The sequence below is a fragment of the Paenibacillus glufosinatiresistens genome, assembly GCF_031470375.1.
GTDB classification, from domain to species: Bacteria; Bacillota; Bacilli; order Paenibacillales; family Paenibacillaceae; genus Paenibacillus_AQ; species Paenibacillus_AQ glufosinatiresistens.
On record NZ_JAVFHT010000027.1, the window covers coordinates 1 to 44,305 of the forward strand.

The window sequence follows — 44,305 nt, forward strand, 5'->3', positions numbered from 1 at the left end:
TTGAACGGCCGCTTTGTTTACTTTTTAGTGGAGGTGGTCCCTCTCAGCTTAGAAATATCTACTTTTGGGACAGCCTCTTGATGTGTCCGCTTATTCTAGGGTTCTTAAACGCTGTCCCGGTCTCTGTTATCTGGAGAGGGTTACATCGTCCAGATAGAGGATGGCAGATTCGCCGGCGGCGGTTGTTTCAACCTTGACCCCAAGCTCCAGAACCGTATCCAGATTGGACACGCCCGGCAGATTGAGAGTCAGCGTCGCAAAGCCGTTCGCGTCAACCGTTGCCGCGTCTCCGGCTGTATAAACCCAGTTGCCGGTTTTGATATAAAGACTCGCCTTGGCGGTTCCGGAAGAGAGCTTGACCTTGGCGGTCAGCGTCTTGGAACCGTTCCAGTTCATCTTCACCTCGCTGCCGGCGAGGAAATAACTCTTATCGCTGGCGGCAGCGGGTGTGAATTCAACGGCCAGAGCCTTACTTCCGCCGCTGGAGACATCGCCCGTTACAGCAGGCGCCTTGGCTTGAAGATGGTTCTCACCAACCTTCCAGCTTCCGGCATCCTTCTCGAAATCGAACAGCGTGCCCGGCGCCATGCCGTCCTGTACGACGCCGACCGGAATATCGCCGGCCTCACCGGCAACGACCCGAATATCGTCTATATACAGCGTGCTCTTGAACGGATTGGTCTTGCTGTAGGAGCTTCCGGCCGGAGCGTTGACATAGATAGCGAACTCCGAAACCTTCTTCGCGTTGATCGTATCCAGCTTCTTGCCGGCATTGCCGGTATCCCAGGAGGCAGTCACAAAATCCTTGAACGGAATTTCTACCCAGCCCGGCGTCGTACCCTGAAGCGACGGATAGGCTTCAAAGGTGGCTCCGTTCGCTTTGACCTGCACGACCAGCTTGTTGCCGCTGCCGTCCGGGGTCAGCCAGAGCTTCAGGCGTCCCGTAGAGGACCAGTCCACCGAACCCAAGCTTTTGACAATGCCGGTATAGCCTTCGCCTGCCAGTGTGTAACCCAGCTTCAGCCCGTTGCTGCCTTCAATCTTGTGGCTGGAATCCAGAGTAATGCTGTTGGTGTCTCCTTTGGCGCTGTATGCGGATTGAAGGAGATCATTGCTGTTCTTATAGCCTTCAAAATCATCTACGCGCGCAGGATCTCCGCTCGTCTTCGCATACACATTTGACAGCTTCAGATTGTCCACATAGAGCGGACCGGTATAATCGAGACCGCTGCCGACCAGCGCGACCATGAGGCCCGTCGCCGACTTGCTCAGATCCAGATCGTTCAAGTCAACCGATGCCTGGTAGAGCGCATAAGTATCGGATCCGACGGTAACCTTCGGCAGATCTTTCAGCTTCGGCTGGTCTGCCGAATAGAATTTATTGTCGCTTGGTGGCAGAACCGCGATTGCGCGGATGCTGGCTTCCGGGTCCTTATGGCCCGCTGCAAGCGGGATGAGAGCCTCAAAGCTGACGCGGCCCACCTTGTTCAGCGGAACGCTCTCCAGATCCGTCAGGCCGATCTTGATCTCCTGCCAGGTATCATCGTTATTCTCGGTATAGACTAGGCTCGTGACGTTGATTCCAAGCTTACCGTCCTGGTTCACGGTAGCATGCTCGAATTCGGCGCTCATCGGCCCGGAACCCTGCCAGGTGCCATCGCTCTTGACACCGCTGATATCCGTATCGAATGTATACGTCTTCATCGTAATTTCCGGAATGCCGAAGTAGAGCTTGATCGTCTGGCTCTGGACGCTGCCGTCCGCCGCATAGACTTTCACAGTCAGGTCGGTTTCGCTTCCGTTCAGCTCCGCTCCCGGCTGCCAAGAAGCCGAGTAGAAGCCTCGCGCATCCAATGTCATCGGATGCTCCGTCTCGGAGCCTTTCAACAGGAAGACAACCTTCGTCGGCTGCTCGTTTAGCACCCGGGCACGAATTACCGTGGTTGGCGACTCAATGGTCTGACGGTCGATCGGCGAAGCGATGTGCATGAACGGCTGCTCTTCCTCAGTAGTCACTTGCCGCTGGTAGACGCCGCTCAAATCCCGTGTGAAGTACGTATAATCATCCTTATAGAAAGCTGTAAAGTCCGGAAGCAGTTCCTGATTTTCGCCCGGATACAGGGCCGAATCACGGTAAGGCACATAAATCGAATTGTATCCGAAATTGGCCCAGGTCAGCATGAATGCCATTCGCTTGGCGTCCGGATCCGCCTGCAGCTTCTCGATCAGCGTGGTGTAGAATTCCTTGTCCGCATTGCCCGTGCGCTTCATACCCGAATAACCGAACTCGGTGAAAGCCGCCACCTTGCCCTTGCTGTCCGCAATCTTGGAGATCAGCTTGGCGTCATCCACGATGGAATCGTACCATCCGGCACTGGAGCCGTTGTAGTAGCTGTCAAATCCGAGAATATCGACATAGTCGTCGCCCGGATACGTCTTCAGGAATGTCTCGTCCAGTCCGTTGAACGGGCTGCCCGGCGAGAAGGCGTACAGGAAGTTGTGAACGCCCTTCGTGTCGCGCAGATACTCAACGGTGTAGCGGTAGATTTCCTTATACTGCTCCTTGGTCGTGAATGCCGCTCCCCACCAGAACCAGTTGCCGTTCTGCTCATGGAACGGACGGAAGATGACCGGAATGGCGTTGCCGCTGTCATCCTTCAGATGGTTGGCAAAATCGGCAATCTGATCCAGGAAGGCATTGTATTGGTCATGCTTGTCGCCGCCCGGCAGAATATGGCTCACGACATTGCCGTTAGTATCATAGAAATCGCCGCCGGTCACGAAGTTCGGCATGTGGGAGCTGAGCGTCAGCACGCCGCCGGAGGCATAAGCCGCCTTCATGGATTGAATCAGATTGTCGCGGTTCTGCTGCGGCGTATATTCGCGGGAGCCCGGCTTCTCGAAGCCTTCCAGGCTGAGCGTGTCCCAGCCGAACAAGGCGGGATTATCGCCAACGGCCGCATACGTATCCGAGGTCATGCCGTTCACAGGCTTGGACAGCGCTTCATCCGTAGCGTGCTGATGTCCGAACAGAATATGTTTGCCCCGGATATCCTGAAGATAAGCGAACAGGGAGCGCGTCTGCGACGTAGCATCCTTGTCGGCCAGATCGACCGTAACGCTTGCGCCCGGAGTCGGCGTCGATCCCGATCCGCCCGCAGACGGAGCGACCGTCGGTGCAGGCGAGGCCGATGGAGAAGGCGATGCCGCTTGTCCGCCGGTTACCGCTGCGGTCCCGGTGCTCACCGTCTTGCCGTTGACCGTTACCGAAGCGGCCTGTACGACCAGGCTGCCGATGTCGCCGCTGCCGGAGATGACCGATTGGCCGGCTGCGGCTGCTACCGTAAGGGTCGTGATCTTCGCTCCGGCTGCCAGCGTGACGGCAACCGGTTGGTTCAATACAACGCTGCCGATGGAGGCGCCGGCTTCAAGCTCCAGCTTGGAGGCGCTGTCCGCCGTCAGCGTCTCGATCCGCGTGGAGCCGGTCGCCAGAACGCGTACGCTTCCTTCCTTGCGGTCTACCTGAACCTTGTTCAGCGTCGAATGGTCGAGCGTAACGGTGTGCTCGCCGCCGCCTGACACGAAGACAGTCCCTTTGACCGTAACGCCTTCCAGCTTGGTATTGCCGTCGCCGATTCCTGCAGCGAGATACAGATTGCCGTTAATCGTCATATTCTTGAGCGTTACATCCGGCTTCGAGACAACGGCATTGCCGGCCAGTGTCCCGTCCGAATATTCGCCGCTCTTGGCATAATAGCTTCCGGCCAGGCGGTCGAGCAGCGCCAGCGTCTCTGCGCGCGTGATCTTGCCGAGCGGCCGGAACGTGCCGTCTTCATATCCGGTAGTAACGTTCTTCAGCGAACCGACCGCCGCCTGGGCATAGGCGCTGATCTGGGAAGCGTCCTTATAGGATACCGAAGCTGCGCCGGCCGGATTCTCCATTTCGAAGATGCGGGCCAGCAGCGTCGCCGCATCCTGCCGGGTGATCGCTTCTGCCGGCTTCGCCTGATTGCCCGGGAAGCCCTCGTAATAACCGGCTGCCTTGGCGGCGGCCAGTTCTTTCTCATACCATACACCTGCGGGCACATCGGAGAAATTGCCGCTGCCTGAAGCGCTGTACCCGAACAGTTTGTTCAGGACGGAGACAAATTCCGCACGCGTAATGCTGCGGTCCGGCTTGAAGGAGCCGTCCTCATAGCCGCCGATCACTCCGCGGTCTTTCCATTTGGCGATGCTGGACGCGGCCCAATGGCCGGTCAGATCCGAAGCCGCCACAGCGGCGCGCGCCGATGCCTGGCTGCTGTTGCCGCCAGTTGCCTGCAGAGCGAAAGCGGGCGCCGACGCCGTAGTCAGCATGAGCGCCGTAAGCGAAGCAGCTACAGCCTTTCTTAAATTGTTCATAATACCCTCCCATTTAGTGATGACTTACCAGATGAACGGTGCGAAGCCCCGCTCTGTTATGTAAGCGGTTTAATTGGCATTCTACCAAGCTCTGGCCCATCATGAAATGGAGGCATTTGTTCTATTCTATAACTCTGTTATGTTGTGGTATCACAAAATCAGACAAGACTTCCAGATCGTCTTGCCCACCGGCACTCAGCGAATCAGCCGCCGCAGCGCCTCTGCATCCATGCGGACAGTCGGCCGGAACGCCTCCGATTGCACATACCGCGCAAGGCTTGCGAGGAACTGTCTGCCCTCCGGCGATTCCTCCGCCTTCTCCGGGTTCAACGGGCAGATCAGCAGGCGCCCCTCGCCTACCCGGCATTCCAGCAGCAGGCCCAGATGATGGTTGCGCTCAAAATTGTCGATGGTCCGGACAATCGGATTCCATTCGGTCTCCAACTCGTCGAGAATCAGGGAGGCGGAATTCTCGACAACCGTCCACCAGGGATAGGTGGAATACGCCTCTGTCGGGAAATCGCGGAAGACGGGATGCCCGTTCTCGATGAGCAGACCCAGGGTTCCGACGGGCTCCGGCTTGCCCATGCTCTCGGAGATTGAGCGGAACATCGGATAGCACCAGAAATCCGTGCTGTACATTCCTTGTACGGCGTTCTCCAGCTCCCCCGGACTCGGCAGCAGAAGCACGCTCTCCCCCTGTTCCAGCAGTGCCAGCGCCGCGTTCGACAGCTCCCGGAACCAGATTAGGCTGTCCAGCACGCCCCTCTCCTGCTCGGGGTAGATCCAGAGATCATAGGTTTTGGCAATGTCCGTCTCCGGAATACGCAGCGACAATGCCGCACGGGTCATCGCCTTCACCCCGGGGAGCGGGAACTCGAGATCGCAGAGATCCGTGTAATTTCCGGTTGCGGCGGCTTCGGCGGTCCCTTCGGCGAGCTTGTCTCCGCCCGCAGTCAGCTCCCATTCCAGCCGGACAACTGTATCCCGCCGGCTGCGGCTCCGGTAATCGCACAGCTCCACATGGGCACGGAAATTCTCGCCCGCAGTCCAGTTATAGACCGGGAACCGGGCCAGGAGAACCGCTTCTCCGCAGAAGCTCCGCCATTCTTCCGGCGTTACCATTCCCTTGGATTCCATAAAAGCGTCAAGTACGCCGACCAGCGCCGTTCCCTGCCCGCTGAAGTCCTGAAGGTCCAGAAGCTGAAATCCGGCCAGACGCCGGGAGCGGAAGGCCGCTTCCAGCTCTTCCTTGTAGCAGGCGGCTGCAAGCTGCCCCGAGCTTGCCGAGTAGGCTTCGGCCAGATGGCCGAGCCCCCGGTTCTCCAGCCGTTCACGGAAGATTTTGAAATTCTCCGCCTTCAATACGCCGGTATATTTCCCGATCTCTGCGAAGTCCGGATACGTCGCATACTGTCCGATTTCATGCGAGACCACCGGAACGCGCGGAATCCATTCCCCGGAGACTTCGCCTGTCCGAACTGTCCGGGCTTCCGTCCCGTATTGAATCTGAACGGTTCCGGTCCCGGCCATCTGTCCATCCTCTCCGTTGCCCTGTTCCTGTCCCCTCCGGAAGTCCGGCGGCACAATCGCATCGTCGTAATCCTTCATCGTTCCCGGCACATCGGTCTGGACATGCCCGAGAGGGGCATCGCACATGGCGTAGGAGCCCCGGATCAAGCGGTCCCGGGTGAACCTCACCCCGGAGAAGAAGTCATCGTGCTCCAGCACTTCGGGCACCCACTGGTGATTGTTGGACCCCTGGGTGTAGAGATGTCGGTCGTCGAATGCCTGATACGCTTCCAGAATGGCATCAATCCGCGGACGGCTTCCCCACAGCTCGTTGCCGAGCGACATCATGACGAAGGACGGATGATTCCCGAACGCTTCCAGAATGGCATAGCCCTCGCGGATGAGATAATCCTGTTCCGTCTGGTTATGATTCTCCTCGCCTTCCTCCGTGACTGTCCCCCAGAAAGGCAGCTCCGGCTGCATGTAGATGCCAAGCCTGTCTGCGGCCGTGAACGCCGCCTCCGGCGGACAGCAGGTGTGGAAGCGGTAGTGATTGATTCCGTAAGATTTGGCGATTCGGAGAATGCGCACCCATTCCTCCGCATCGGTCGGCGCATAGCCCGTCAGCGGGAAGATCAGGCCGTCATGCTTGCCGCGCAGGAAGGTCTTCTCTCCGTTGATCGTGAATTTATCGCCTTCTGCCTTGAATTCCCGAAGGCCCAGCAGAAGCTCGTGCCGGTCCGCGACTTTGCCTTCCGCATCCGTGAGCGTCAGCGTCAGATTATACAGACCGGGCTCGCTATCGCTCCACCGCAGGGCGTCGGCCCCCAGCTCATAGATAACCGAGACCGCGCCCGGCTCCGCGGCGTAGTTCTGCGCCGGAACGCGGCGCGTCGAATCTTCGCCGGCGCCCGAAGCCGATACGGTAAGCGTGGCGCTCGAAGAACCGCGAAGCTTCGCCGTAATCCGGACAGACCGTCCCGGAACATCGGGGTCCAGGCGGACGTGGCTTAAGTGGGAAGTCCCGCAGAATTGCAGCTCAATCCGTCCCGTAATTCCGTTCCAGTTCGTCTGGGTGTCGGGCGAGGTCAAATGTCCGCCCCGGGTAGGATAATCCGTATTCGCCACCCGTATGGTCAGCCTGTGCCGTCCGGCCTCCAGGCGGCCCGTCAGTTCATACAGGTGCGGAGCATTCAGACTGTCCCGGCTGCCTACTTCCTCTTCGTCCAGCCAGACGGTCGTTATCCGCGTCCGCTCCAGGAAGAGAAAGCTGGTCATGCCGGACAGTTCTTCCGGAATGTCGATCTCCCGGGAGAACCAGGCCCAGCCTTCGAACAGGTACGGATCGGTCAGAGAGTCGATCCGCCGCTCTTCGCTGCGCGGCCCTTTGCGGGCATGGGACGTGGTTCCAGGCAGGTTCATGGAGTCGGTATACGGGAGGATGAGCCCCTGTTTCTCCGCATCCAGCTGCAGCTTCCATTCTCCTTCGAGGTTCATAACAGTCAGCATATCTAACTCCTCCATCTGTGATTATCGTTCCGGCAACGTTCCGAATGAACAAGAAACGGCACACCGTCCCTCTATTGAAGGCGGTAGCCGTTTCTGTTCTGGCCCGGAGCGGATCGCTGTACCGAAGTCCGGACAGCGTCCGCCGGCCGTTCATCTTGGCGGCAAGCGGGGGCGAACAACCGGCACAGCCGGCGGATGCCCTCCGGCTTCCCCGAAGCCGTATTACTCGGCGGTCAGCTTGAACCAGCCGCTCTGGTAGTCGTATTGCGGGTAGGACAGGCCCAGACCGACGCGCATCAGCCGGTCGCCGCCGTGAAGGGCGCTCTCTCCGCTGCGGCCCGGGGTCACCCGGTATTCCAGCGACAGGTCCAGCCCCTGCAGCTTCAGGCTGCTGAGCGGCGGATGCGGCACGGCCATGACGCGGAAATGATAGACCAGCGCTTCGCGCTTGTCCGGCGTGACGAACATCCAGGCCGTCTCATTGCCCTCGAACGGGCTCTTCAGCCGGTACAGGTCGCCCTGCTGCACAAGGCTGCGGACTTCCTTGTAGGCTTCAACCTGGCGCTTGACGACTTCCTTCTCTTCGTCGGTGAACTGGGTCAGATCCAGCTCGTAGCCGAAGTTGCCGGACATCGCCACATCGCCCCGGAAGTCAAGCGGCGTGATCCGCCCCACCTGGTGATTCGGCACAGCCGAGACATGCGCGCCGATGGAGCTGACCGGGTAGACCAGGCTGGTGCCGTACTGGATCTTGAGCCGCTCGACGCCGTCGGTGTCGTCGCTGGTCCAGGTCTGGGGCATGTAGTACAGCATACCCGGGTCGAAGCGGGCCCCGCCGCTCGAGCAGCTCTCGAACAGAATATGCGGGAAGTCCGCCGTAATCCGTTCCAGAAGCTCATACAGACCCAGTACATAGCGGTGCGCCGTCTCGCCCTGGCGTTCCGCCGGAAGCTCAGCCGACCCGATCTCGGTCAAATTGCGGTTCATATCCCATTTGACATACGCAATCGGCACGTTATTGAAGATCGCTGCCATCGAGTCATAGATATAGTCCCGCACTTCCTTGCGGGTATAATCGAGTACAAGCTGCCAGCGGGCCTCGCTCCGGCGCCGCCCCGGCACGTGCAGGCACCAGTCCGGGTGCTTGCGGTACAGCTCGCTGTCCGGCGAAATCATTTCCGGCTCGAACCAGAGACCGAACTTCAGTCCGAGCGCGTTCACGCGCTCTGCCACATCGGCCAGACCGTTCGGCAGCTTCCGCCGGTCTTCGAACCAGTCGCCCAGCGACGAATTGTCGGAATCCCGCTTGCCGAACCAGCCGTCATCCAGCACGAACAGCTCGATTCCGAGCTTCGAGCCCTCTTCGGCGATTGACACCAGCTTATCGGCGTCGAAGTTGAAGTAAGTCGCTTCCCAGTTGTTGACCAGAATCGGACGTTCCTTGTCCCGGTATTCGCCGCGGCACAGACGTGTCCGGTACAGCCGGTGATAGATGCGCGACATGCCGCCCAGTCCTTCCCCGGAGTAGACCATTACGGCCTCCGGCGTCTGGAACTCTTCCCCGGTCTTCAGCAGCCAGGAGAAGTCGAACGAGTTCAGCCCGATCGCCATCCGCACGGAGCCGAACGCATCCCGTTCCGCCTCCGCTTCGAAGCCGCCGCTGTACACGAGGCTGAAGCCGTAGACGTCGCCCGCCGATTCCGTCGCCCCTTCCCGCACCAGAGCGGCGAACGGGTTGAGCTGATGGCTGCTGACGCCCCGCTTGCTGTCGATCCGCGTGCCCCCTTGACGGAGCGGCCGCCGGTTGATGACCGCTTCTCTCGACCAGGAGCCGGACAGATAGATCATCTCCAGATCGTCTCCGTCGGCAAAATCAATGCTGGCGCTGAGCGCCCGCAGAAGGCGCAAGTCCGCGCCGCCTTCGTTCTTGAGGCGCGCCGAACGAACCACCGCGTTCCGGTCGGCAAAGACCGTATAGACCAGCGTTACCCGGAGGCCGCAGTAGGCATCCGCCAGATCCAGCTCCAGCGTATCGGCCTCTTCTTCGCGCTCTGTGTACACCGCGGGCAGCCCCGCGAGCGCCGGCTTGCCGCGCAGGATGCGATAGCCCTGGTAGCGCAGCTCGGTTACCCGCGTGCCGTCTGTCAGTTCGGCCTGATAAGCCGGAATGCGGAAATCGCCGCTTCCATACTGCGGATATTCCTGTGGAAGCCGGTCAAGTCCGGCGCCTTCCGGCGTTTTGACGGACAGGCCGTCCAGCGATTCCCGCTCTTCCAATCTGCCGCCCCAGTACAGATGGACAGGCAGGCCGTCCCGGATTTGCAGAATATAACTCATGCCTTCCGATTGCAGGTGGAACAGTCCTTCCTGTTCACGCACATAAATACTCATTGTTGGTACTCCCCTTTAAATTGAGAATTAAGAGCAAGGCCGATGACAGAGATCTAGCGGACCGCTTCCGCGATAAAATCCGCCATGGAATGAGCCGCAACGTCCGCTGCGCGGGCCGGAGCCAACGCCTCGCTCTCCTCCAATCCGCAGCGGCGCAGGAATCCGACGGTTCGGGGCTCTCCCGGCAGCAGGTCAAAGAAGTTGTCCGTGAAGAACCCTTCGCTGCTGCTGGTCAGGCGGACGCTGCGGGCCGGAAGATTGGTCGAGACCGTGTAGACGGCTCCGTCCGGGGTAAGCGTCTCTTTCACTTCGATCTTGGGACGCTCGTCCCGCCGATCCCGGGCCGAGGCTCCGAAGAAGATCTTCTCATCCAGCAGTTCTTCGCCTTCGCTCAGCGAGAGGTGGACGATAATATCCTCTCTCTTCCGTCCGGCCTGCCATTCGCCCGCCGGCAGACTGCACAGCCATGCCGACACATCCGCATCCAACGCTGCCGGCAGGGTCCGCTCCTGCAGCAAGCCGCCGCGGGCATCATGCAGCGCAATCCGCAGCTCTCCTTCCACCGGAGTGCGGCGGTCGGATACGGCGTACACGTCCAGGGCTCCGCTCTCCTGCTCCACCACAGACAGAATAATCTCCCGGAAACTGCGGCGCACGGCGTACTGCAGCGCTTTCCAGCGGCCGTAATAGTCGATTCCCGCCCAGGAGGCTACAGGCCAGCAGTCGTTCAGCTGCCAGTACAGGGTACCCATGCAGTAAGGCTTGTGACGGCGATGGCTCTCGATGGCGACCCGGATGCCTTCGGCCTGAAGAACCTGGCTCAAGTAGAGGAATCCCCTGAAATCCTTCGGTTCGGGCAAATAGCGTTCCATATAGGATTTGATTTTGATATTGCCGGTGCCGTTCTTCTGGTGGGCCGTCATAACCGGAGACTCCAGCTCCAGATCCTCTTCCTCCGCGTAGCGCAGCACGGTATCAATTTCAGGGAATGACTGGAAGCCGTACTCGCTCATGAACCGCCCCACTTTGACATTGTAATTCTCGAACGGCTCGTCCGCATGCCAGACGCCCCAATAATGAACGTCTCCTTCGGATGCGATAGCAATGGCATGCTGGCGGTCGTCGCCGGTCAGCCCGCGCAGCGGGGAAGAAGGCCAGTAGGCGACATCCTGGTGAAGCGCCTTCAAAGTCTGGGGCAGGATCATGTGGAAGATCGCTTCATAAGCCGCCCAGATCTCTTCCCGCTGCTCCTGGTTGTAGTCCTTCTTCCAGCCCCAGCCCATATCCTCACCGTAATGCGCCCAGGCGGAGTCGATCTCGTTATTGCCGCACCAGAGGGCTAGGCAGGGATGGTTGCGGAGTCTTTTAATATTGCATACCGCTTCCTGACGCACGCTCTCCAGAAATTCGGGATTGCCCGGATACATGCTGCATGCGAACATGAAGTCCTGCCATACCAGGAGTCCGTATTCGTCGCACAGCCGGTAGAAGGCATCGTCTTCATAATACCCTCCGCCCCATACCCGGATCATATTCATGCCGGAGTAGGCGGCCGAAGCGATTTCGTACCGGTAACGCTCCTCCGTCACTTCCGACGGGAAGCTGTCATTGGGGATATGGTTCGCTCCCTTGGCGAAGACCGGAACGCCGTTCAGCATGAAATAGAAGGAAGCACCCTGCTCATCCGGTTCCCGGATCAGCCGGATTTCGCGCAGGCCCGTCCGCGCCTGCGCGGTTGCTTCCGTTCCGTCGTCGCCTACAAAAGCGATTGCAAAATCCGTCATCGCAGGCTCCCCTAATCCGCGGGACCACCAGAGACGGGGCTTGGGCAGCTCGATGTCCAGCTTAAGCGTCCGATGACCCGGCTCAAGCCGGACCCGCTGTTCCCGGACAACACCGTCTGCCGCCACGCGAAGAGTTCCGGCGCGGCCGGCAGCGGAACGCAGCTCCACAACGGCCGTCAAGTCTGCGCGTTCGGCCGTAACCGATTTTTGCTTCATATATATGTCGTTTATTTCCACGCCGTTTCCAAGATTGAGATAAGCTTCCCGCCAGATTCCGGCCGTTACGAATCGGGGTCCCCAATCCCATCCATAATGATATGGAGCTTTTCGGGCAAAAATACTGATACGGTCTTCTCCAAGGCCGCCGAGCTCGCTCTGGTCATTGGTAGCCGGCAGAGGATAGCCCAGCCCGCGCAGCTTCGGAAGGTCCATCCCGACCGGCGAGCGGAACAGGACTCGAAGCGTATTCGTGCCGGTCTGCAGCGCATCACGGACATCAACCGTCCATTCGCGGAACATATTGTCCGCCTGAAGAAGGGAAATCCCGTTCAACCAGCATTCCGCATACGTATCGAGACCCTTGAAGACAAGTTCGGCCCAATCGCAGCCGTCGGCGCCATCGGGCAATTCGAATTCGGAGACGTACTCCCAATTCTTCTGTTCAATCCATTGCAGATCCTGTTCATTCGTTCCTCTGAAAGGGTCGGGAATTTTGCCGTTGCGCAGCAGATCGGTATGCACGCAGCCCGGAACCTTAGCCGCCATCCATTCGTCTTCGTCCGCCTGTTTCATCCGCCACTGGTTCAGCGGAACTTGCCTAATCTGGCTCATGTTGGTATCCTCCATGGATGTGCTGTTTTTTGGCCGAAGCCACTTAACCAAAATAGCACCGGGTCTAATGGATTTCATTGTACTCTGTTGTCATTCGTAGCTTTTTGTTATATTCCTGTTATCAAGTTCATAGGAGTATCATCGCAAAAAAGACAAACGAAGACAATAAAAAATAATACAATCCATTTAAAAAAGCGCTTACGAGTTATATAATTTCAATGTAAACGCTAACAACCACTTGAAAAGGGGCGAAAGAATTGAAAAAGAAATCAGTTTTGTTAGGTTCCGTTATTCTTATGGGTTTGTCCACTGCGCTGGCAGGCTGCGGAGGAAACAACAACAATAATAATAATGCCGCTTCCAGCAGCAAGCCGGCTTCGGCCGCTCCTGCTGCGAGCGCCGCAGCAGGAACTTCCGCTGCACCTGCCGGAGAAGACACCAACATTAGCGGCAAGGTGACCTTCCTCACCAACCGCACCGACATGATCGGCAAGGAATACGACGAGTATGTGAAACGCTTCAATGAGAAGTACCCGAACATCAAAATTGAATTTGAAGCTTCCCAGACCGACTACAACCAGCAGATGAAAGTCAGAATGGCCAGCGGCGAGCTGCCTGACCTGATGTTCATCCCGACGATTCCGAACTCCGATCTGCCGAAATACTTCGCTCCGCTGGACGATCTCGGCCTGAACGACCAAATTACATTCAAGGACTTCAAGTCTTATGAAGGCAAGCTGTACGGCATCACTTCCGGCAACTCCACATCCGGCATCGTGTACAACAAGAAAGCTTATGCCGCAGCCGGCATTACCGAGCTTCCGAAGACTTGGGACGAGTTCCTGGCTGCCTGCGAGAAGCTGAAAGCCAAAGGCATCATTCCGCTGGCTTCCAACTTCAAGGACAAATGGCCAATCAACAACTGGGTCTACGACGCGCCTCGCATTATCGAGAACAAGGCTGATTTCCCGAACGACAAGCTGAACACCGATACGCCGTTCACGATGGACAACGGCTACGGCAAATCCTTCAGCCTGCTGCGTGAACTGAACGAGAAGGGCTACCTGGAGAAGGACATCAACTCCACGAACTGGGAGCAGTCCAAGAAAGACGTAGCGAGCGGCAAGTTCGCCGCCTACTTCCTCGGCAACTGGGTTATCAACCAGGTTATCGGCGCCGGCGCCGCAGCCGAAGATATCGGCTTCTACCCGCTGCCGACCGATAACTCGGGCGAGCTCCGCGCTGCTCTGAGCCCTGACTTCTTCTATGCCGTCAACAAGGACAGCAAGAACATGGACGCAACCAAGGCATTCCTGAAATGGATGCTGACCGAATCCGGTTATGAAGATTTCGCAGGTTTCATTTCCCCGATCAAGGGCAAGGAATCGGCTCTGCCGCAGCTGAAGGAATTCCAGTCTACCGGCGTTGTGCTTCAGGAAGGAACTCCGGACAACGCACAGGTTATCGACATTCAGAACAAGGCTCAGATCGACCTGCCGGCCATCGCTCAGGAATTCGTGCTCGCCAAGAACCCGGAAAGCGTGTTCGACAAGTGGAACAAGGCTTGGGCCAAGGCCAGAAAAGAAGTTCTCGGCCAATAATTCCAACCTTCAGGAGCAGCTGAGCAACTGAAACCATACTGTCAGACAATGTAGCGGCGCAAAATGGATTATACGCAGGTGCGGGTAATCCATTTTGCCGTCGCCCACATCTCCCCCCATACAGAAAGAAGGTCGATGGAGTGTTCGGAACGCTGAATTACAAGAAACAGAAGATCATCATTATCGTCGCTTTTCTCCTGATTCCGCTGGCCCTGCTGGCCACCTTTACGTACTACCCGGCTATCAAGCTCATTTATTACAGCTTCACGAATTGGGACGGCTACAGCCCCGAGAAGCCATGGGTCGGACTGGACAATTACCGCGAGGTATTCTCCAATTCCGATATTTTTAAAGTCTTTGAACATAACTTTGCCTATTTTGTAATGGGCCTTGTACAGAATATTGTTGCGATCTATTTCGCAGTTGTGCTGAACAGCAAGCTGAAAGGACGCTATTTCTTCCGCATCCTGCTGTTCCTGCCTTATATTATGAACGGCGTCGCCGTTGCCTTTATGTTCGGTTTTGTCTTCGATACTACCAACGGTTCGCTGAACCTGCTGCTGCACAGTCTCGGCATCCACAGCGATGTCAGCTGGCTGGGCAAGGAAGGCCTTGTTAACTACTCGCTGGCTTCCACCGGACTCTGGCGCTTCATGGGCTACAACATGGTTATCTACATCGCTTCCCTGCAGGCCATTCCGAGCGATATCTACGAAGCCGCGAAGATCGACGGCGCGAACTCGGCCCAGACGCTGTGGCGGATTACGCTGCCGAACATGAAGCCGGTTATCGGGCTGAATCTGTTCCTGACAGTTACCGGCGCGCTGGAAGTATTCGACCTTCCGTTCGTTCTCACCAAAGGCGGACCGGCCGGCGCGAGCCAGACGTACGTCATGCGGGTTATTGATACCGCCTTTGCCTACAACAATTACGGCCTTGCATCGGCGATGAGCATTATTCTCCTGCTCTTTGTCATTGTGGTCGTGGGACTTCAGCAACTCGTGCTCGGCAGAGGAGGCAAGAACTGATATGAAAAAAACGCTGCTTCAACCTGTATCGCTGTTTAAATATTTGACTCTGCTGATCGGCGTGTTCGTCGTTCTCTTCCCGCCGTATATTGTTATCATCAATGCGTTCAAATCAACCGATGAATTCAATACGAGCAACTCGATGGCCCTGCCGAAAAATTTCTTCAACTTCGACAACTTCCGCATCGTCTTTGAACGCGGAGATTTGGTCAGCGGCTTCGGAAACGTCCTTCTGATTATTGTCGTCTCATTGACCTTGAACATCTTGTTGGGTACGATGGTAGCATATGTTCTGGGACGTTTCGATTTCAAATTGAAACCTTTTGTGTTCGGCGCATACTTGATGGCAACCGTTATACCGAGCATCACCACGCAGGTGGCCACCTTCGGCATTATCAAGAGTCTTGGCCTGTATAACACCATTGGCGCCCCTATTGTTCTGTATATCGGAGCCGACGTTATCCAGATTATTCTCTACCTGCAATTCATCCGCAATATTCCGTACGACCTGGATGAAGCCGCGATGGTCGAAGGCGCTTCGCTGTTCAAAATTTATCGTTCCGTCATCTTCCCGCTGCTGACGCCGGCAACAGCTACGCTCATCATCCTGAAGACGATCAGCATTTACAACGATATGTATATTCCGTATCTGTATATGCCGAAGCAGAGCCTCGGCGTTGTAACCACGGTGCTTATGCGCTTCCAGGGCGTCAATTCCGCCGACTGGAATCTGATCTGTGCCGCCATCCTGCTGATTCTGCTTCCGACGATTGTGCTGTATCTGTTCCTTCAGCGCTACATCTTTGAAGGGGTGGCAAGCGGCGCGGTCAAGTAAAGCCTAGAAAGGACTCCACACTCTGATGATATCCCGCACGGGCCAATTCTTCCGAAGAGGTTGGCTGTATCTCGCCGATCTCTCCATGGAGAAGAAGTTGATTCTTATATTCGTGTTCCTGCTGTCCCTGCCCATCTCCGTAGTCAGCTTTCTTTCGGCGCAGTCCACTTACAACTCGGATTTGCGCAGCGCCACCAATAATGCCGAGTTGATGACCGTCAACGCAGCAGATACGGTTGACCGCTATATCGCCGATGTGAAGCGCTCCACTCTGCTGCCGCTCTATAACGCGGACGTTCAGTATTACCTGGAGCAGCCGGTTACGGACTGGGACAAGAGTGTCAGCATGAGCATGTTTCTGGGATATCTCAGCCATACCAAGAAGGAGATTACCGCTGTCTACCTGGTCGATAAATTCGGCAATGTCTTCTACGACAAAATGGTCGGACTCAACGTGGTCTCTACTTCGGATCAGCTCGGACGCTGGCGCAGCCTGCTCTCCCATGCCGGAACCGCTCCGGTATTGGAGGGCAGGCATTCTGTGTCTGTCAATGTAGGACAGAGCAAAGAAGTCTTCAGCATCATGCGAACCATCAAATCAACCAGCAGACTGAACGATATCGGAATCGTTATATTTGACATTGATGTCGGCATGCTGCGGGATATTCTCGATCCGGTCAATTCGGTAACCCGGGGCACCTCCATGATTACCGACGACCAGGGCCGCATCGTCTACTCGGCCGGAAGCTCCGATCCCAACAAGCATTTGAATCTGATGCGTACCCGTCGCGAAGGAGACAGCGGCAGCTTCCAGTATGAAGAGAATGGCAAGCGCTATCTTCTTGCCTATCACGTCTCGCCGCAGACCGGCTGGGTGACCTCTGTCGACATTCCGCTGACGGCGATTCTGTCGGGCATCAAGGATACGCGGGACCGGCAGCTCCTGCTGACTCTGGGTATTCTCCTGTTCGCTCTGATTGTCGCCACTCTCTTCTCCCATGCTCTGACCAAGCCGCTCAAATCTATGGTCCGGCTGATGAAGAAGGTTCAGCACGGCAACCTTAACGTCTGGATCGAGCCCAAGTACAACGATGAAATCGGGATGCTCGGAAGCCATTTCAACCGGATGATTATTCGCATCAAGGCTCTTCTGTCAGAGGTGACCGAGACTGAGAAACGCAAGCAGAAAGCCGACATGCGCGCGTTGCAGAACCAGATTAATCCTCATTTCATCTACAATACGCTGGAGTCGATCCGCATGCTGGCCGAGAGCAACGACGATCCCCGGGTCGCGAAGCTGACCTACATGCTTGGCCTTCAGATGCGGTACAGCATTACCCGAAGCGACAAGGCGGTTACGGTGCGCCAGGAGCTGGAGCATGTCCGCAATTACTTTAACCTGCTGCAAATCCGTTTTCCGGATAAATTCCGGCTCGATCTTCAGGTTCCGAATTCGCTGATGGAACTGCCTGTGTTAAAACTCGTCTTTCAGCCCATAGTCGAGAACGCTGTCTTCCACGGGCTCGAGCGCAAGGCAGGGCTGGGCACCATCGCCATAACTGCCGAACGTTCCGGCCACTTCGTATTGTTCACGGTACGCGACGACGGTGTCGGCATGGACCAAGCGACGCTCGAAGCGCTAAACAGCAGTCTGAACCGGGTTATCGGCGACTTCGGAGAGGAGGAAGCCAGCCGCTTCGGAATCGGGCTGCATAATGTTAATGAGCGGCTCCGCATGCACTACGGTCCGGAAGCCGGACTTCAGGTTGAAAGCGAGGAAGGCCTCGGAACGTCGGTCACCCTCCGCTTCCCGGTACACGCTGAACAAGAAGATTCGATAGAAGAACCCTAGCACCCGAATAAGCGCTTCACAGTCCAGTTAAGGAGGTTTCCCAGTTGCTGAGTATATTGATCGTTGACGATGAAGTCCTGATTCGAGAGGGCTTGTCCAGAATGATCTCCAAACAGAGCGAATTCTTCCATGTGGCCGGGAGCTGTCAGAACGGGCGGGAAGCGCTTGAGCTTCTGTCCGGAGGCGGAATCGACCTGGTAATCACCGATATCCGAATGCCCGAGGTAGACGGCTTGGAGCTGATTCGCAAGGTCAAGGAGCATTACCCGAACACCCGCTGCATTCTGATGAGCGGCTTCACCGAGTTCAGTTATGCGCGGGACGCCATCCGTTACTCTGCGGTTGATTATCTGCTCAAGCCGATTGACAAGGAGCAGTTGTTCGGACTGCTCCACCGCCTGGATACCGAGAACCGGGAACGGGCCGACCAGGAGAACCGTCTGCGGCTCCGGCTGCTGGATTCGTATCTGCACGCCGGATCGGCCAGCCACTCTTCGGCGCCGATGCTCTCTCTCCCCCAGCCCTTCTATGCGGTCTGCGTTCATCGGGCTGGCAACTCGGAGACCATGTTGGAAGGCAGCGAGCACTTTCGGATGGTCAACGGCCTGGATACAGACTGCCTCACGCTGCAGCCGCTGCTGCAGATGTGGATCGGCTATTTCCCGGAAGAACCCACTCCCGAGGCCATCCGGCAGTTCTTCAAGCCCCTGCTCTCCGCAGGCGGCGGAGCGCCGGTCCACGTCGGAGCCAGCGCTTCCCGCTCCCAGCTCAGCGAACTGAAAGCGGCCTATGTCGAAGCCAGCCGGGCCTGCTATGCCGGCATATACAGCGACGCTTCCCTGTTCTTCGCCTACAGCGAAGATCTGGCGCCGACGCCGGAGTCCGTCTCCGAGCCGACCGCCGCCGATTGGAAGGAGCTTGGCGAGAGTCTGCAAATTCTGTCAACCGACCGGGTTACGGAATGGCTGAGGCAGCAATTTGCCGCCTTGCGGCTGCGCCGGGCCGAGCCGCAAGAAATTGTCCGCTTCTGCCGCAATGTCGAGGAAGAGGCGGCCAAGGAATTCCAGGATTTGTTCCCGTTGTCGCGGGAAGAACGGGAGACGCTGGAGAAATCTCTCCTCTCCTGTATGACGTTCGCCAAGATGGAGGAGCTGTTTCTCAGCTCCCTGCTCCCTGCGCTGGACCAGATCCGCGGCGTCCGCAAGGAGCTCGGCGGCAAAGCGGTCGAGCATGTGAAACGCTGGATTGCCGCCAACTACAACCAGCATGCGGACCTGAATTCGCTGGCCGGAATGGTGTTCCTGACTCCCAGTTACCTCAGCAAGCTGTTCAAGCAGGAGACCGGACTTACCCTGACCGAGTATATTACCGAAATTCGCATCAAGAAAGCCAAGCTTCTGCTTCGTCAGGAGCCGAATATGAAGGTGCATTCCATCGGCGCGGAAGTCGGCTATCCCGACCCCGCATACTTCAACAAGCTCTTCAAACGGGTAGTTGGCGTAACGCCGAATGAGTATAAGAAGATTCTGCCTTAGCCGGAGCGCCATCCGGAAGCGGAATACGGTTCTCATAGCCCGGGCCCTGATCTCTTCCGATCAGGGCCCGGGCTTATGTCTTGTCGGCTCGGCAGGAAAACCTTGAATGCCCTTTAAAGAAGTGATAGGATGGGCATAAAGATTTAGTAAAATTATTAACTAAATATTATCCGACTTGATCGTTTCTGCCCCCTGTACCCATCCTTCTGTTAAAGGCGTGATTCTTAATGGCTACCATCAAAGATATTGCCCGCGGGGCCGGCGTATCGCCCGCTGCCGTATCCCGCGTGCTGAACGGCGATCTGTCGCTCGCTGTGGGCGAGGAGACCCGGGCCCGCATCTTTGCCGAAGCGGAGCGGCTCGGCTATAAGCCCGGGCGGCTCAAGCAGATGAAGCGGAATACGGAACGGGCCGGCAGGACCGTCTCCCTTCTGCTATGGTGCTCGCTCGAAGAAGAGCGGGACGATCCCTATTACGCTTCCATCCGCCGGGGGGTGGAGCTGCGATGCGAGGAACTGGGGCTCACCCTGGGCCAGACGCTGCGCGGCCGCCAGCCTGCCGCGGCTGCCCGTAAATGTGACGGCTGGATCGTGGTCGGCGGTTCTATGGAACTCCGGGAACTTCTGGACATTCATCCCGATCCCGGAACCATCGTTCTCGTGGACCGGTATGACGATCTGCCCGAATACGATTCCGTCCGCCTTCACTTCCGCCAAGCCGTCCAACAGGCGCTGCATCATCTCCTGGAGCTCGGCCATGAGCGGATTGCCTTTATCGGAGGCGGAGGCTTCAGCGAAGGCCGGAGTCTCCACTTCGAACGCATTCTCCGGGAGAAGGGGCTCTTCGATCCCTCTCTCGTGCGTACAGGCGGCTGGAGCAGCGCCGACGGCTACCGGATGATGACCGACCTGCTGGAGGAGGGTCCGGTCCGGCCGACCGCCTGCTTCGCCGCCAGCGATCCGCTCGCCATCGGCGCCCTGCGGGCGCTGCATGACCGGAACATTTCCGTGCCGGACGACCTCTCCGTTGTCGGCTTCGACGACATTGACCTGGCGGCTTATGTCCAGCCGCCTCTGACCACAATTCGAGCCTATCCCGAACAGATGGGCAAGGCAGCCGCCCAGCTTCTGATCGAACGGCTCGAAGGGCGCGAAGCGCCCGCCCATACGATCGTCGGAACGAAGCTGATCGTCCGCAGCAGTTCGGGGCCGCCTAAATAACGGCGGCTCCCTCATTTTTACACATAAGAGGAGTGTATGCATTGATGAAGATTCATGTTGACGAAGCGTGCGGCCTGTTCCATCTGCAATCCAGGGGCGCCAGCTATCTGCTTCGGATTATTGAGGGCTATCCGGCCCACTTATATTGGGGTCCCCTGCTGCGCCACGATGCCGGACTTGCGGATGTGCTGGAGCTTCGCGCCCGCTCCTCGTTCTCGCCGACTCCCGACCCCTCCGCCCCGCAGCTGTCGCTGGATGCGCTGCCCCAGGAATATCCGCAGTACGGCACGAGCGACTTCCGCCAGCCGGCTTACCAGGTTCAGCTGGCCGACGGCTCCCGGATCACGGAACTCCGCTATGCCGGCTACCGCATCCTTCCGGGCAAGCCGGCGCTGACCGGCCTTCCTGCGGTATACGCGGAGACGGACGAAGAAGCTCTGACGCTGGAGCTGCTTCTCGCCGACGAATATTCCGGCTTGAAGGCAGCGCTTCTCTACACCGTGTTCGCGGATCATTCCGCCATCACCCGGTCCGTGCGTTTTGAGCATGCCGGGAAGGAGCCGCTGCGGATCGAGGAGGCCGCCAGCGTATCCGTCGATCTCGCGGATTCGCAGTACGAGGCGCTGTATTTGTCGGGGGCCTGGGCGCGGGAACGCCATGTCCAGCGCCGCCCGCTGGCGCCGGGCGCCCTGCGCCTGGAGAGCCGCCGCGGCTCCAGCAGCCATCAGTTCAACCCGTTCCTCGCCCTCCTTCGTCCTGGTACCGACGAGGACCGCGGCGACGCTTACGGCTTCAGCCTGGTCTACAGCGGCAGCTTTGCCGCCCAAGCCGAGGTCGAGCAGTTCGGACAGACCCGAGTTACCTTGGGAATCAACCCGTTCGACTTCTCCTGGCTGCTGGAGCCGGGCGAGTCCTTCCAGACGCCTGAGGCGGTGCTGGTCTATTCCGGCGAAGGCCTGGGCGGCATGTCCCGCACCTATCACCGCCTGTACCGGACCCGGCTGTGCCGGGGCGTCTACCGGGACAAGGAACGGCCGATTCTGGTCAACAACTGGGAAGCGACGTATTTCGACTTCGATGCCGACAAGATCGAAGCCATCGCCCGGGAGGCCGGTCCGCTCGGCATCGAATTGTTCGTGCTGGACGACGGCTGGTTCGGCAAGCGCGACAGCGACAACAGCTCGCTCGGCGATTGGTTCGAAGACAGCCGCAAGCTGCCGGGCGGCTTGGCCGACCTTGCGGCCCGGGTCGGGAATCAGGGACTGAAGTTCGGGCTGTGGGTCGAGCCGGAGATGATTTCTCCCGACAGCGAGCTGTACCGCAAGCACCCCGACTGGTGTCTGCATGCGGCCGGACGTCGGCGGACGGAAGGCCGCCAGCAGCTTATTCTGGATCTGTCGCGTCCCGAGGTGTGCGATTACCTCTACGAGACGCTGAGCGCCGTCTTCGGCAGTGCGCCGATTCAGTACGTCAAATGGGACATGAACCGCAATATGACCGAAATTGCTTCTGCGGCGGCGGCTCCCGAGCGCCAAAAGGAGACGGCCCACCGCTACATGCTCGGCCTGTACGATCTGCTGGAGCGCCTGACGGCCCGCTTCCCGGACATTCTGTTCGAGAGCTGCTCGGGCGGAGGCGGACGCTTCGATCCCGGCATGCTCTATTACATGCCGCAGACCTGGACCAGCGACGACACCGACGCCGTCGAGCGGCTGGCCATCCAGTACGGCACCAGCATCGTCTATCCGGCCAGCAGCATGGGCGCGCATGTCTCAGCGGTGCCGAACCACCAGGTGGACCGGCACACCTCGCTGGCCATCCGCGGCGACGTCGCCATGAGCGGCAATTTCGGCTATGAGCTGGACCTGACCCGCTTCACAGAGGCGGAGAAGCGGCTTGCCGCCAAGCAGATCGCCCAGTATAAGGAGATTCGCTCGCTCGTGCAGCAGGGCGATATGTACCGGCTTCAGAGTCCGTTTGAGGGCCGGGGCGACACCGCCTGGATGTTCGTCAGCGCCGACAAGAGCGAAGCCTTCGTCGCTTACTTCCGCGTCTTGGCCGAGCCGAACGGGGCGATCCGGCGCCTCGCCCTGCGCGGTCTCGATCCGAATCGCGATTACGTGATTGAGACCGGCGCGGCGGATGAGGAAGCCCTTGGCCGCGAAGGGACGACCGCCACCGGCGAATCCCCGGCTGTCGGCGGCGACCGGCTGATGCAGATCGGACTGGTTGTCTCCGATCTGCGGGGCGACTACGCCAGCTGCACCTACCGCCTGCGGGCGGTAACGCGCTGATCCGTCCACCCGGATCATGCGCGGCAGCAAGCGCGGCCTGAAGCAGGCCGCCGCACACCGCAAGAAAGCAAGCTCCCCTCCCGCGTGCAGAATCAGATTCTGGCCGGGGAGAGGAGCTTGTCTTTGTTCAGAGGATGGAATAATAGGATTCGGATTCTTCGATAAGCGCTGCAAGAGCGCAGAGCTCCGGGCGGTCCCGATCGCCCTTGGAGCCGGACGCCCCGCTCCGGACGGAGCCGCTGCTTACAGCCGTCAGCAGATCCGCGCTCCGGGCCAGTACCCAGCCGGACAGGGCGGATTGAAGCGCCTGCCGCTGGCAGGGCGACCATTCCCGTTCTCCTGTCATCAGCAGGGCGAAGGCTTCCTCCGGGGTGGAGAGACGGAGTTCCTTCAGGAAGCTTCCCCACTTGATCAGATCCAGCGCCTGTCCGTTCAAAGGAACGGCGCATTCTCCGCAGCCCGTATAACCGTGCGCAGACAGCCTCAGCACGACGTACCCGTGCCCCGGGCTAGGCGCCAGGCGGCTAAATGAAGGTCTGGAACGAAAGGCAAAAAGTTCAATCCCGGCTATGGCGCCCCGATCCATGATGACAAATTCCTCCTCGCTGTCCGTTTAGACCGAATCATACAAGGACGCGGGCAGGCTTGTAAAAAGCGGCTGCCGCCTCTATTCCGCAGCTATGCACCGTCTGGGAGAGAATGTCCCTCCTAACCGCGCATTCTCCGGTTATCTTCCCGTTTATCGGCCGAAATCTCGCCTTTGCTCTGATTTTAACGGGATATTAACCGGGCAGGCGAGATTCATACGGGATCTTAATCCTCTTAAAAAAGCCGGGCAGCCCGGGGATCATCCCCCGGCTGCCCGGCTTGTCCTGCTTCTATCCGCTGCGCTTACAGCCGGCCGATTCCGGCGTCGTCCGCGACTTCCTCATGGGTGTCCTTCACATACTGCACGATATCCTGAACCGTCGTGTAGGCTACGCCGACATACGTATCGGCCGCGCCGTAATAGATGGCGATCCGGCCGGTATCGGCGTCCTGCAGAGTGGCGCAAGGGAAGACGACATTCGGAACGAAGCCTCTCTCCTCGTACCATTCTTCCGGAGTGAGCACGAAGTTGCGGGACCGGTACTTCACCTTGGACGGCTCCTCCAGATCGAGAATAACGGCGCCCATGCTGTAGACGAAGCCGTTGCAGGTGCCGGTTACGCCGTGATAGAACATGAGCCAGCCTTCGGAGGTCTCAATTGGAGCAGGACCGCCGCCGATCTTGACGTTCTGCCACCAGCCTTCGCCGCCTTTGCTCATCACATGGCGGTGCTTGCCCCAGTATACGAAGTCCGGGCTTTCGCTCAGAAACACATCTCCGAACGGAGTATGGCCGCTGTCGCTTGGACGGGACAGCATCACGAAGTTGCCGTTGATCTTGCGCGGGAACAGCACGCCGTTGCGGTTGAACGGCAGGAACGGGTTCTCCAGCGCTGTGAATGTCTTGAAATCCTGGGTCTTGGCAACGCCGATGGCGGCGCCGTAGAAATCGGTGCACCAGATGATGTAGTACGTATCTTCGACTTTGACCAGTCGCGGGTCATAAGCATAGCGGGGCTGGTACGGGTTGCCGGCTTCGTCCTGGAACTGGATCGGGCTCTCTTCAATCTTCCAGTCCAGTCCGTCTTGGCTGTGTCCCAGGCGCAGATGCGGACGCGTAGTGTCGGTCTCGGTGCGGAATACGCCGATATAACGGCCTTCATAAGGAGCAACCGCGCTGTTAAAGATTCGGGCGATGTCCTTGGCGGGATTGCGTTTGATTACGGGATTGCTGCTGTGTCTCCAGAGCGGCTTCACATGTCCTTCCGGCTTCTCTTCCCAAGGAATGTTCGGCAGCGCTCCTCCAATAATGCGAACCTCTGTCATTGTGGGTTCCCTCCATAGGCTAAAGTTAGGGTCAATTATCGAAAAAGTTATTATAAACTTGCTAACATAAATCGAGTTGCAAACGCATTCAATCAACCCATATCTTTATTATAGACGCTTTTTACCGAAAATACGAGGGGTTTCATCACTTTTTCTTCGTGTTTTTTATATTATTGTTATTGTTTTGTTAGTAAAAAGCATTTCTTTCATATATACCGCGTTTTTCATTGATCCTTCTATTGATTATTTTTCTTTTTATTCTTGAAATCAAGCTGGAAAAGAGTTATAAATAAAGTGTCTTGTTATTCATAACTAACAAAAAGAAAATAACATTATAACAAAGAACGGCCTATACTCTAAGGAAACGAGGAATCCATCATGACTTGGCCTTCTGCTTACATCGCAGGTGTTACCTGGGGAGCCATGGGAAGACGCGGCACCTGGGGCAATGAATCTGCGCTGGAGTCCATGCGCCTTATGAAGGAAGAAACCGGCGCCACCTGGATTGCAATCGCTTTCGGCGCTTTGCAGGACACGGCTCATACGACGGAGATCCGGTTCCGGGAAGCTCCTACGGTTACCGACGAAGAGATTGAATGGGCGATTTCGTCCGCCAGATCGCTTGGACTCCAAGTCTGCCTGAAACCGATTGTCAACTGTGCAGACGGAACCTGGAGAGCGCATATCAATTTCTTCGACAAAGACGTCCCGTGTGAACCCAAATGGAGCGAATGGTTCGCCTCTTATACCGCCTTCATGCTCCATTACGCAGAACTGGCTGAACGGACGGGCTGCGATCTGCTCTGCATCGGCTGCGAGACGGTCCAAGCGGACCGCCGCGCAGAGGAATGGCGGGCGCTGATTGCCGAAATCCGCAAGGTCTACTCCGGAACGATTACCTACAACTGCGACAAGTACCAGGAGGACAATGTGACCTGGTGGGATGCCGTTGATGTTATTTCTTCGAGCGGCTATTATCCGGAGCACGACTGGGAAGAGCAGCTGGACCGCATCCAGGCCGTGGTGGAACGCGAAGGCAAGCCTTTCTTCTTCATGGAAGCGGGATGCCCGAGCCGCAGCGGCAGCGCCGCCATTCCGAATGACTGGACGCTGAACGGACAGCCTAACGAAGCGGAGCAGGCCCGCTATTACCGGGCGATGTTCGAAGCATGCCGTCCAAAGAAATGGATTCACGGTTTCATGCTCTGGGATTGGCCGGCACGGCTGTACGACCGCCAGCACGCTGCGGACAACCGGGATTACTGCATGTACGGCAAGGAAGCCGCCGGCGTCGTCAAGGATTTTTACACCGCACAAACTTCAATCTGAATAAGGAAGTGAATCTCCGATTATGGCAACCCTAACCGAAGACTGGCTGACCCAGCTTCACCATGAACTCAAGGATAATATTCTCGATTTCTGGATTCGGCATACCCTCGATGACGCCCGCGGCGGTTTTGTCGGCGAAATCGACAGCCGGATGAATGTCAATCCCTCGGCCGAGAAGAGCCTGGTGCTGAATGCCCGCATTCTCTGGACCTTCTCCAGCGCCTACCGCCTCTACGGCGATCCTGCCTATTTGAAGATGGCGGACCGGGCGCTGGACTACCTCCGGCAGCATTTTATCGACTCGGAATACGGTGGACTCTACTGGATGGTCGATGCAGACGGGAATCCGTCCCAGACCAAGAAGCAGGTCTACGGCCAAGCCTTCGCGGTATACGCGCTGTCGGAATACAACCGCGCCACCGGCTCTGCCGATGCGCTGGAGCTTGCAACCGAGCTGTTCCGGCTGATGGAGAAGCACGGGTACGATCCGGTCTACGGCGGCTACATTGAAGCGCTGTCCCGTGAATGGGAGAGCACCGACAATCTGACGCTGAGCGACAAGGACCTTAACGAGAAAAAGTCCATGAACACGCATCTGCACGTGCTTGAAGCCTATACCGCCCTCTACCGCGTCTGGAAGCCCGAAGAGCTCCGCTCCCGGCTGGCCGAGCTGATTACGACCATGCTCGATCAGATTGTGACTCCGGACGGCCGTCACTTCCTCCTGTTCTTCGACGAAGCCTGGAACGTCAAGTCCGACCACGTCTCCTACGGACATGACATCGAGGGAAGCTGGCTGCTGGCCGAGGCAGCCGAAGTGCTCGGAGACGAAGAACTGCTTAACCGGGTGCGGTCGGTCGCCATCTCGATGGCCGAAGCCACGCTGGCCGAAGGCATCGACGAAGACGGCGGCATCTGGAACGAAGCCGGTCCCGGCGGGCTGCTTGGCCGCGACAAGGACTGGTGGCCGCAGGCCGAAGCGGTCGTAGGCTTCTACAACGCCTACCAGCTGACCGGCGAACCCCGCTTTGAAGAAGCCGCACGCGCTGCCTGGAGCTTCATTGACCGCTATGTTGTCGACCATGAACAAGGCGAATGGCACTGGGGCGTCGATGAAGCCCGCCTTCCGCTGTGGAATGAACCCAAGGTGAGCGCCTGGAAATGCCCTTATCACAACAGCCGCGCCTGCCTGGAAATGATCGAGCGTCTGGAATCCCAAACCCATTCAAAGGAGCAATAAACCATGACCCCTGTATTTGAAGAACGCAGACAGCAGCTGACCGAGCGCTATGAAGCGCTGATCACCCGCAAGAACGAGAAAGTCCCTTACGGCAACGGCATCTACGACCGCTACCGCTACCCGCTGCTGACAGCGGAGCATGCTCCGCTTGTATGGCGCTATGATTTTGACCCCGAGCGCAATCCTTATTTCGAGGAGCGTCTTGGCGTGAACGGCGTGTTCAATCCCGGCGCCATCGAGCTCGACGGCAAGTTCTATCTCGTAGCCCGCGTCGAAGGCGTGGACCGCAAATCCTTCTTCGCTGTCGCCGAGAGCGACAACGGAATCGACGGATTCCGCTTCTGGGACCGTCCGGTCGTACTGCCCGAGACCGAAGAGCCGGATACCAATGTCTATGATATGCGTCTGGTCCGACACGAGGACGGCTGGATCTACGGCCTCTTCTGCACCGAGCGCAAAGACCCTGACGCCGCTCCCGGCGATCTGTCCAGCGCAGTGGCCCAGTGCGGTATCGCCCGGACGCGCGATCTGAAGACCTGGGAACGTCTCGCTGACCTGAAGTCCCCTTCCGCCCAGCAGCGCAATGTGGTTCTTCACCCTGAATTCGTGGACGGCAAATACGCCTTCTACACCCGTCCGCAGGACGGATTCATCGACGCCGGTTCCGGCGGCGGTATCGGCTGGGGACTGTCGGAGAGCATCGAGAATGCGGTGATCGAGAAAGAAATCATCATCGACGAACGTCATTACCATACCATCAAAGAAGTCAAGAACGGCCAGGGCCCGGCCCCGATCAAGACGCCAAAGGGATGGCTGCATATCGCTCACGGCGTGCGCGGAACGGCAGCGGGACTGCGTTACGTGCTGTACGCCTTCCTCTCCGATCTGGAAGAGCCTTACCGCGTCACGCACCGTCCGGGCGGACACTTCATCGCCCCTGAAGGCGAAGAACGCGTCGGCGACGTGTCCAACGTTGTCTTCTGCAACGGCATGGTCGCAACTGAGGACGGCAAGATCTACATCTACTACGCTTCCTCCGATACCCGCGTCCATGTCGCGACAACGACCGTCGACCAAATGCTCGACTACTGCCTGAACACGCCGGAGGACGCGCTGCGCTCCTACGCCTCCGTCCAGCAGCGTCTGGAACTGATCGAACGCAATCTGCAGGGCTAACTGCCCGGAACGCCCCACGAATCGCATCATCGCACACAGAAGAAGAGGCCGTCCAAGTGACGGCCTCTTCTTCTAGTTGTCCGCATAACCATTTAACTCCCGCTCGGCTTAGTCCTGATCCTCTGTTCCGGGAGCCCCGGCTGAATCGCGGTGCACCACATCGGCCGAGATCAGCAGCTTCATCAGCGGAGCCGCCGGCCCCTGAATGCGGTTCAGCAGCTTGTCCACCGCTGCCCGCCCCATCGCTTCCTTCGGAACGTGCACCGTAGTCAGCGGCGGAACAGCGCGGAAAGCGTCGTCAATGTTGTCAAAGCCGGTTACCGCAGTCTTCTCCGGAATCGACCATCCCAGCTCTCTCAGGACGCCGCCGACGCCCAGGGCGATCATATCGTTGGCGCAGACAAGCGCGGTCGGCATCGTACCCGACTCGATCCGTTCCTTCGCCCATTGCTGGAAGGATTCCCCGAAGATCCCCTCTTCTCCGCTCTCCATCAGGAGCATCGGATCATTCTGATCCTGAGGTTGAATGCCGTTCTCCTCCAGCGCGCTGCGAAATCCGATCCAGCGGTCGCGGAAGCTTCGCGAATACCGGATGTTGCCGATAAAATGAAGCGACCGGTGCCCGATCCCGATCAGATGGTTCGTCAGGCGCCCCATGGCGTCTACGTTGCCGACGAACACCGTATCGCTCGGAATTAGCGGGTCTTCATGATCGATCAGCACCATCGGCACCCCGATGCGCCGCACCTCAAGCAGCATCGAGGTTGAAATCTGCCCGACGCCGATCAGACCCAGAATGCCGTTCGGATTCAGGACATGGGCGAAATGTTCCGGGCGCTGCTCGGAAATAATGACCATTCCCACGCCTTCCGCGTCCAGCGCCAGCGCGATGCCGTCGATAATTCTTCCCCAATAGACGGAGTCCTGGGTCTGCGAACGAATATTGGGCATCAGCACCAGCACCGACTGCCGGCTGCGATCCTCCGGTGAGACGGAAGCGGCACGGACGACAGGCTGCAGGTAGCTGTTCTTCTGGGTAAAATAACCGAGCTGGGACGCCGCCTGAATGACCCGTTCCCGGGTCGCCTCGTTGACACCGCCTTTGCCGGACAGGGCTTTGGATACAACAAACTTGGATACGCCCAGATGATCGGCGATTTTTTGCATGGTAACCTTCTTGGCCATCGACGGAATCTCCACCTTATCCCCTAACAATTATGAATATACCCCCTTATTATATCACTAACTTTTTACTAACAATAGAGGCGGCCGCGTTCTCCTGCTATAATCTTCCTTCTTCTCAAAAGCAAAGCCGCCTCTTCCTGGGAAGAGACGGCTGAATTGGTCATCCGCCCGGCTCCTTGAGCCGGGACATTCGTTTAGACTTTGAACAGGGAGAGCTTGTCCTTCAGCTGCCCGGACACGCTCTCGAGCTTCGTGGACAGCGCCACGAGCTGATCGCTGATGCTCTGCTGCTCGTTGCTGAGCGAGGCGACTTCTTCCGATGTCGCGGAAGACTGCTCCGCTACCGCGCTGACGTTGCTCATGGATTCCGACAGTACCGTCTGCGACTGGCTGAGGGAACCGATGGACTCGGTTACGAGGCCGAGGCTTTCGATAAAGTTCTCCATCTGGTTCTGCACCGATACGAACAGCTCGCTCGTGTTCTTGACAGAGGACATCTGGCTCTCGAACTGCGGCTTCACATTGTCCAGAACGGCCAGCGTTGCGTTCATCTCGTTCATGATGTTGTCGGTAATTTCGGCAACAAGCGCAATCGACTTCTTCGACTGGTCGGCCAGACCGCGGATTTCGTCGGCCACCACCATGAAGCCGCGGCCGGCTTCGCCTGCCCGTGCCGCCTCGATCGTTGCATTCAGGGAGAGAATATTCGTCTGCTGCGTAATGTTCTTCATGACATCCAGCACCTTCATGACCGAGGAAGCGGTGCTCTTCAGATGATCCATCTTCACGGCAAGCGCCTGAATCTCTTCGCCGGTCCGGCCGGTCTTGCCGAACAGCTCCTCGAGCTGGGTCACACCCTTGACGCTGGATTCGCCGACTTCGCGGGCAGCCCCATCCATTTCATGATTGGCCGCAATGACGGCATTCATCTGGCGGGTAATCAAATCGGTCAATTCATTGCCCCGCTCGGCTTCCAGTGCCAGGCTGCCTGCGCCTCCGGCGATTTCTTCCGTAGCAACCGCGATTTCCTTCGCCGAGCTTGCGGTCTTGCGGGAAGCGCCAGCCAATTCGCCGGCCGTCTCCAGCACGTCTTTGGCCGTTTCATTCGTCTGGGAGACGAGCTCTGTAATCCGTCCCATCATCTCGTTGAAAGAAGCGGACAACTGGCCGATCTCATCCCGGGAGACATACTCCGTACGGACCCGAAGGTCGCCCTTCGCTCCTTCAATCATTAGATCCTTCAGCCGGGCAAGCGGTCTGGCAATCATGCGGACCATCCAGAAGCCGAGCAGAGCAGCCAGCAGAGCGGCGGCTCCGGCGGCGATAAAGGTCGTCTGCAGGATCGGCTTGGCCGGTTCAACCAGCTGCTTCAGCGGCACGGTACCGGCCAGCTTCCAGTCTGCCTTCTGCAGCGGGTTAAATACCGCCAGCACGCTGTTGCCCTTCGGATCCTTCTCTTCCCTGCTCGCATTGTCGGCCTTGCTTCCGGCAATGAACGTGAACTTGGAGACCTGCGCATCTTCTTCCGGAACATTGGAAGCCACGACAGTTCCGTCGCCGGACACGAGCTGAATCCGCGATCCGTCGCCGAGGGAGACGCTCTTGAACGAATCTTCAAAGAGCGTGTTGTTCAGTTCGAACAGAACGGTATAATTGGCAGCATCGGCTGTATTCTTCAGCGAGCGCATCATGGCAATGCTGGTGTTTCCCTTCTCGGCCGCGCTGGCCGGGAACCAGTAATACGGGTTCTTGAAATCCTCGCGGAATACAGGCTTGTAATCCTTCACCTTGGTCTGGAGATTCTTGAACCATTCGGCATCCCGCGGATCTTCCTTAAGAAGCTTGCTGGCGCCGCCGCTCATAACGGGGAATTTCGTATCTTCCGGAATAATGGATATTCCGACAATCATTTTATCCGAGGTCGTCTGAGTCACCAATTTCTTCTCGATGGCGTCAATGGCGACGAACTGGTCATACGCCGTTGCAGAATTGCGGAGCGCCGTCAGTTTCTCCTGAACCTGAGGATCGAAAAAGATCTGGAGCGCAAGTTTCTCGTACAGGTTCAACATAATATCCAGCTTCTCGGATGTCTGTACAATCGTCTGGCGGTTGGCTTCCGAAACATTGGCCTTGATCGTATTCTTGGCTTTGTCATAGGAAATGACGCCCAGCAGCAGCACAACGACGACGATCGAACACAAAAAGATGAGAAACAGCTTGACCCCCACCGACTTCACCGGGTTGGCCCGTCTGGCTTGCCGGATCGATCCATCCAGCACTCTTCTGACTGCGCCGCCCTTCCCGGGCATCCGGTTGTCTGCATTCTCTCCGGTTGTCTTCGGGTCGATCGCCCGGACCGGGTTCACCTCATTATCCCTTAGCGGGTGAGCCGACTTCCCTTTACGCTGTTTACGCGATTCCCTTTTGTTGTCTCGTTGAACCCCCACAACAGTCACCTGCCCTATAATATATAATATAGCCATTGAAAGCGTTATAATTATATATCGGCACATCGGGCCACTTTTTTTAGTAAAACGTTAAAAAACTATGCCCAAAGTCCTGTTTTTCTTTACGCCTTTTGACACAAAACCGTAAAGAAAATCGGAAGGAAATAGAGAAAAAACCCGCTCCTTCCGGAGGAAGGGCGGGTGGACTGCAGGACAAGCTTCTTATCTTTTTTTGCGCATCATATCGAAGTAGGCGACCGGGCGGTCCACCTTCATGCGAATCTTCTGCAGCGGATGGCGGGCCGCATCCAGCGGATTCCCCTCTTCATCCGTTAATTCGCCCACTGTCTGCCGGAAGGGCTCCAGGTCAGGGCCGAAGAACTCGATCTCCTGGCCGGGCTTGAAGTGGTTGCGCTGCTGGATCAGCGCGGTGCCGCTTTCCGGATCGTATTCCAGGACGAGTCCCGCGAAGTCGTAGGGCGCCGCTTTTTCCTCCGGCTCATAAATATGGTCTTCATGGTCCGGCGTGTCATAGAAGAACCCGGTATTCAGCGGACGGTTGGCCGCCTTGTTCAGTTCCTGCATCCATTCCGGCTTCATAACATAGTTCTCGGGATCGGCCATGTAGGCGTCTATGGCTTTGCGGTAGGCGTTCACCACCGTTGCCACATAATGAATCGACTTCATCCGTCCCTCGATCTTGAAGCTGTCGATGCCGACTTCGATCAGATCGGGAATCTGCTCCAGCATGCACAGGTCCTTGGAGCCCATCGTGAACGGGTTGTCCTCGGCAACGAACAGCGGCTGCGGCGTCCGGGCCGACTGGTCCTCCTCGGAGACCCATTCTCCCTCGGGGCGGGCCTCTTCGAACAGATCATACTTCCAGCGGCAGGACTGACAGCAGCCCCCCCGGTTGGAGTCGCGGTCGGTGAAGTGATTCGACAGCACGCAGCGTCCCGAGTAGGACGAACACATCGCGCCGTGGATGAACGCTTCAATCTCGATGTCGACATGATTCTTGATCTCGGCAATCTCTTCGAGACTGGTCTCCCGGCCGAGAACGACGCGGGGCAGGCCCTCTTCCTTCCAGAACGAGACGGCCTGCCAGTTCAGCGTCGACTGCTGGGTGCTTAAGTGCACCTCGAGCCCCGGGACCGCCCGCAGCGCCACCTCGACAATCGCCGGGTCGGCCACGATGACTGCCGCGATGCCGGCTTCGTATAATTGACGCAAGTATTCTTCAATACCTGCGATATCTTCGTTATGCGCATAAATATTGGTCGCCACGAACACTTTCGCGCCGTATTTCTTGGCGAACTCTACGCCTTCGCGCATTTCCTCGAAGCTGAAATTGTCGGCGTTCGACCGCAGGCCGTATTTCTGCCCGCCGATGTAGACCGCATCCGCCCCGTAATGCACGGCGAACTTCAGCTTCTCCAGATTGCCCGCCGGAGCGAGAAGCTCCGGCTTGTCCAAGCGGTAACGCTTGCCGCGCCACTTGGGCTTCTCTATTGTACTCACCTGTATTCTCTCCTCCATGATCAATATACCTGTTCCTTATAATAAAAACCGAAGGTCAGTTCCCGCTCCGGGTCCTGCAGGCCGCGCACTTCGTCGAGCCAATCCTCGCGGTAACTGTAGCCTTCCGGGTCCGCTCCGAAGGCGTCGATGGCCTTCCGGTAAGCCCGGACAGCCGCGGCGTTGTAGGCAGGCGGCTTCAGCAGCCCCTCGACCTTGAAGCTGTGCACACCGGCTTGCATCATGAGATGCAGATCCTCCAGAATGCAGATATCGTCCGAGCTCATAATATGCGTACCGTTCAAATCTTCGTATATCGGGAATTTCTCGTTCGGCCGCTCGGCCTCCACGAGGAACAACCCCCGCTCCAGGCCGTTCTGGCCCTTGGCATGCGGGCGTCCCTGATGATTCATATAGCTGTCCACCAGCATCCGCTTCGAGTGGTAAATATTCGTCATGCCGTGCACCTGAACCTGGGCTTCCACCTGAAGGTTCGGAATCATTTCCGTGATCTCATCCATATTCAGCTCCCGGGCCAGCACAGCGCGCACAGCGCCTTTGCGTCCCCAGTAGTTGGCGGTGGCATAGTTGGTGGAAGTCATCTCGGCGTTCCAGTGCAGGCGAAGACCCGGCGCTTCGGCACGCACGGCGGCCAGCACCGAAGGATCGCCGAATTCGGCTCCGTCCACGCCCATCTCCGCAATGCTCCGGACATATCCGGGCAGTTCGTCCAGCAGCCGGTTGGGCATCAGTCCCGTCATGCTGACGTAGACCTTGGCGCCGCGTTCATGCGCCAGCCGGACAACCTCCTTCGTCTCCTCCAGGGTGAAATTCCCCGAGAGCCGCATTCCGAACCGTTCGTCCCCGATCAGCAGCGCATCGGCTCCCGCGTCCAGCAGCAGCGACGCTTCCTCGAGGGAACCCGGCGTCGCCAGCAGCTCCGGCAGTCTGTTCATTGTAAGTCTCCTCCTGTCCTCTCCCCTTCAGGGCGAGGTCTGTTTGCTTCTCTCAATATTGGCCAGGTGCTCCTTATACGTCTTCGCGAACAGATGCGTCCGGGACCCGTCCTTCTTCGTGACATAAAAATAATAATCCGAAGCTTCCGGCGACAACGCCGCTTCGATGGATTTCAGGCCCGGGCTGCAGATCGGCCCGGGCGGCAGTCCTTCATTCCGGTACGTGTTGTACGGACTGTCAATCTCCAGATCCTTGTACAGCAGCCGCTCCTTCTGCTCGGGCAGCGCATACTGCACCGTCGCGTCGATCTCAAGCTTCTGTCCTTTGTTCAGGCGGTTGTAGATCACGCCCGCCACAAGCGGACGTTCGCTGTCGGCCACCACCTCGCGCTCGACGAGCGAAGCGACCGTCAGTAGCTCATGCAGCGAAATGTTGCGTTCCTGCAGCTTCCGGTCCAGATCCGGAATCTGATCCAGCTTGCCCCGAAGCTCCTCCATCATGGAAGCAATAATCGACGAAGGCGTCGCATTCTCCTTGACCGTCTCATAGGTCGCCGGGAACAGATAGCCTTCCAGCCGGTGGCGCAGCTTCCCATTCTCCGGGATCTTCAGGGCCGCCGTCTCTTCAAGGCCCGCGCCCGAATTCATCACCTTCAGAAAAGCGGCGGCATCCATCCCCCAGGCCTCCGCCAGCTTCGCGGCAATCTGCTCGGCCGTATAGCCCTCGGGAATGGTGACCGTAACCGTCTCCTTCTTCTCGACGTCGCCAGCATTCAGCCGGGCGATCCATTCATCGTAGGTCGCTCCGGGCGCAGCCCGGTAAGTGCCCGCCTGGAAGCTGCCCCCCTCGCCGGTATATTTCAGATAGCCTTTGAACAGCAGCGCATTGCGGATCAGGCCCTTCTCTTCCAGCAGATCGGCAATTTCGGCGCTCCCCATTCCCTTCCGCACCTCGAAGGTAACGGCCGGCCCCGCCGGCTTCACCGGCTTCATGCCGTTCCAGATATAATAGGCGCCGCCGCCGGCTGCCAAAACAAACAGCAGAACCAGCACCAGCGCAATACGGACAACGGACTTCACACGGTCTCCTCGCTTTCCGAACATTATAACTATAGAATTGGATTACCTTAAATTCAAGGTTTTTTTGCAGCCGGACGAACAAAAGGAGCGCGGATTCCTCCGCCCTCCTTCCTGCCGAATCCGGGCCGGCTCCTGCGCGGCCATCCCTCAGGTAGCGACAGCCGAGACCGAAGCAACCGCTAGATCCCGTCTTCCTCTTCGGGGAAAGTCAGCTCGTCGTACAGCTCCGAGACTTCTTCCCATTCATCGTCGTCGTCGATGGTCTCCAGCTCCGGAATCCCGCCGGGCGACAGGGAGAACTTCAGAACATCCGGTTCTTCATCCTTGCCTTCGCCCTGGAGAACCACATAGCCCTGACCTTCCACCTCGAACTCCGCCGCAATCCGGTAAATGGAGGAGACGCCCTGCTCATCCTCCAGCTCGACCGTCTCGCCGAAGGCTTCCTTCAGCCGGTTCGTCCACTTCACATTGTCCGGGGTAAAAGAGGTCATCGCTGCGCGCCTCCATCCAGCTCTTCGACCAGCGTGTTGAAGGTCTCTTCCACAATCGCCCACTCTTCGTCGTCCTCAATCATGAAGAGCTGCAGGTCGTCGCCGTCTTCCTCATAGCGGAACGCGTAGACCTCGTCGGCGTCATCCTCTTCGGAGTCGAGCGGCACCACCATCATGTACTTGGCATCGGAACCGTCCACTTCAAACTTCATGATGACTTCGAATTCCTCTTCATTGCCCTCGTCGTCGGGAATATAAATAATTTCCGGTTCTTCTTCCATGCCAATCTGCTCGTTTGTCATATGCGCGCACCCTCTCACCTTGTACTGTTAGCATCCAAATAATTCTGCAGAATCAGAGCCGCGGCCATCTTGTCCACGACCCCCTTCCGCTTCTTCCGGCTGACGTCTCCCTCGATCAGTATCCGCTCGGCGGATACTGTCGTCAGACGTTCATCCCAAAGGTGCACGGGCAGGTTCAGCATCTCCCGCAGCGTATCGGCAAATTCGATGCAGATCTCGCCGCGCGGGCCTACAGTGCCGTTCATATTCTTGGGCAGGCCGACCACAATCTCGCTGATCTCATACTCCTTGACCAGACTTCGGATGACATCCATCTCGCTGCCGTCCCGGCGGCGCTCAATGGTATTCACCCCTTGGGCCGTCCAGCCGAAGACATCGCTTACGGCAACACCAATTCTGCGGTCACCGTAATCCAGACCGAGTTTCCTCATGTGACTTTGTCCGCCTGTTGATTGGCTAGATAGAACCGGACCAGCTCTTCAATCAGCTCGTCACGTTCTTTCCTCCGGACCAAACTTCTCGCATTGTTGTGGCGCGGAATGTAGGCCGGGTCACCGGACAGCAGATAGCCTACGATCTGGTTGATCGGATTATACTCCTTCTCGACCAGCGAATCGTAGACCGTGAGCAGAATTTCCCGGGGAGAAGCTTCTTTCTCGTCGCCCTTCACGTTAAACTTGACCGTTTTGTCCATGGAGTCCATCTGTGACACCTTCCTTCTGTGCAAACTGCCGGAAGAGAGGCCTCTTCCACTTTGCGCAGCCCAAGTCTATTGTTACTGTTTCATCATAACATATTCATGGCCCGACAAGAAAATCCTGCTCTCCCAAATGGACAATTTCCCGACAAAAATCACAAAAACCGCGCTTTTCGGCTGGTTCCGCCGGCCGTTCCGGGCAGCGGACCCGCTTCCCGGAACCAAAAAAACCGGCGCCGGACCTTCATCCGGCGCCGGCTTAGACCGGTGCTTGGCGGCTGCCGGTTCCCCGGCGCCGCCTTCATGCGGTTCCCTGGCGATCCGCTCTAGGCCTGGGCGGAGACCAGCTCTTCCGCCTTAGCGAGCGCTTCGCCGAGCTTGGACGCGTCCTTGCCGCCGGCCTGGGCCATATCCGGCCGGCCGCCGCCGCCGCCGCCGCACACGGCGGCGATCTCCTTGACGAGCTTGCCGGCGTGGAAGCCCTGCTTCACCAACGCCTGCGGCACCGCAACGACAAAGCTCACCTTGTCGTCCATCGGCGCGCCGAGCGCAATGACTGCCGTCGGCAGCTTCGTCTTCAGCTCATCTGCCATCGAACGCAGCGCGTCCATGCTGCCCGCCTGAACTTCGGCGGCCAGCAGCTGCACGCCGCTGCCCACGGTCTTCACGCTGCTCGTCAGCTCGGCCGCCGCCGAGGCGCTCAGCTTCGACTGCAGCGACTCGTTCTCGCGGGACAGCTCGCGCACTTGGGCGTGCAGTCCTTCGATCCGCTTCGGCACGCCGTCCAGCGACGACTTCAACAGGCCGGCGGCCTGCTTCAGCAGGTCGAGCTGGGTCTCGACGAACTCATAGGCATAGCGGCCGGTAACGGCCTCGATCCGGCGGACGCCGGAGCCGATCCCGCTCTCGCTCACCAGCTTGAAGATGCCGATCTGTGCCGTGTTCCGCACATGACAGCCGCCGCACAGCTCCAGCGAGTAGTCGCCGACCTGAACGACGCGGACCACATCGCCGTATTTCTCGCCGAACAGCGCCATGGCGCCCATCGCTCTGGCTTCGTCAATCGGCTTGCTCAGGGTCACCACGTCAATTCCGCGCCAGATCTGCTCGTTGACGCGGCGCTCGATCTCCGTCAGCTCTTCCGGTGTAATGGCGCCGAAATGCGAGAAGTCAAAGCGCAGCCGCGCTCCTTCAACCAGGGAACCCGCCTGGTTGACATGGCCGCCGAGCGTTTCCTTCAGCGCCTTATGCAGCAGATGCGTAGCCGTATGGTTCTTGACGATGTCCCCGCGCTCCTTGGCGCTGACCTCGGCGGTTACAGAATCGCCGACCCGCAGGGAGCCGGACTCCACCGTCAGCAGATGGACATGCTGGCCGCGCGGCGCCTTGAACAATCCGTTCACCCGCGCGGTCACGCCGTTTCCGGTGAGGACGCCCCGGTCGCTGACCTGGCCGCCGCTCTCGGCATAGAACGGGGTGGAGGCCAGAATAACCTGGGCTTCCGTGCCTTCCGGAGCCGACTCTACGAGTTCGTCGCCAACGATTATGGCAGCGACCTTCGTCTCGGCTGTGAGCGTGTCATAGCCTACGAACTCGCTGGCTTCCGTCAGGTCGGACAGAACCCCGCCCTGCACCTTCATGCTGCCCGTATCCTGGCGCGCCGCTCTGGCCCGGTCGCGCTGCTCCTGCATCGCGGCATCGAAGCCCTCGCGGTCCACGCCCAGACCCTGCTCGGCGGCAAAGTCTTCCGTCAGGTCGAACGGAAATCCGTACGTGTCGTACAGCTTGAACGCGTCCGCGCCGGCGATGAGCGCCTGTCCGTTCTCCTTGGCCTTCGCGCTGATCTCGGCGAGGATGGCCAGGCCGTCGGACAGCGTTTCATGGAAGCGCTCCTCTTCGGTGCGGATGATTTTGGCAATATAATCGCGGTTCTCCACGATATTCGGGTAGTAGACGCCCATTACGTCGCCGACCACGCTGGTCAGCTTGTACAGGAACGGCTTGTCCAGACCCAGCGTCTTCCCGTAGCGGACCGCGCGGCGAAGCAGACGGCGGATAATATAGCCGCGTCCTTCGTTGGACGGCAGCACGCCGTCGCCCACCGCAAAGGTCACCGTGCGGATATGGTCGGCAATGACCTTGAGCGCCACGTCCTGATCGTTGTTCACTTTGTACTCGACTCCCGCCAGACGGCAGGTGGCCTGGATAATCGGCTGGAACAGGTCGGTGTCGAAGTTGGAATCGACATCTTGCAGGATCGAGGTCAGACGCTCCAGACCCGCCCCGGTATCAATGTTCTTATTCGGAAGCGGCGTATAGCTGCCGTCCTTGTTGTGGTTGAACTGGGAGAACACCAGGTTCCATACTTCCAGATAGCGCTCGTTCTCGCCGCCCGGATACATCTCGGGGTCGGACATGTCGCTGCCGTAGGCTTCCCCGCGGTCGTAGAAAATCTCGGTGCACGGTCCGCACGGGCCTTCGCCGATATCCCAGAAGTTATCCTCCAGCTTGATGATGCGCTCTGCGGGAAGACCGATCTTCTCATTCCACAGCTTGAACGCTTCCTCATCCTCGGGATAGACCGTTACCGACAGACGCTCGGGATCAAAGCCGATCCACTGCTTGCCGGTCAGGAATTCCCATGCCCATGTAATCGCTTCTTCTTTGAAGTAGTCTCCAATCGAGAAGTTGCCGAGCATTTCAAAGAACGTATGGTGCCGGCGCGTCTTGCCGACGTTCTCGATGTCGTTGGTGCGGATACATTTCTGCGAGTTCGCGATCCGCGGATTCTCCGGTTTCACCCGGCCGTCAAAATACTGCTTGAGCGGCGCCATGCCCGCATTGATCCACAGCAGCGACGGATCGTTGTGCGGCACGAGCGAAGCGCTCGGTTCGATCTTGTGGCCCTTGCTTGCAAAAAACTCCAGCCACTTCGACCGGATCTCACTTGCCTTCTTCATAATGGGAACACTCCTGTCTCTTTATAACTTGAGTAACCATAAAAAACGCCCCTGATCCAATGGATCAGGGACGATTGTTATCGCGGTACCACCCTGGTTATCGCCACGGTGCTTATCGGCCCTGCCCTCTCGGGCATTGCGGTCAAGCTCCTGTGCAGGCGATCGCCTTGCTTCAGCCGGTAACGGGGCAACCCGGCGGGCTTTAAACCCGCGCTCCGAAAGCAGCTTTCCGCCGTCCCGGTCCCGCGGATTCTTCCAGCTCCCGGCGGCGGGCCGTCGGGGAATCCGTTCTCTGGTCAAGCCTTGCGGCCGGCGTACTTCTTTTCATCATCGCATTTGCGCTATATTGTTCCTTATAACAGTACAAGTATATCCACTGCCCCCGCCCGCTGTCAATCCGCAGGGCGCGTCCGGGTGCCCTTGAACCGGCCGGCCCGGATGCCCAAAATCACACTTTACAAACAAATCTCATGAGCGTATAATCAACTATTGTTCGGGCGATATACAACCGAATTTAACAACGAGACGTGGCTCAGCTTGGTAGAGCGCTTGCTTCGGGAGCAAGAGGTCGCAGGTTCAAATCCTGTCGTCTCGATTTCGTTATTTCCAGGAGTTATTTAGTTCCAAATCGTCACAAAGACATCGCCTTCCGGTTAGCCGGAAGGCGATGTCTTTGTGTAGGGGTTGCGATTAGAGCGGCGGGATGACGCTCACACCGCCGCTCCGGCTAACCGAACCTGATGCAGCACTGGCACCCGCGCCTGACCCGCTTCATCCACATACATGGAAACGACAGACAGGGTATCCAGAATGAACTCTCCCGGAACTTGGAGTCTGTAGATCTCCTCCGCCTTCGATTCGGACACGGGCGAGCGGCTGGACAACGTGCAGTGAGGCGTATAGGGAAAAGGAATCTGTTGAAACCGGAGTCCTGAATCGGCAATCCGCTGATGCAGCAGACGGAACGGGCCTTCCTCCTTCAAGGTGAACACAAAAATATCCGTACCCGGAAACCGCAGAACGCTGCCGAATGCGCCCGTAATCGGCGCTGTCTCCGCTCCGATAGCATCCAGGATCGAGAATACTTCGCCCGGGTCCTGGCCGGGCTCCAGCACTCCGATTCCGCTGGAGCCCGCCAAGGTGATTTCTACGGGAAGCGATGCGCGGAATTCATCCCGCAGCCGCTCTCTGATTCGCTTGATTTCCTCAGCGGCAGGCGAAGGCATATCCAGAATAATATGCGCATTGTGAAATTCCGCAACAGGCTTCAACGTGATCCCTCCGGTAATAAACCATTTGCTGCGGATTATACCATAATCCTGGGATTCGCTGCTATCTTAAAACGCCCCGCACCAGCCCCATTGCCAGCGGCTCCGGCCGCTCGCAGGAGGTCTCAAGCTCTGCATACCGCTTCGTATCCGAGCTGGTGTGGAAGGCCTGCATAATTTCCAGCACATGGTCTGCCAGCTCGCCGCTTGCTCTGGGCTTGCCGCCCCGGAGCACGCATTCCGCCATATCGGCAATCCCAAGGCCGCGGCTGTTGTCGCTGTAGCCGAACAGCAGCGGGATTTCCTTGAACTCCGCTCCCCCCGCCGGCTTGAACAGAACCGGACCGCCGAAGGTATTGGGATCGGGAACGATCAGCGTTCCCCGGGACCCGTAGATTTCAATCCGCGGAAGCGTGCTGTCCCAGACGTCGAAGCTGGTAATCATCGTCGCTATTGGACCGGAAGCGAACTCCAAGGTCCCGGCGACATGCGTCGGCACCTCCACCTGAATGCGCTCTCCGAATTTCGGCTCGCTGGTAATGGTCCGTTCGGCAAAAGAAGTCCGGGCCATGCCGCATACTGTGCGGACCGGGCCCAGCAGCGAGACAAGCGCGGTCAAATAGTAAGGCCCCATGTCGAACATCGGACCGCCGCCCTTTTGATAATAAAAAGCCGGGGCCGGATGCCAGCTCTCATGCCCGTGGCAGACCATAAAGGCGGTCGCCGCCACCGGCTCCCCGATGAAACCGTCGTCGATCAGCTTGCGGCACGTCTGCAGGCCGGCTCCAAGGAAGGTGTCAGGGGCGCAGCCCAGCATAAGTCCCCGCTCCCGGGCCAAATCCACCAGCTCGCGTCCCTCCTGGGGCGTGAGCGAGAGCGGCTTCTCTACATAGACATGCTTGCCCTGAAGCAGCGCCTGCCGGCAGATCTCGAAGTGTCCTTCCGGGGTGGTCAGGTTGAGAACAATTTGGATCTCCTCCGAACCCAGCAGTTCTTCCGTACTCCACACATTCGGGATACCGTATTCCTGCGCCGCAGCTTCCGCCCGCTCGCAGTTTCTGTCGGCACAGGCATACACCTCCGTATGCAAAAACAGCTTCGTCAGATTCTCGAAATAGATCCCGCTGATGTTGCCGCAGCCGATAACGCCGATCCGGATCTTGTTCATGCCTGCTTCCTCCCCTCTCCCGCCGCCCAGAGGAATCCGCGGCGCATCAGCTCCTTCGCTTCGGGAATGTCGAAGATATCGGCATGGTGTCCAAGCGAGTTGTAGAACACCCGCCCCTGTCCCCATTTCTTCGTGTAGACGACCGGCATGGTGATGGCTCCGTTGGCCGAGTGCGGCCCTTCGCTGACGGCAAAAGTCGTCGTTGCCAACACATTGACGCAGGGGTCCACATGCAGGTAGTACTGCTCCGAGACCACTCTGAAATCTCCGATTCCTTCCACAATCGGGCTGGAACCGTTACGGACCACATTCACTTCATATTCCACCCCGTCGTTGAACGGGTGGGCTACCCACTGGGAACCGGTCATAAATTGCCAATCCACGCTGGTACGGAAGGAATCGCACATCCCTCCATGACAGCCGGCGATTCCTACGCCCGACTCCACGGCCTTGAGCACCGGCCGCAGCTGCTCCTCCGCTATTTCGCCCATCGTCCAGATGGGGACGATCAGATCGAGGTCCATCAGCTTCTCTTCGTCCCGGAAGCTGTCGAGCGTATCGGATATCTCGGTTTCAAAGCCTTCGGAGCGAAGCAGTCCGGCAAAAATTTCGGATACCTGCACCGGCTCATGCCCGTCCCATCCGCCTCTTACGATTAATGCTCTCTTGGTCATTTGTCTTGCTCCTTCCCGGTTGTCGGTCTGTCCGGCCTTCCGCCGTTACACTCTTATTGTAGGCGGTCAGGAGCTCATGCGGCTCGCCAATTCAGTTGCGAGACCGGTCATTTTTTGCTATTATCCAGCTTATGAAAGCCTATCACGAGAATCGATCCTATAATTCCACTCTGCCGTTCACGCCGATGCTGCTGCGCAACTTCAGCTTTCTCGCTCACTGGCATAACGACCTGGAGTTCATGTATGTGGCGGAGGGCTCCATCCGGGCAGGGGTCAATTCGGAGAGCCGGCTGCTCCGCCAGGGAGACATGGCGATCAGCTGCAGCGGAGATATCCATTACTACGACAGCCGGGGACTCGAATCGACGATCCTCATTATTGTGTTCAATCCGCGGCTAATCGGGTATCCGGGCGGCTGGCCGCAGGAGGTTCGCCTGTCGTCGCCATTTGTGGAGAGCAGCGGCAAGCCGCCGGAGAGCCCGGAAGCCCTGCTGTCGGCCGCCGCCCATGACCGGATAACGCGCATGAAGCTTGAAGCCGAAGAGCGGCCCCCGCATTATGAGCTGCTGATTACCGGCCTGCTGTATGAATTGTGCGGTCTGATTCTTCGCAGCATCGGAAGCAAGCCGGCGGAGCCCGGCAGGGACCGGCGGCTGGGAACGGGACTTACGGCGATGCAGGGAGCGCTTGATTATTTGGAGAAGCATTATTCCGCTCCCGTCACGCTGGACGAGGCGGCCCGGGAAGCGGGAATGAGCCGGTTCCATTTCTCGCGCTTCTTCAAGAACGCCACCGGTCTGAGCTTCGTGTCCTATCTCAATCATATTCGGGTGAACAAGGCCGAAGAGCTCATTCTTCATACGAACCGGACCTTAACCGACATTGCGCTGGAATGCGGATTCACGAATGTGCGCACTTTTAACCGCGTCTTCCGGCAGTTCCGCGGACAGACACCTTCCAGTCTGCGCCGGTAGACGGACGAAGAGCCCGGACCATCCGCCACCAGGACTTATGTACAAAAAGCACGAAAGGGGCTGTCTCAAAAGGGTCATAAAATGACCTGAGAGACAGCCCCGTTTTTTTGCTGGTGGAATACAAAAAGAAACC

At 58.1% G+C, this 44,305-nt stretch carries 30 protein-coding genes and 1 tRNA gene; 12 read left to right on the plus strand and 19 right to left on the minus strand.

Features of this window, described 5'->3' with window-relative positions; translation table 11 throughout:
* Positions 1 to 126: 126 nt before the first annotated feature.
* From RBI05_RS18295 to RBI05_RS18310, 4 genes are all read right to left on the minus strand, one after another.
* Positions 127 to 4,401, minus strand: a complete 4,275-nt coding sequence (locus RBI05_RS18295; protein WP_310552088.1) for a glycosyl hydrolase — start codon at positions 4,399 to 4,401, stop codon at positions 127 to 129.
* 195 nt (positions 4,402 to 4,596) lie between these two features.
* A complete protein-coding gene (locus RBI05_RS18300) occupies positions 4,597 to 7,422 on the minus strand; it encodes a glycoside hydrolase family 2 TIM barrel-domain containing protein (protein WP_310552089.1) in 2,826 nt (941 codons plus the stop codon).
* A 222-nt stretch (positions 7,423 to 7,644) separates the two neighbouring features.
* Positions 7,645 to 9,813, minus strand: coding sequence for an alpha-galactosidase (locus tag RBI05_RS18305; RefSeq protein ID WP_310552090.1), 2,169 nt, complete (start codon positions 9,811 to 9,813; stop codon positions 7,645 to 7,647).
* Between the two features lie 53 nt (positions 9,814 to 9,866).
* On the minus strand, positions 9,867 to 12,428 hold the full coding sequence (locus RBI05_RS18310) for a beta-mannosidase (protein WP_310552091.1): 2,562 nt from the start codon (positions 12,426 to 12,428) through the stop codon (positions 9,867 to 9,869).
* A gap of 296 nt (positions 12,429 to 12,724) precedes the next feature.
* Here RBI05_RS18310 and RBI05_RS18315 point away from each other — a divergent pair, with 296 nt between their 5' ends.
* The 7 genes from RBI05_RS18315 (at position 12,725) to RBI05_RS18345 (ending at position 22,793) form a co-directional block, all read left to right on the plus strand.
* Positions 12,725 to 14,029: an ABC transporter substrate-binding protein gene (locus tag RBI05_RS18315; protein ID WP_223879817.1), complete on the plus strand. Its 1,305-nt coding sequence runs from the start codon at positions 12,725 to 12,727 to the stop codon at positions 14,027 to 14,029.
* Positions 14,030 to 14,169: 140 nt separating this feature from the next.
* Complete coding sequence (locus tag RBI05_RS18320) at positions 14,170 to 15,057, plus strand: carbohydrate ABC transporter permease (RefSeq protein ID WP_150457691.1); 888 nt, start codon at positions 14,170 to 14,172, stop codon at positions 15,055 to 15,057.
* A 1-nt stretch (position 15,058) separates the two neighbouring features.
* Positions 15,059 to 15,892 (plus strand): carbohydrate ABC transporter permease, encoded by an 834-nt coding sequence (locus tag RBI05_RS18325; RefSeq protein WP_150457692.1) that lies wholly within the window; start codon positions 15,059 to 15,061, stop codon positions 15,890 to 15,892.
* A 25-nt stretch (positions 15,893 to 15,917) separates the two neighbouring features.
* Positions 15,918 to 17,744: a cache domain-containing sensor histidine kinase gene (locus RBI05_RS18330; RefSeq protein WP_150457693.1), complete on the plus strand. Its 1,827-nt coding sequence runs from the start codon at positions 15,918 to 15,920 to the stop codon at positions 17,742 to 17,744.
* 44 nt (positions 17,745 to 17,788) lie between these two features.
* A complete protein-coding gene (locus RBI05_RS18335; RefSeq protein WP_150457694.1) occupies positions 17,789 to 19,279 on the plus strand; it encodes a response regulator transcription factor in 1,491 nt (496 codons plus the stop codon).
* Between the two features lie 227 nt (positions 19,280 to 19,506).
* Positions 19,507 to 20,499: a LacI family DNA-binding transcriptional regulator gene (locus RBI05_RS18340; protein WP_310552092.1), complete on the plus strand. Its 993-nt coding sequence runs from the start codon at positions 19,507 to 19,509 to the stop codon at positions 20,497 to 20,499.
* Between the two features lie 44 nt (positions 20,500 to 20,543).
* Entirely contained in the window at positions 20,544 to 22,793 is a 2,250-nt protein-coding gene (locus tag RBI05_RS18345; RefSeq protein WP_310552093.1) for an alpha-galactosidase, read from the plus strand.
* 127 nt (positions 22,794 to 22,920) lie between these two features.
* On the opposite strand, the gene RBI05_RS18350 is transcribed toward RBI05_RS18345, so the two are convergent.
* The gene (locus RBI05_RS18350; RefSeq protein WP_310552094.1) at positions 22,921 to 23,379 is read right to left on the minus strand and encodes a hypothetical protein; all 459 of its coding nucleotides are present in this window, start codon (positions 23,377 to 23,379) and stop codon (positions 22,921 to 22,923) included.
* 305 nt (positions 23,380 to 23,684) lie between these two features.
* The gene (locus RBI05_RS18355) at positions 23,685 to 24,707 is read right to left on the minus strand and encodes a glycoside hydrolase family 130 protein (RefSeq protein WP_150457698.1); all 1,023 of its coding nucleotides are present in this window, start codon (positions 24,705 to 24,707) and stop codon (positions 23,685 to 23,687) included.
* A gap of 378 nt (positions 24,708 to 25,085) precedes the next feature.
* Between RBI05_RS18355 and RBI05_RS18360 the strand changes: the two genes are divergently transcribed.
* From RBI05_RS18360 to RBI05_RS18370, 3 genes are read left to right on the plus strand one after another with little or no spacing between them, the layout of a single operon-like run.
* The gene (locus RBI05_RS18360) at positions 25,086 to 26,036 is read left to right on the plus strand and encodes a glycoside hydrolase family 113 (protein WP_310552095.1); all 951 of its coding nucleotides are present in this window, start codon (positions 25,086 to 25,088) and stop codon (positions 26,034 to 26,036) included.
* Between the two features lie 22 nt (positions 26,037 to 26,058).
* On the plus strand, positions 26,059 to 27,276 hold the full coding sequence (locus RBI05_RS18365) for an AGE family epimerase/isomerase (RefSeq protein WP_310552096.1): 1,218 nt from the start codon (positions 26,059 to 26,061) through the stop codon (positions 27,274 to 27,276).
* Positions 27,277 to 27,279: 3 nt separating this feature from the next.
* Complete coding sequence (locus RBI05_RS18370) at positions 27,280 to 28,452, plus strand: glycoside hydrolase family 130 protein (RefSeq protein WP_310552097.1); 1,173 nt, start codon at positions 27,280 to 27,282, stop codon at positions 28,450 to 28,452.
* Positions 28,453 to 28,560: 108 nt separating this feature from the next.
* Here RBI05_RS18370 and RBI05_RS18375 read toward each other — a convergent pair whose 3' ends face one another.
* From RBI05_RS18375 to alaS, 10 genes are all read right to left on the minus strand, one after another.
* On the minus strand, positions 28,561 to 29,637 hold the full coding sequence (locus RBI05_RS18375) for a LacI family DNA-binding transcriptional regulator (protein ID WP_310552106.1): 1,077 nt from the start codon (positions 29,635 to 29,637) through the stop codon (positions 28,561 to 28,563).
* Positions 29,638 to 29,831: 194 nt separating this feature from the next.
* Positions 29,832 to 32,003 (minus strand): methyl-accepting chemotaxis protein, encoded by a 2,172-nt coding sequence (locus RBI05_RS18380; protein WP_310552098.1) that lies wholly within the window; start codon positions 32,001 to 32,003, stop codon positions 29,832 to 29,834.
* A 303-nt stretch (positions 32,004 to 32,306) separates the two neighbouring features.
* The gene (locus tag RBI05_RS18385) at positions 32,307 to 33,605 is read right to left on the minus strand and encodes a peptidase U32 family protein (protein WP_310552099.1); all 1,299 of its coding nucleotides are present in this window, start codon (positions 33,603 to 33,605) and stop codon (positions 32,307 to 32,309) included.
* 20 nt (positions 33,606 to 33,625) lie between these two features.
* Positions 33,626 to 34,558 carry a peptidase U32 family protein gene (locus RBI05_RS18390; RefSeq protein ID WP_310552100.1) on the minus strand — a complete coding sequence of 311 codons (933 nt, stop codon included), beginning with the start codon at positions 34,556 to 34,558 and terminating at the stop codon, positions 33,626 to 33,628.
* A gap of 27 nt (positions 34,559 to 34,585) precedes the next feature.
* Positions 34,586 to 35,638: an endolytic transglycosylase MltG gene (mltG, locus tag RBI05_RS18395; protein ID WP_310552101.1), complete on the minus strand. Its 1,053-nt coding sequence runs from the start codon at positions 35,636 to 35,638 to the stop codon at positions 34,586 to 34,588.
* Positions 35,639 to 35,817: 179 nt separating this feature from the next.
* Positions 35,818 to 36,129: a DUF1292 domain-containing protein gene (locus RBI05_RS18400; RefSeq protein ID WP_150457706.1), complete on the minus strand. Its 312-nt coding sequence runs from the start codon at positions 36,127 to 36,129 to the stop codon at positions 35,818 to 35,820.
* The gene (locus RBI05_RS18405; protein WP_150457707.1) at positions 36,126 to 36,431 is read right to left on the minus strand and encodes a DUF1292 domain-containing protein; all 306 of its coding nucleotides are present in this window, start codon (positions 36,429 to 36,431) and stop codon (positions 36,126 to 36,128) included. The genes RBI05_RS18400 and RBI05_RS18405 overlap by 4 nt, the downstream gene beginning before the upstream one ends.
* A 14-nt stretch (positions 36,432 to 36,445) precedes the next feature.
* Complete coding sequence (gene ruvX / locus RBI05_RS18410) at positions 36,446 to 36,862, minus strand: Holliday junction resolvase RuvX (protein ID WP_150457708.1); 417 nt, start codon at positions 36,860 to 36,862, stop codon at positions 36,446 to 36,448.
* Positions 36,859 to 37,134: an IreB family regulatory phosphoprotein gene (locus RBI05_RS18415; protein ID WP_150457709.1), complete on the minus strand. Its 276-nt coding sequence runs from the start codon at positions 37,132 to 37,134 to the stop codon at positions 36,859 to 36,861. Before RBI05_RS18415 ends, ruvX begins: the two co-directional genes overlap by 4 nt.
* A 320-nt stretch (positions 37,135 to 37,454) precedes the next feature.
* Positions 37,455 to 40,088 carry an alanine--tRNA ligase gene (gene alaS, locus RBI05_RS18420; protein WP_310552102.1) on the minus strand — a complete coding sequence of 878 codons (2,634 nt, stop codon included), beginning with the start codon at positions 40,086 to 40,088 and terminating at the stop codon, positions 37,455 to 37,457.
* 521 nt (positions 40,089 to 40,609) lie between these two features.
* Between alaS and RBI05_RS18425 the strand changes: the two genes are divergently transcribed.
* Positions 40,610 to 40,683, plus strand: a tRNA-Pro gene (locus RBI05_RS18425).
* Between the two features lie 115 nt (positions 40,684 to 40,798).
* Here RBI05_RS18425 and RBI05_RS18430 read toward each other — a convergent pair.
* The 3 genes from RBI05_RS18430 to RBI05_RS18440 all read right to left on the minus strand — a co-directional run bounded on the left by RBI05_RS18430 (position 40,799) and on the right by RBI05_RS18440 (position 43,198).
* Positions 40,799 to 41,359, minus strand: coding sequence for a 2'-5' RNA ligase family protein (locus RBI05_RS18430; protein WP_310552103.1), 561 nt, complete (start codon positions 41,357 to 41,359; stop codon positions 40,799 to 40,801).
* Positions 41,360 to 41,420: 61 nt separating this feature from the next.
* Complete coding sequence (locus tag RBI05_RS18435) at positions 41,421 to 42,524, minus strand: Gfo/Idh/MocA family protein (RefSeq protein ID WP_310552104.1); 1,104 nt, start codon at positions 42,522 to 42,524, stop codon at positions 41,421 to 41,423.
* Positions 42,521 to 43,198, minus strand: a complete 678-nt coding sequence (locus tag RBI05_RS18440; protein ID WP_310552105.1) for a ThuA domain-containing protein — start codon at positions 43,196 to 43,198, stop codon at positions 42,521 to 42,523. Before RBI05_RS18440 ends, RBI05_RS18435 begins: the two co-directional genes overlap by 4 nt.
* Before the next feature lie 131 nt (positions 43,199 to 43,329).
* On the opposite strand from RBI05_RS18440, the gene RBI05_RS18445 reads away from it, so the two are divergent.
* Positions 43,330 to 44,172 carry an AraC family transcriptional regulator gene (locus tag RBI05_RS18445; protein WP_150457714.1) on the plus strand — a complete coding sequence of 281 codons (843 nt, stop codon included), beginning with the start codon at positions 43,330 to 43,332 and terminating at the stop codon, positions 44,170 to 44,172.
* Positions 44,173 to 44,305: the final 133 nt, after the last annotated feature.

Bases quoted from the DNA above. Each gene is read 5' to 3' on its own strand.
- RBI05_RS18370 (WP_310552097.1), top strand. From the start codon at position 27,280: ATGACCCCTGTATTTGAAGAACGCAGACAGCAGCTGACCGAGCGCTAT.
- RBI05_RS18345 (WP_310552093.1), top strand. From the start codon at position 20,544: ATGAAGATTCATGTTGACGAAGCGTGCGGCCTGTTCCATCTGCAATCC.
- ruvX (WP_150457708.1), bottom strand. From the start codon at position 36,862: ATGAGGAAACTCGGTCTGGATTACGGTGACCGCAGAATTGGTGTTGCC.
- RBI05_RS18375 (WP_310552106.1), bottom strand. From the start codon at position 29,637: ATGGCCAAGAAGGTTACCATGCAAAAAATCGCCGATCATCTGGGCGTA.
- RBI05_RS18435 (WP_310552104.1), bottom strand. From the start codon at position 42,524: ATGAACAAGATCCGGATCGGCGTTATCGGCTGCGGCAACATCAGCGGG.
- RBI05_RS18400 (WP_150457706.1), bottom strand. From the start codon at position 36,129: ATGACCTCTTTTACCCCGGACAATGTGAAGTGGACGAACCGGCTGAAG.
- RBI05_RS18340 (WP_310552092.1), top strand. From the start codon at position 19,507: ATGGCTACCATCAAAGATATTGCCCGCGGGGCCGGCGTATCGCCCGCT.
- RBI05_RS18325 (WP_150457692.1), top strand. From the start codon at position 15,059: ATGAAAAAAACGCTGCTTCAACCTGTATCGCTGTTTAAATATTTGACT.
- RBI05_RS18415 (WP_150457709.1), bottom strand. From the start codon at position 37,134: ATGGACTCCATGGACAAAACGGTCAAGTTTAACGTGAAGGGCGACGAG.
- RBI05_RS18445 (WP_150457714.1), top strand. From the start codon at position 43,330: ATGAAAGCCTATCACGAGAATCGATCCTATAATTCCACTCTGCCGTTC.
- RBI05_RS18390 (WP_310552100.1), bottom strand. From the start codon at position 34,558: ATGAACAGACTGCCGGAGCTGCTGGCGACGCCGGGTTCCCTCGAGGAA.
- RBI05_RS18295 (WP_310552088.1), bottom strand. From the start codon at position 4,401: ATGAACAATTTAAGAAAGGCTGTAGCTGCTTCGCTTACGGCGCTCATG.
- RBI05_RS18350 (WP_310552094.1), bottom strand. From the start codon at position 23,379: ATGGATCGGGGCGCCATAGCCGGGATTGAACTTTTTGCCTTTCGTTCC.
- alaS (WP_310552102.1), bottom strand. From the start codon at position 40,088: ATGAAGAAGGCAAGTGAGATCCGGTCGAAGTGGCTGGAGTTTTTTGCA.
- RBI05_RS18360 (WP_310552095.1), top strand. From the start codon at position 25,086: ATGACTTGGCCTTCTGCTTACATCGCAGGTGTTACCTGGGGAGCCATG.
- RBI05_RS18355 (WP_150457698.1), bottom strand. From the start codon at position 24,707: ATGACAGAGGTTCGCATTATTGGAGGAGCGCTGCCGAACATTCCTTGG.
- RBI05_RS18405 (WP_150457707.1), bottom strand. From the start codon at position 36,431: ATGACAAACGAGCAGATTGGCATGGAAGAAGAACCGGAAATTATTTAT.
- RBI05_RS18330 (WP_150457693.1), top strand. From the start codon at position 15,918: ATGATATCCCGCACGGGCCAATTCTTCCGAAGAGGTTGGCTGTATCTC.
- RBI05_RS18365 (WP_310552096.1), top strand. From the start codon at position 26,059: ATGGCAACCCTAACCGAAGACTGGCTGACCCAGCTTCACCATGAACTC.
- RBI05_RS18300 (WP_310552089.1), bottom strand. From the start codon at position 7,422: ATGCTGACTGTTATGAACCTCGAAGGAGAATGGAAGCTGCAGCTGGAT.
- RBI05_RS18440 (WP_310552105.1), bottom strand. From the start codon at position 43,198: ATGACCAAGAGAGCATTAATCGTAAGAGGCGGATGGGACGGGCATGAG.
- RBI05_RS18305 (WP_310552090.1), bottom strand. From the start codon at position 9,813: ATGAGTATTTATGTGCGTGAACAGGAAGGACTGTTCCACCTGCAATCG.
- RBI05_RS18315 (WP_223879817.1), top strand. From the start codon at position 12,725: ATGGGTTTGTCCACTGCGCTGGCAGGCTGCGGAGGAAACAACAACAAT.
- RBI05_RS18310 (WP_310552091.1), bottom strand. From the start codon at position 12,428: ATGAGCCAGATTAGGCAAGTTCCGCTGAACCAGTGGCGGATGAAACAG.